Origin of the sequence: Vibrio sp. S/42/10, assembly GCF_029890535.1 — a bacterium.
GTDB lineage: Bacteria > Pseudomonadota > Gammaproteobacteria > Enterobacterales > Vibrionaceae > Vibrio > Vibrio cyclitrophicus.
The window spans coordinates 230,687-288,357 of sequence record NZ_JAKMZC010000004.1; the positions used below are offsets into that span (position 1 = coordinate 230,687).

The following is a 57,671-nucleotide window of genomic DNA, read 5'->3' on the forward strand; positions in this document are numbered from 1 at the left end:
AAGCGCTACAAGTGCTGGTCGAAGGGAAAGAGCATCAATTCACGATTACTTTCGTAGAAGGCAGTCGCTTTGATGAGTGGCTTGTTCAGCTGAAAGATAACGAATTCATTCAACAGACGTTGGATGGTGCCTCTGAAAAAGAGATCGCTCAAAAGCTCGGTATTGAAAACGAAAAGCTAGAAGGACTTTTTTTAGCAGAAACGTACCACTACACCTACGGTACAACGGATTTAGATTTGTTGAAGCGCGCGCATCGAGACCTAATGAGCGTGGTGAATGAAGAGTGGGTAAATCGAGCGGATAAACTGCCTCTTAAATCGCCATACGAAGCGCTAATTCTTGCATCTATCATTGAGAAAGAGACCGCCGTTGCGTCAGAACGTGAGCGTGTTTCTTCTGTGTTCGTTAACCGTCTGAACAAGCGTATGCGTTTGCAAACTGACCCAACGGTTATCTATGGTATGGGTGACAGCTACGATGGCAATATCCGTAAGAAAGACTTACGCACGCCAACGGCATACAACACCTATACAATGAGTGGTTTGCCACCGACACCTATCGCCATGGCAGGTAAAGCGTCTATCAACGCGGCGTTGAATCCAGAGAAGAGCAACTACTTGTATTTCGTTGCGAGTGGTACTGGCGGTCACGTATTTTCAAAGAGTTTGACTGAGCATAACCGTGCAGTACGAGCTTACTTAAAACAATTAAGAAAAAACAAATAAAGAACAAATTATGAATCAGTCGAAATTTATCGTGGTCGAAGGCCTTGAAGGCGCTGGCAAAAGCACAGCAATCAATGCCATCGTTGAGACATTAAAAGCGTCGGGTGTCGAGAATATTGTTAATACTCGCGAGCCGGGTGGTACTGTCTTAGCTGAAAAGATGCGCTCATTGGTTAAAGAAGAGCACGAAGGCGAGAAGCTTCAAGACATGACTGAATTGCTTCTGATGTACGCAGCACGTGTTCAATTAGTAGAGAACGTTATCAAGCCCGCACTCGACAGTGGTCAATGGGTATTGGGTGACCGTCATGATATGTCTTCACAGGCATACCAAGGTGGTGGTCGTCAGATCGCACTCACGACTATGGAATCACTGAAAGCAACTACACTAGGCGGCTTTAAGCCCGATCTAACGCTATATTTGGACCTAGACCCTAGAGTTGGGCTAGAGCGTGCTCGAGGTCGTGGTGAGCTTGATAGAATTGAAAAGATGGACATCTCATTTTTCGACCGCACGCGTGAGCGCTATCTAGAAATTGCAGAACAAGATGATTCTGTACTTGTGATTAATGCGCAGCAAGAAATTGAGCAAGTAGCCGCTGATATTAAAGTCGCGCTAAGTACTTGGCTAGATAAACAGTAGGTAGTCATGGCTGAAGTGTATTCTTGGCTTGCTCCCGTATGGAGTGAGTGGAAAAAAAGTCTCGATGCAGAGCGCTTTCCCAATTCTGTTATTGTTAATGCGCCGGAAGGGCTTGGCGTTGATGCGCTGATTGGCCAACTTACTGCGTCATTAATGTGTACTAATTATGAAAGTGAGTCTTGTGGCTTTTGTCATAGCTGTGAGTTAATGAAGTCGGGAAGCCATCCTGACTTCCATGTACTCTCACCTGAAAAGGAAGGTAAGTCGATCACGGTTGACCAAGTGCGTGCGAGTAACCGCTGGGCCCAACAGTCTTCACAGCTAGGGGGTGTACGTGTCATCTTGCTTGAGCCTGCTGAAGCAATGAACGAATCTGCATCGAATGCGCTTTTAAAAACGCTGGAAGAGCCATCAAGCAAGTGTATTTTCATTCTTTCTACGCGTAACAGCCATCGCTTGATGCCAACTATCCTAAGTCGTTGCCAGCAATTTAATGTGGTGAGTCCTCAATTAGACGTTGGTTCTGCATGGTTAGATAATGAAGTGGGTAAAGCCGTTCCACCGTATGTTCTAACACTGAATGACAACGCGCCTTTAAAAGCAAAGGTGATGTTTGAACAAGGTGGTGTTGATACTTCAACTAAAGCGCTAGATGGCTTTGTGAATGTTATCAAAGGTACTCAACCTGACATGTTCAAATTCTCTACAGAGCTTGGTAAAGACCCTTTGATTCAACTTGGTTGGTTATGGCATTTACTCTCCGATGTACAGAAGCTGCATTTCGGCTTGACCAATAAAGCTATTACACCAGGTGCGAAAGCACTGTTTGAGGTGATGTCTTACCAAAGTGCTTATGCCGCCTCGAATAAACTGCTGACATTGATTGAGCAGTTAAAACAACACCCTGGGCTCAATACGGAGCTACTCATAATGAATTGGCTAATTGCCACTTGCGAGGAAACATGTTCGTAGATTCCCATTGTCATTTAGACAAGCTAGATTACCAAGATTTACACACTAGTGTAGAAGATGTCGTTAACAAGGCAAAAGCAGCAAACGTTGAGCAGCTGCTTTCTGTTGGTGTGACACTAGATTCGTTCGAAAATATGCTCGATATGATCGCACCGTTTGATAACGTGAAAGCCTCTTGTGGTGTTCATCCTCTCGATGTAGAAAGCGATTTCTGTTTAGAAAGAATGCGCGAGTATGCGAGTAATCCAAAGGTTGTGGCGATTGGTGAAACTGGCCTTGATTATCACTATCAGCCTGAGACTGCAGAGCTACAGCAACTACGATTTAAGCAACATGTAGAGCTCGCTGTAGAGCTTAATAAGCCATTAATCATTCACACTCGTAACGCTCGTGAAGACACGTTGGCTATTTTACGTGATGGCGGTGCTGAAAAGTGTGGCGGTGTTATTCACTGCTTCACTGAAGATCAATCGTTCGCTGAAGCAGCGATGGAGTTAGGTTTTTATATATCAATTTCAGGAATTGTTACCTTTAAACAGGCCACAGAACTGAAGGAGGTTGTCAAGAATCTGCCTCTCGATAGGCTATTGATTGAGACTGATTCTCCATACTTGGCACCAATTCCATATCGTGGCAAACAGAATCAGCCTGCATATGTAGTAGAAGTTGCCGCATATATCGCGCAATTGAAAGGTTTATCGATGAAAGAGGTTGCTGAACAAACGACCAGAAATTACCAAAAACTTTTTTTGCGATAAAAAACTACGTAAGTAAATAAAAGGGAGCGAAAGCTCCCTTTTTGTGTTTTTGATCACCAAAAGTGCGTTTTTTTTTAATGTTTACGAATTATGTTGAACTTGAGAGGGCTATTTATAACATTTGTAATTTTGTTACTAAAAATAACATTCACTCCTATTTTATTCACTCAGTAAAATAATAAGACCTTCAAAAAATATATTTATTTTTCAATGTATTAGGCTCTTGTAAAGGATTGCATTTCTAGATTTGACATGTGATCCAAGACGTGTTTTGAAACTAAATTTCGTAAGTGACTAGAAAGTTAGTTCCCCATCAATATATATTTAGCGGCAGAAAATATAATGCAATACATGGTTACATTTTCGCAGGGTGCTAACATAAAGGCTACGGGGGTGTGCCGTTAGAACCCATATAATTATTTTATCTTTATCAGGAGCATAAACATGTTTAAGAACCTTTTTGCTAGCCTGCAGAAAGTTGGTAAGTCTCTGATGCTACCAGTATCAGTTTTACCAGTTGCGGGTATTTTGCTAGGTGTCGGTGCAGCAGACCTTCCTTTCATTCCAGAAATTGTTTCAAACTTAATGGAACAAGCTGGTGGTTCAGTATTCGGTCAAATGGCACTACTGTTCGCAGTAGGTGTGGCACTTGGCTTTACTAACAACGATGGTGTAGCGGGTCTAGCTGCTATCGTTGGTTACGGCATCATGACTGCTACACTAGGCGTAATGGCCGGTGTAATGGGCGTTGATAAAATCGATACTGGTGTACTAGGTGGTATCCTAGTCGGTGGTGTTGCTGCTTGGGCATTCAACCGTTTCTTCCGTATTCAACTACCAGAATACCTGGGCTTCTTCGCTGGTAAGCGTGCTGTGCCAATCATCACAGGTTTCTCTGCGATTGGTCTAGCAATCCTACTTTCTGTAGTTTGGCCACCAGTTGGCGGCGCTATCTCTGCGTTCTCTGATTGGGCAGCTCACCAAAACCCACAAGTGGCGTTTGGTATTTATGGTATCGTTGAGCGTTCTCTGATTCCATTTGGTCTTCACCACGTTTGGAACGTACCTTTCTTCTTCGAAGCTGGTACTTGTGTAAACGCAGCTGGTGAAACTCAAAACGGTGTTCTTACTTGTTACCTAGTTGCTGATGACGCATCTCGTGCTGCGGGCAATGGCTTCGGTCAGCTAGCTGGTGGTTACATGTTCAAGATGTTCGGTCTACCTGCTGCTGCAATCGCAATTGCACATTCGGCTAAACCTGAAAACCGCGCTAAAGTAATGGGCATCATGGCTTCTGCTGCGTTGACTTCATTCCTAACGGGTATCACTGAACCAATCGAATTCTCATTCCTATTCGTTGCTCCTGTACTGTACGCAATCCACGCTCTACTAGCTGGTTCTGCTTACGTTCTTGCGAACACTCTAGGTTTTGTACACGGTACATCTTTCTCTCACGGTCTAATCGACTTCCTAGTTCTATCTGGCAATGCGTCTAAGATGGGTCTAATGGTTGTATGTGGTATTGGTTACGCTGCGATTTACTACATCGTATTCCGCACTGTGATTAAAGCTCTTGACCTTAAAACTCCAGGCCGTGAAGACGAAACTGAAGAAGAGTCAGTTGCTACTGGTTCTGAACTTGCTGGTGAGCTAGTTGCTGCATTTGGCGGTAAAGCTAACATCACTGGTCTTGACGCTTGTATTACTCGTCTACGTGTTGCAGTTGCTGATACAGCTATTGTTGACCAAGACAAACTGAAGAAACTAGGTGCTGCTGGTGTAGTCGTAGTAGCTGGTGGCGTACAAGCTATCTTCGGTACTAAGTCTGACAACCTTAAGACAGACATGGATGAGTGGATCCGTAACAACGGTTAATCACTGATTCAATAAATTGAAAGGAGGCCTTTAGGCCTCCTTTTTGGTTTTTTGCTCTATGAAAGATCTTGATACGTTTAATCTCTGTGAGCTCAATCTGCTATCTTTAACTTTACGATGACACCACTGTTTGTGATTCATGTAACCTATCGTTTTTTAAAACAGTCTGAGAATATTATGAAACATCGTTACTTGATCGGCCTTATGTGTTGCAGCGGGGTCTCGTTTGCCCATGCTTCTGAAGCTCCAGATTTAGAAGTTGGTCTCGCTATTGACCAAGACCTAAGTGTCGTTGTGGAGTTTGATCAGAAGTATCGCGCAACTATTGGCAATGACGGCGCTGCATTTGACTACATTTGGAAGCGTGGTCAGTTTGAGACGGAAGCTCCGTTGAGCTGGTATGTCGGTGCAGGTGCGTGGGCTGAATGGAATGATGACTTTGGTTTGCGAGTACCTTTAGGCGTGAAAGTGAATTTCTACGAAGGTTGGAATGCGTACGCACAAGTTCATCCTGAACTCGACATGTATAAAGGTGTTGAGTTACAAGTCGGTGGTGCACTGGGTGTGACTTATAAGTTCTAAAATGAACTTACACCGTTTTTAGAATGAAAAGGCCAGCATCGAGCTGGCTTTTTCGTTTTATCAGCTACCGTAATTAGAACGTAAAACTGAGTCCGACATTGGCTTGGAATTGGTTCATCCAATCAGTATCAAAGCGGATAATACACTCTTGACCCGTACTAGGGATGTTACACACACCAGATGTGTCGTTATCGACAACCGTACCTAGCCAACGCACCTGGGTGTTCAGCGCTAAGCGGTCGCTAAACTTGTATTCCAAGCCGCCAAAGATTGAGGTTGAGAATCCATACTTGTCCTTCGCCCAATCCACATCAACGTATGATGCCCCGAGACCTAGCCCTAGGTAGCCAGATAACATAGGCGATGCAGGGTAGTAGATACTGCTTTGAAAGTGCAAGTATTGGATTGAGGAGCTAAGATCCAGCGATTCTAACTCAGAGCTTTGGTTGGAATAGAAAAAACCGATACGTCCTTTTTCTAATGGGGTTTCTATTGCGAAGGTGAAGTTTTCTGAGCCTTCCATGTCAAAGGTTTTACCATCCTGGTCTTCGACACTGCCACCACCGGTATAACCTACCATGGGAGTAATGATGATCTCTGGAGACGCATATACGCCCGACACGGAGAAAAACGCAATTAATGCCATCATATTTACGTTGTTATTCATGAGTATATCCTTATCCATACACTTACTAATTGTGATGGTTACATCAATATTGTGCGACTAATTTCGACGATTCTTGAAGATACTTCACACACCTGATAGTACTTAAATAGTGACTCAACAAATTAATAATAAGCCAGAGGTGTCTATGGACCATAATCTGAAAAATGCCCTACAAATAACGGTGTTAATTTACACAATCATTCTTTCATTTGGTTTTATTGCGATTGGTAGTTAATACCATTTATCGTGAGGCTGGGTTTTCATACTCAGGGTATTAATGAATAGTGGGCTCATAACCAATATTGATACAGCAATAGACTTGGATTATTACGCTAAGTTTATTGCTGGAAAAACAGCACTGGTCGCTCAAGGTGGCGGACAGAGAAGTATTTTTACTTCTGGAGTGCTGGATGCCTTTCTTCTTTCTAATTTTGACCCCTTTGATGAATTTTTTGGTACTTCCGCAGGTGCTTTAAATTTATGTGCCTATCTGTGCCGTGATAAAGGCCTAGGCCGTTCTTTTGTTCTCGATCTCACCACAGCACCAGAATTCTTTAATCTGTTTTCTTACATAAGACATCGTAAGAACTTAGGGTTAGAGTGGGCGTTGGAGCAGATCATGGCTTACCCATATAAGCTCGATCTTGATTTGGGGCGACAAACCCTGGGCGCTCGACAACTCTTTGCTGCGGTAACCGACTCGAAAGACCTTCAAGACCATTACTTCCCTTTGCTGGGTGAAGATTGGTATAAAGTGATGATTGCAACGTGCGCCATCCCTCGTTTATACAATGATGAAATACTGATTGGTAATGGAACATACGTAGACGGTGGTGTTTCGGCTGCTATTCCTGTGCAAGAAGCTTGGCGCCGTCAGGCTCGATCTATTGTTGTCATTAGAACCGAACCTACCTTTGAGTCGAATGTTGACTTACCCATTCAGGATCACAATAAGCCAATTTTAGCGAAGAGCAACAGAGCCTCTGTAGAAGAACTTGAGTGGTTTCGTGGTTCGTTGAATAATGTTCAAGGTCATTGGCAACAAAAAGTAGACCAATGGAAAACCGATTGGAGCTCGTTCTTTCAACAACAAATTTTGAGTTCAAAAGAGCAAAAGCGCGACAGGGTACATTTGGATCTTTTAAATGGCGGTCGATGGTTGTTTGGTGCTGATGATATCTATCGTTTAAGCCATTTGATTGGTGATAAGTTTGATTCAGGCTTAGCTGATATGTTGATGGTTCATTATCAAACTTACTCGCTAACTCAAAACTTTCTTAACTCACCACCCGATGATGCGTTTGTGGTCCAGATAGCACCTAGTCAGCCGCTTAAATCGAGTTCATTAATGAGTGACAAAGAAGATTTGCTACATGACTACGAATTGGGTTTAGAGGCGGGTTACCGATTTGTCGAAACTTATACGTCAACAGAGAACGCTCGTAGTTCACACATGTCACAGCTTGCCACCAGCGTTGTTGATAAATAATGCTCGCAGGTAATAAGTAGTTAGACCGACAATATTTTGAAGTGAAAAAGGGTTATTGAACTTGGTTCGATAACCCTTTTTTGTTTTCTTAATTTTATGCCTAAACCTAGGATTCTAGACTCTAGTGATTAGACTTATGTGACCGGTAGGATTCTCATACAGTTGGTTGACCCCGCCACATCCATAATATCGCCTTGGGTGACGATCACGAGGTCGCCAAATTTAAGGTATCCTTCTTCTTTCAGGCAATCTAATGTTGATAGTGCAATATCAAAGCTGTCTTTGGCCTCTGTTTCAAAGTAAATAGGCGTCACGCCTCGGTATAAAGTACAACGATTAAGCGTTCCTTCGTTACGAGACAGGGCATAGATAGGCATGTCGGCACTCAGGCGAGACATCATCAGTGCAGTTCGCCCTGACTCGGTGAGAGTGACTACGCCTTTAATGCCTTCCATATGGTTTGCTGAGTAGATGGTCGCCATCGAAACGGTTTCTTCGGCGGTAACAAAGGTGCGGTCAATACGGTAATTAGATTGGTTATTAATGCCCGCCATTTTCTCTGCGCCAATACAGACTTCTGCCATTGATTTCACGGTTTCTACTGGGTAATCGCCCGCCGCTGTTTCCCCCGAAAGCATGACAGCATCGGTGCCATCAAGTACGGCATTGGCTACATCCATCACCTCTGCGCGGGTTGGCATTGGCGCGGAGATCATCGACTCCATCATTTGCGTTGCGGTGATTACGGTTCTGTTAAGCGCTCTAGCACGACGTATAAGCTGTTTTTGTACTCCTACCAACTCAGGGTCACCAATTTCCACTCCGAGGTCACCACGGGCCACCATGACCACATCTGAGGCTAATATGATGTCATCCATGTTCTCAACTGTTGCTACTGTTTCTGCTCGCTCTACTTTTGCGACAAGGTGAGCTTCTAAGCCAGCTTCCCGTGCAAGCTGGCGAGCGTAATGCATGTCTTCACCGTTGCGAGGAAAAGAAACGGCCAAATAATCGACTTTGATTTGAGCTGCAGTGACGATATCGCGCTTGTCTTTTTCTGTCAGCGCTTCTGCGGAAAGCCCCCCCCCTTTTTTGTTAATGCCTTTGTTATTGGAAAGAGGACCACCGATGATGACTTCTGTGTGAACGCGACAGCCTTCCACCTTGGTGACTTTTAATTGAACACGACCATCGTCGAGTAACAGAATGTCGTTAGCGGATACATCGTTAGGGAGCTCTTTGTAATCAAGACCGACGGCTTGTTGATCGCCTTCACCTAAACCTAGGCTGCTGTCGAGCGTAAATTGGTCACCGACGGTAAGTTGTATTTTGTTATCTTTGAATGTCGACACACGAATCTTGGGACCTTGTAAGTCACCGAGAATAGCGATTTGAGTGCCGAGTCTTTTTGCTATCGCTCTGACGTTTTCTGCGCGTTGTATATGGTCTTCGCTAGTGCCGTGCGAGAAATTCATACGGACGACATTGGCACCTGCTTTGATGATTTCTTCAAGCACGTTACCTTTATCAGTAGAGGGGCCTAGCGTTGTGACGATTTTCGTTTTTCTTAATTCGGCTGTCATGAATACTCCTAGAGTGAGGCCAAGTAATCTTTCAAAAGACTGAATTAAGTATATGCATTAATTGATAATTTATTGGGAGCTAGGGAGATATTTCTTTATTTGTCTCCAATTATTGAATTCAGAGCAAAAATGCGATGTTTCATTCTGAAAATTAAGTCTCAATTTATCGATATGGGTGTTAATTTTTCTCAAACTATTTGACTAGATACACAAAGATTCATGTATATACGTGATACTGGTCACGGCGATATACCAAGTGACTTCACAATTACTTCGCAAAGTAAAAAAATTAACCTGTTGATGATTTCTGGAGCGTAAAATGTACATGGCTCAACCGGGCCATATTGATCATATCAAACAGGTCAATGCTGGTCGTGTATATAAACTAATTGACCTTAGAGGTCCTATTTCTCGTATCGATCTGTCCAAGCAAAGTGAGTTGGCTCCGGCGAGTATTACTAAAATTACCCGTGAACTCATTGAAGCTCACCTCATTCACGAAACCACGGTTCAAGAAGCCACGACTCGTGGGCGTCCTGCTGTCGGTTTGCAAACCAATAACGAGGGTTGGCAATTTTTGTCAATGCGTCTTGGTCGTGGATATTTGACCATCGCACTTCATGAGTTGGGTGGCGACGTGCTTATCGATACTAAAATTGATATTCATGAACGTGATCAAGATGATGTACTTGCACGTCTTCTGCATGAGATTGATGAGTTTTTCCAAACTTATGCTGAACAACTCGACAGGGTGACGAGTATTGCAATCACATTGCCAGGTTTGGTCAATTCTGAGCAAGGTATTGTGTTGCAAATGCCGCACTACAACGTTAAAAATTTAGCGTTGGGTCCTGAGATCTACAAAGAAACGGGGCTACCTGTCTTTATCGCCAATGATACCCGAGCTTGGGCATTAGCAGAGAAGCTGTTTGGTCACTCACAAGATAACGATAATTCTGTTCTTATCTCAATTCACCACGGTGTAGGTGCCGGGATCATTCTCGACGGTCGAGTGTTGCAAGGTCGACATGGTAATATTGGTGAACTTGGGCATATCCAGATCGATAAGCAGGGCAAACTTTGTCACTGCGGTAACCGAGGCTGCTTAGAAACGGTCGCGAGTTCCCAGGCGATCCGTGATCAAGTAAAAGAACGATTGGCGAATGGTGAAGCATCGACACTGACAGTGTTTGAAGATGTAACTATTGAACAGATTTGTGCTGCCGCTGCCGATGGAGATCCTCTTGCAGTAGAAGTGATCGAACAGTTAGGTCGTTACTTAGGTGCTGCGATAGCGATTGTGATTAATCTTTTCAATCCAGAGAAAGTCTTGGTTGGTGGCGTTATCAATCAGGCAAAGAGCGTGTTGTATCCTGCGATCCAAAAGTGTATCGAAGAGCAGAGCTTGTCGGTTTACCATCAAGACTTAGAGTTAGTGGAGTCTCGATTCTATAAGCAGGCGACCATGCCAGGTGCCGCGCTTATCAAGCAGGCCTTATATGATGGTCAATTATTAATGAAAGTGATTGAAGGCTAACTTCTTTTTACCCGTCTTTTAGCTTTACCTGAAACCTTTCCATGTACTTAAGCTTTGTATAACATTATTTGTTGTACTTAGTTTAAGCATTCTGTGCATTGGCGCTTTGCTTTAACCTATTGAAGTAGGCTATTGTAGCCACAGTTATTATTTGTCCCTAAGGTGTTGTATGTCTGGCGTTTTAAATTCGGTTGATCAGAGAACCAAGCTAGTTGGTGAAAACCGTCTGGAACTCTTATTATTCAGCTTAAATAGTCGTCAATTATTCGCGATTAACGTATTTAAAGTAAAAGAAGTCTTAAAAGTACCAGTACTCACTCGCTTACCGGGCTCTCACCATCACATTACAGGGGTTGCCTCTTTGCGTGGCGAATCTGTTCCTGTTATTGATTTGCGCAGTGCGATTGGCTTTCCTCCATCACGTGCTGAGTCTCAAGAAAGTAACTTGATCATTACGGAATACAACCGAACGGTACAAGGTTTCTTGGTTGGGCAAGTCCGTAATATTGTGAATACGACCTGGACTGAAATTCAGCCACCACCGAAGACGGCGGGTCGTGCAAATTACCTTACAGCTATCACACATATTCAAGAAGAAGATCAGCATAAAATTGTTGAGATAATCGATGTTGAGAAAGTGTTGGCCGAGATCATTGATTACGACGTTTCTATCTCTGAAGGTGTTTTAGACGAGCAGCTAGCCAATGAAATGGTTGGGCGTAACGTGCTTATCGTTGATGATTCTTCAACCGCTCGTAATCAGATTAAAGGTACCTTGTCACAACTGGGTTTGAACATTATCGAGTGCTGTGATGGCTTAGAAGCGCTAACCTTACTTAAAGGATGGTGTGATGAAGGTAAAGACATTAATCAAGAAATCCTGCTGATGATCACTGATGCCGAAATGCCGGAAATGGATGGCTATAAGCTGACTCATGAAGTACGTACTGACCCTAGAATGCATGATCTATTTATCACACTAAATACCTCATTAAGCGGAAGTTTTAATGAAGCTATGGTTGAAAAAGTAGGGTGTAACCGCTTCATTTCTAAATTTCAACCTGACCTCTTAGTTGAAGTGACTCAAGAGAGAATGCGTCAGTTATTATAATTAAACCTGCTGTACGGTTATTTTTAATGATCTTATAGAAAACGTTTGTTAACATTGATGAAGCATATTTATCGTAACGAAATATGCTCAACGATTAGCGTAACTTTTCACACACAACCTAAGGCAGTTTCTCTTAATGATATGGTTAACTTCTAAAGTTGTAATGACTTTGAGTTTATTACTATATAGGGAATTTAAGAAAAGACGTACGGAAGCTGACGTTGAGTGATAGCTCAACAATTTTTATTGAAGGGAGGCTGAAGGCTCCCTTTTCTGTTTTTTACGTCTCTTTCGTTGGTCTTTGATGGCATGGCTATTTTTACCGTTGCTGATAATTCACAACTAATGAAAATCTCGTGATTTGGTGTTCAAGCCAGTAATTTCATCGGTAATATCGATGAGCTTTCCCGCAATCACATGCACGACTTCGCCTTCCTTCTCTAAGACCCCTTGCACCTTTAAAGCCTTCGCTGTCAGATAAGCTTGTTGCTGTGCGCGTGCGGTGGCTCCCCATACCACAACGTTAATATTGCCCGTGTTATCTTCTAATGTGACAAAGGTGACACCGGCTGCGGTGCCGGGTGACTGCTTACCAGTGACTAAACCAACAACCGTGACCATGGATTTATGTCTTTGTTGTTTTAAGTCTTTCATATGTGTGAAGCGGCCTAATCGATTCGTTTCTTCTAGTAAGGTGATAGGGTGCTTATTTAGCGAAATCCCGACACTACTGAAATCCTCTAATAAATTTTGCATTTCACTGGGTTGATGAAGTGAGTGTTTTATGTCGTCGTGAACTTGACTAAATAACGGTAAGTCAGATGCTGAATCCATCATTGCCCAGCGTGTCTGAAAACGGTCACCAGAAACATTGTGTAACGCATTAGCTGACGCGAGTAACTCTATGTCCCTCTTATTCATCGACAACTGTTTCACTTGGCTCGGATGGCGATAACCGAAATGTGGGCGATTGGCGAGCACGCTTTGGATTCCATGCTCGCTGAACCCTTTGATTTGTCGTAGCCCTAAGCGAATCGCTAAACCATTCTGATGTTCAACGACTATGTGGTTGTCTTGTGAGGTGTTCACACATACTGGAAGAATCGCCACATTGTGTCGTTGTGCGTCTTGTACCAACTGTGAAGGGCTATAAAAGCCCATGGGTTGGCTATTGAGCAAAGACGCGTAGAAACATTCTGGGTAGTAACATTTCAACCAAGCTGAGCAATAGGCTAAAACGGCAAATGAGGCGGAATGGCTTTCTGGAAAGCCGTATTCACCAAAACCACATATTTGTTTAAATATCTGCTCAGCAAACTCTGTCTCATAACCGCGATTTTGCATGCCCTCGATGAGCTTGTTTTTGAACTTAAAGACGTTACCATTTTTCTTCCAAGCCGCCATGGCGCGTCTGAGTTGATCCGCTTCTCCACCTGTAAACCCTGCTGCCACCATCGCGAGCTTAATCACTTGTTCTTGGAATATCGGCACACCTAAGGTGCGCGACAGTACCGATTTAACATCCTTAGATGGATAGCTGATTGGCTCAATACCATCTCGACGCTTTAAGAATGGGTGAACCATATCGCCTTGAATAGGCCCAGGGCGTACGATAGCGATTTGAATCACCAAGTCATAATAAGTCCTTGGTTTGAGCCTTGGCAGCATGCTCATTTGCGCGCGTGACTCAATTTGGAATATACCGACCGTGTCTGCTCGTTGAATCATGCCATAAACCTGAGGATCGTCCTTGAGGCGAGTGATCTCTGCGATGGTGAGTGATCGCCCGTGAATGCGTTTGATCAGGTCGAAGCACTTACGAATCGCAGAAAGCATACCAAGCGCGAGTACATCGACTTTAAGCAGCCCTAAGGTTTCAAGATCATCTTTATCCCATTGAATGATGGTTCGATCGTGCATAGCTGCATTCTCGACGGGAACCAATTCGTACAAAGGCCCAGAAGAGATCACAAAGCCACCAACGTGCTGAGATAAATGACGTGGAAAGCCGATGATCTCATTAACTAAATGGATAAATTGCTGACCTTTCAAAGAGTCCGGTTGCAGCCCCAATTGAGTTAATTGAGCCTGCCAACCTAAGCTTTTGTCTCTGCGGTTGGTATTCTTTATGAAGTAATCCAGCTGAGTTTCTTGTAGCCCTAAAGCTTTGCCGACATCTCTTACTGCACTTTTGAAGCGATATGAAATGACAGTTGCGGCAAGTGCTGCGCGTTCTCTACCGTATTTTTTGTAGATGTATTGGATGACTTCTTCACGGCGCTCATGCTCAAAATCGACATCAATATCCGGCGGCTCATCACGTTCTTTACTGATGAAGCGTTCAAATAATACTGAGATCTGTCTTGGGTCGACAGAGGTGATTTCTAAGCAGTAACAGATCACGGAATTGGCCGCTGAACCTCGACCTTGGTAAAGAATCCCTTGGCTTTTGGCAAACATGACGATGTCGTGGATCGTGAGAAAAAAGAAAGGGTAGTCAAGCTCGTCAATCAGCCCCAGTTCTTTCTCTATGATTTGTTGAATGTCGTTAGGCACGCCTTGCGGGAAGCGAGCTCGTTTTCCTTTTTCGACTAACATGCGTAGATAACTCATGGGTGTCTCACCTTGAGGAATCAGCTCGCTTGGGTATTCGTAGCGCAAGCTGTCTAACTCAAACTCGCACAGCTCTGAGATTCGGTTGCTCTCTTCTAGCCACTCAACTTTGAATATATGAGAGAGCTTATTAATACTTCGTAAACAGCGCTCGGCATTAGCGAGTAAGTGACTGCCCACTTCGGTAATAGGTTTTTGGTATTTTATCGCAGTGAGTGAGTGCTGTAAGGGTAAGCGGTTAGCATTGTGCATCAGCACGCCACCACAAGCGGTTATCGGCAGTTGATGATGGTGTGACATCTCGACGCAATAGTCGATGTACTGCTGATCGGTTTGCTTTAGGTGTCGTTGTAAGCCGATCCAAAGCCGGCCTGAATGATGCTGAGAAAGCCATTGCCCCCAGTGTGCATCTTCATTTTTCTGTTGAGGGAGCCAAACAATAAAGCAGTGCTTAGCCGACATGATATCCCACTCAGAGAGTTGATAATGTCCTTTACTGCTACGACGTCTCGCATTGGTAATAATACGACACAGCTCGGCATAGGCTTCTCTGTTTGGGCATATCAAGATCACTTGGCACTCTTCATTTAACCAAAACATGCTCCCGACAATTTGTTTGAGCGACAGTTTATGTTGCTTGATTGCTGAGTGAACCTTAACGATGCCCGCCAGCGAGCACTCATCAGTAACTGCGAGCGCTTTGTAACGTAAGAAGTCGGCCTGTAAAACAAGCTCCTCTGCGTGTGAAGCTCCTTCAAGGAAGGAGTAATTACTTTGGCAAAATAGCTCTGAGTATTGCTGAGACATAACGTAATCTCACTTAACCATTGCGAGTGAATATGATTGAAAAAGGATGTTGAAGTTCAATAAGCAGAACGGACGAGATAGCGAAGTTTCTTACTTTCTGTCTTACAAACTAGCTAAATAAGCCGTGCAAAAACCACTGTTTATCTGGTGTTCTAAATATCCAGAGCCATCGACCGTTTTCACTGTGAGCAATAAAGTAGTCACGAATGATCTTCTCTCCGTCCCACCAGCCAGACACAATGCGCTCAGGGCCTTGAGATAAGGTGACGCTTTCGGTTAGTGCTTCGGGCTCTGGCAGTAAAATACTGGGCCTGAGTCGTTGTTGGTTGACGCTGAGAGCTATGGTTTGTTGCTCGCTCCCTGAGGGAGTTTGTCTCTTTGACACAGGTTTACTCAGTGTTGGGAGTGAATACTGATTGGCCTTTTCTGGCCTTGGGTCGTATTGTATTTTCGGTGTTTGAATGCAGGCTTGCCCAAGCTTTGCTTGCAGTAGTGAGAGCAAATCTAACGTGGCAAGTGTTCCTGTGTTACCATCAAAAAGATCATGGTAGGCCATTTGCGGTTCTCCATGACGAACCAAGGATAGGGTCAGCCCCTGAACCGGTGCTGTGAGCTTTAGTGATTCTAAGGTGAGATGCGTGAGATTTGCCCACTTTGTCGCAAGGTAATCACCTTGTGCTGAATAAAAAGAGACAGGGTGGTCGTCTTTATTTCTTAGGTGCAAAGTCAGCGTTAACTCGAAAGCCACTCGGTCACGTAACCTCAAAAAGCATTCGAGCTGATTCAACAATTTCAGCAAAGGCTTTTCGATGAATAGGATGTTTTCAATATCAAACAGCAGCTCCAAATATTGTTGGAAACTCTCTGGTGGATGATAAAAATCAATAGGGTGCTTGAACTGCCCATTAAGACGACCCACATAGTTCACCAAGTCGATATCAAAGCGGCGCGCGACATCTTGCAAAGGCAGCTTTAATAGGTCTTCTACGACATTGATACCAACACGATTCAGGCGCTCAACTTGTTTAGCAGGAAGCTCGCTTGAACTCAGCGCCTGCTGACTTACCCAAGCTTTCATTTGCTCAACATTGTTCGTCGCTTGGTTGATGGATTGCTTGCCTAAAAGGATTGCAGAAAGCGGCGAATAACCCGTGGCAAAGCTGAACTGGATATTGAGCGTTTCTAAATGGCTTTTGAGTTCATGCCAGTAGTTATCTAGCCCATCGTAAAGCGACAGCATGTTAGAGGCCTTAATCAATAATCCATTAGGTGGCAGTAAGGCCATGTCGGATGTAACCAGATAGGCCCATTGAGCAATCTCTTTCAGCTTATTTTTCTCTAGCTCAATGATGTAAGGGTGAACGTGTAAGTTATGGCAAAGCGCCGCTGCAGATCCTAGCCCCATACCTAGTGTTATGCCTGATTCCAGCGCGGCTGGGTTAGCTTGCAGCACATGGTGATCTTTTTCATCCACGATGATAATAGGTTGTTCGCGTGAGTCTTTGCTTGAACCCAATTCATTAGAGTTAAACAAGGTATCCAACTGCAGAGATGGAAAGTGCAGATAAAGCCACAACATACGCTAGCCTTGCTTTGCAATAGGAAAAGCAAGCACAGTGTTACCTGACAAAGCACGGTCTAAGTTGTCTTCATAAACGACTTGCTCTGTGAGTAACGGCCAGTTATGTGTCATGTCTAGAATAAAGCTGCCATACGACCAACTGCCTTTTCTTTTGGTGATCTCAACCTTTAACCCTTGAGCGTGAGAAGACAGCTTCATGCTTAAAGAAACGGGTAGGGATAACTGATTATGGCTGGTGGCTTTAAAATGAAATTGCAGACACTTACCCGTTTCGCTTGCTGCTTGCAGGCGCTTGGTTTGGTGGATTTCGAGATTGGTTCCCCATAACAATACAGAATGACAGGCACCACTCTTGAGGCACTGTTCAGCGGCCCATAATGCATCGAGGTCGCGTTGAGGCTCGATAACGAGAATATTTTCTAGTTGAATCCTTTGGCTGCTAAAAAACTCGGCACCTATTTTTCCTGGCGGGTTAATGAATATGGCCAGTTTCTGTGAGTTTTGTTGAGCTAAATAAGGAGTGAGTAGACGAAGTTCACCGATCCCTTGTTGTGACTCAACTTCAATAACGCCGTGCGTTGGGAAGCCGCCATCAAGTTGCTTATCCAATTGAGGATAGCCTGTCGAAGTGGTACTTCCTAGCGTTGTTGATTGTAATCCTTTCCAGATTAACTGGCGGTCTTGTAAGTTTTTTATTAGTTCATGCATAATTAAATACCTGTATATACATACAGTATATTTAACAATGAAAAAGATGCAAAGCAAAATGACGAAAATTAGCGGAAGTAAGCGTTAGATGATTGATTTGGATATAAAAAAAGCCGCTATTAAAGCGACTTCTTGTTATTGCTCATAATATCAGCTACTTAGGTTGAGCATCGATACATTGGCCATTAATGTCTGTCACACTTGGGTTCATTAAGTGTAGATAAAGCGGGATGATGTCGAGTGGCGTTTTTAACTTGTTCGCATCTTCACCTGGGTACGCTTTTGCACGCATGCGTGTTTGAGTTCCTCCTGGGTTAATTGCGTTTACACGGATGTTAGTGTCTTCAAGCTCGTCCGCTAGGATTTGCATCATGCCTTCTGTTGCAAACTTTGAAATTGCGTAAGTGCCCCAAAACGCACGGCCAGAGTGACCAACCGTTGAAGAGGTAAAGACAATACGACCGGCTTCCGCTTTTTTAATAACTGGCAGTAATGCTTGAGTCATTAGAAATTCAGCTTTAACGTTGATTTGCATGACGCCATCAAACGTTTCTTCATCGATTTGATTAAACGGACTTAACGTGCCAAGCACACCTGCGTTATGCAGTAGACCATCTAAGCGACCGAACTGAGATTCAATGGTTTCAGCCATGTCGATGTAGTTCTGTTTCGTCGCGCCTTTTAAATCCAGTGGGATAATCGCAGGTTGCGGGTAACCAGAACTTTCGATTTCGTCGTAAATCAATTCAAGGTTTTTGACATTGCGGCCTAACAGAATGACAGTTGCGCCATGTTGAGCGAAACTTAGTGCGGCTTGGCGACCAATGCCAGCACCGGCACCTGTAACCAAAATTACTTTATCTTTGAGGGCATCTGTAGAGATTGGGTAATCCACTGTGCTTATCCTTCTTTCTTTTATTATGTTCGTCATTCCATTGATGTTAAATCACACAGATAACCGCAGGAATGATGAGAAATTCTTGGTAATCGTGACAAGATGGTTACAATACACTAATTCATACAATAGGGGATATGACATTGGAATTTTTGTTGGACTACGGCTTGTTTTTAGCCAAGATTGCGACAGTTGTAATCGCCATCATTGCAATTTTAGTGATTGCTAAATCGGTGGGTGGAAAATCAAGCGCGATTAAAGGTGAGCTGGAAATCACGAACCTATCTGAACATCACAAACAGACGATTGAGCAACTTGAGCACCATCTACATGATGATGCTTTCATCAAAGCCCGTGATAAAGCAGAAAAGAAAGCGGAAAAAGAAAAAGTAAAATCACGTGGCAAAGAAGTGAAAAAAGCAGCGAAAGAGGGTGAGCTTGATAGCAAGCGTGAACCACACCTATTCGTTCTCGATTTTAACGGCAGCATTGATGCGAAAGAAGTTGCTTCGTTACGTGAAGAGGTAACGGCGGTGTTGGCTGTGGCTCGTGAAGGTGATGAAGTATTGCTTAAGCTTGAGTCTGGCGGTGGCATGGTTCACGGCTATGGTTTGGCGTCTTCTCAACTTGATCGCATCAAAGCAGCAGGTTTGCCTCTAACTATCTCGGTAGACAAAGTAGCCGCGAGTGGTGGTTACATGATGGCATGTATTGCGGACAAAATTGTATCTGCACCGTTTGCTATTGTTGGCTCTATTGGTGTTATTGCTCAACTGCCAAACTTCAATAAATTGCTTAAAAAGCATGACATTGAGTTCGAACAGCTAACGGCGGGTGAGTACAAACGCACGCTTACTATGTTTGGTGAGAACAGCGATAAAGCACGCGAGAAGTTTAAAGAAGAGCTCGAAGAGACGCATGGCTTATTCAAAGACTTCATCCGTGATCACCGCCCAGCACTCGATCTTGAAAAAGTAGCAACGGGTGAGCACTGGTTTGGCACACAAGCGCATGAACTTGGGCTAGTGGATGAGATCAGGACTTCTGATGATTTAGTCGTAGCAGCATGTAAAGACAAGACGGTTCTAGCGATTCACTACGTACAAAAGAAAAAATTATCAGATAAGCTAGCAGGCGTTGCAGGTAAATCTGCAGACAGTGTGCTGATGAAGTTGATTGAACGTGGCCAAAAGCCGATTGTTTAAGCTTATTTAGCTTTAGCTCTAGTATCTAGGTTTAGTGCCTTGCGTCTATTGAAGACGTTTGAGCCTTAAAAAGAAAGCGCATAAGTCATCAGACTTATGCGCTTTTTATTGCTCCACTTCCGAGCGGGTTGACCACTATGTTGTAGGGGGAGCGGAGTCTTATACCAATCACTTACTTTGATTGGTATTAAATCTTGGATCCATAATCGTTACGTTTTGGACACGTCGTGAGGATTTCTCTATGGCCTGTGTCTTTGAGCTCTTCCAAAATGACATCAAAGCCCCATAAGCGATAGAGATGCTTCATCACTTCATCGTAGCCTTTATCAAGCGGGATACGGTCATGAGGGACATATTGCAATGTCATTGAACGGTCACCACGAACATCCACATTAAACACCTGAATATTCGGTTCAAGGTTACTTAGGTTGTATTGTGCAGCCAGTTTTTCTCTAATCAAGCGATAGCCAGGATCATCGTGAATTGCACTAACTTCGATGGTATTTTTACGGTCGTCGTCGAGTACTGAGAATAGCTTAAAGTCACGAATGATCTTTGGAGAAAGGTATTGGCTGATGAAGCTTTCATCTTTGAAGTTGTGCATCGCAAAGTGAACCGCCTCTAACCAATCACTGCCGGCTAATTCAGGGAACCACTCCTTATCTTCATCGGTTGGCTCTTCACAGATACGTCGGATGTCTCTAAACATCGCAAAGCCAAGTGCATAAGGGTTTATCCCACTGAAATAAGGGCTGTTGTAGGCGGGTTGAGCAACCACACTGGTGTGACTGTGTAGGAACTCTAAGATGAACTTATCACTCACCAAACCTTCGTCGTAAAGGTGGTTCAGAATGGTGTAATGCCAGAAGGTAGCCCAACCCTCATTCATTACCTGTGTTTGTTTTTGAGGATAGAAATACTGGCTTACCTTACGAACGATACGAACACATTCACGTTGCCAAGGTTCAAGCAGTGGCGCGTTCTTTTCAATAAAGTAGAGGATGTTTTCTTGAGGCTCACTCGGGAAACGAACTTTTGTTGTTTCTTCCTTACTTTTATTTTGAGGAACGGTTCTCCATAGCTCATTCACTTGAGATTGCAGATAAGCTTCACGCTCTTCTTGTCTCGCCGTCTCTTCAGCAATCGAGATCTTTTCTGGGCGTTTGTACCTGTCTACGCCGTAATTCATCAGCGCATGACAAGAGTCGAGAAGTTGTTCTACTTCTGAAACACCGTATTTTTCCTCACAATCCGCGATGTATTTTTTAGCGAACAATAGATAATCAATAATCGAACTTGCGTCTGTCCAAGTTTGGAACAGATAGTTACCTTTAAAGAATGAGTTGTGGCCGTAACAAGCGTGAGCCATAACGAGCGCCTGCATAGTGACGGTGTTCTCTTCCATCAAGTAAGCGATACATGGATCCGAGTTGATCACGATCTCGTACGCTAACCCCATTTGGCCATGTTTATAGTTTTGTTCGGTTTGAATGAACTTCTTACCAAATGACCAATGGTTATAGTTGATAGGCATACCAATACTTGAGTAGGCATCCATCATCTGTTCAGAGGTAATGACTTCAATCTGGTTCTGGTAAGTATCTAAACGGTAATGCTGGGCCACACGCTTAATTTCAACGTGGTATTGTTCTAACAGGTTAAAGGTCCAGTCAGGGCCGTCAGGCAGCATCTTGTCGTTTTTCTTCTGCGTAGCCTTGTCTCTATCTGCAATGTTTGATTTCGCTGTCATGGCAAGCCCCCTTATGCTGTCTCTTTCTGGAACAGCTCTCTAAATACTGGAAAGATATCTTCTACGGTCTTGATGTTTTTCATTGCGAAGTTATCAAAGCTACTTTCTAGTTTTTCGTATTCATGCCAAAGCGTTTGGTGAGAGCGGCGTGTAATTTCGATATAAGAGTAATACTGACAAGTTGGCAGAAGCGTGTTGACCAACAGCTCTTTACAGCGAGGTGAGTCATCAGCCCAGTTATCACCATCAGATGCTTGTGCCGCATAGATATTCCACTCATTAGCTGGGTAACGGTCGGCGACAATTTCTTTCATTAATTTCAGTGCACTAGAAACGATGGTGCCACCGGTTTCTTGTGAGTAGAAGAACTCATGTTCGTCGACTTCTTTTGCCTGAGTATGGTGACGAATAAACACGACATCGACGTTTTCGTAGGTTCGGTTGAGGAATAGGTAAAGTAGAACATAAAAACGCTTAGCGATATCTTTAGTCGCTTGGTCCATTGAGCCAGATACATCCATTAAACAGAACATCACGGCTTGGCTAGATGGGATAGGGCGCTTCTCGTAGTTTTTATAACGTAAGTCAAAGGTGTCAATGAAGGGTACGCTTTCGATTTTCTTACGTAACTCGGCAATCTCTTCTTTTAATCGACTCTCTTCAAATGGTTGAGCGGGTTCTGTCATCTTAACTTGGTCAAGTTGTTCCATCAGTAGATTCAGCTCGCGTCTTTTCCCTGCTGTCATGGCAGTTCTACGCGCGAGAGATTGCTGTAGAGAACGTACAATCGCAATGTTGGACGGAATCCCTGCACTCTGATACCCAGAGCGATGGGTTTTCCATTCAGTGATTTTATTGACCTGATTTTTTTCAAGGTTAGGGAGTGCCAAGTCTTCAAAGAGAATATCAAGATACTCATCTTTGGAAATTTGGAAGGTAAACTCGTCTTGACCTTCGCCATCAGGGCTGGCGTCACCTTCGCCAGAGCCACCACCTTGTCCACCACCTTTAGGGCGCTCGATTTTATCGCCGGTAATGAACTGATCGTTACCTGGATGAACGCGTTCTCTTCGACCTCCTTGGCCTTGATGAAAACTAGGTTCTTTTATGTCTTTATGAGGAATCGTAACATCCTCACCCGTTTCAGTATTGGTGATTGAGCGTCGGTTGACTGCATCGGCCACAGATTCTTTGATTTGCTCTTTATGGCGTCTTAAGAAGCGCTGTCTGTTTACAGCACTCTTATTTTTGCCATTGAGCCTCCGATCGATAAATTGTGCCATAAGAACTCCCTCTCAGCTGATGTCGCGATCCTACTTTTTATTCGGGTATAAGAGTTATTGGTTTATTAACGTATAAAGTTATTGATTAGTACGAGCTGCTCACCTGAACAGCTCAAAACCGTTTCATTATGAGGATTTGCGAACTCTTAGGTACCACTCGGATAGCAGTCTGACTTGTTTTTCGGTGTAGCCTTTTTCCATCATACGAGCAACGAAGTCGTCATGTTTTTTCTGGTCATCCGTTGAGGTTTTAGCATTGAACGAAATAACAGGAAGCAGCTCTTCTGTGTTGGAGAACATTTTCTTCTCAATCACAGTGCGAAGCTTCTCGTAACTGGTCCAGACTGGGTTTTGACCGTTGTTGTTGGCTTTGGCACGAAGCACAAAGTTCACTATCTCGTTTCGGAAGTCTTTCGGGTTGCTGATACCGGCTGTTTTTTCGATTTTCTCCAGTTCACCATTCAGTGAAGCTCGATCAAATAGCTGGCCTGTTTCTGGATCGCGGTACTCTTGATCTTGAATCCAGAAATCAGCATAAGTCACATAGCGGTCGAAGATGTTTTGACCATACTCAGAGTAAGACTCTAGATATGCGGTTTGAATCTCTTTGCCGATGAACTCGACGTAACGAGGTACTAGGTATCCTTTCAAGAACTCAAGGTACTTCTCTGCGGTTTCTTGAGGGAATTGCTCACGTTCGATTTGCTGTTCAATTACGTAGAACAGATGAACTGGGTTAGCAGCGACTTCGGCTTGGTCGAAGTTAAACACACGAGAGAGGATCTTAAAGGCGAAACGTGTTGATAGCCCAGACATGCCTTCGTCAACACCAGCATAGTCTCGATATTCTTGGTAGCTTTTCGCTTTTGGATCGGTGTCTTTTAGAGTTTCACCATCGTAAACACGCATTTTTGAGAACAGAGAAGAGTTTTCCGGCTCTTTCAGTCTGGACAGGATGCTGAATTGCGATAGCAGATCGAGTGTGCTTGGCGAACAAGGGGCTTTGGATAGCTCACTGTGTTCAAGCAGTTTCTTGTAGATCTTAACTTCTTCAGAGACGCGCAGACAGTAAGGGACTTTTACAATGTACACACGGTCGAGGAAGGCTTCGTTGTTTTTGTTGTTACGGAAGGTCTGCCACTCAGATTCGTTCGAGTGAGCTAAAATCATACCGTCAAATGGCAGTGCAGAAAGCCCTTCGGTACCGTTGAAGTTGCCTTCTTGTGTTGCCGTTAGTAGAGGGTGCAGTACCTTGATTGGCGCCTTGAACATCTCTACGAATTCCATAACACCTTGATTTGCTTTACATAGCGCCCCCGAGTAACTGTAGGCATCAGGATCATCTTGAGAGAAGTGCTCAAGTTTACGAATATCCACTTTACCAACCAAAGAAGAAATATCTTGGTTGTTTTCATCACCTGGCTCAGTTTTCGCGATCGCAACTTGATCGAGAATAGAAGGACGTAACTTGATGACTTTGAATTTGGAAATATCACCGCCAAAATCGTGCAGGCGTTTTGCTGCCCACGGAGACATAATTGAGCGAAGGTAGCGTTTCTCAATGCCGTATTCGTTCTTCAATAAGTCGCCATCTTCGTTTACATCGAACAGGCAGAAAGGATGATCGTTAACTGGGCTTCGTTCACCGTCAGCAGACAATACATAGATTGGCAGTTTTTGCATCAGTGCTTTAAGCTTTTCAGCAAGAGAAGATTTACCACCGCCCACAGGGCCAAGGAGGTAAAGGATTTGTTTACGTTCCTCTAGACCTTGCGCAGCATGTTTTAGGTAAGAAACAATCTGTTCAATCGCATCTTCCATGCCGTAGAAATCTTTAAATTCGCTGTAGCGTGAGATGACTCGGTTCGAGAAAATACGGCTGAGGTGAGGGTCTTGAGCGGTGTCAATGACCTCTGGTTCACCAATGGCCAGTAGTAAGCGCTCAGCAGCATTAGCATAAGCACTCTTATCGTCTTTACACAGCCCCAAGAATTCTTGCAGTGTCAGCTCTTCTTCCTTGGCTGCTTCATAACGTGATTGATAGTGGTCAAAAATACTCATAGTCACATTCCCCTTGTTAACCAGTCAAAACTGACGAGCGATTGAAAAATAGGCTCTCCCTACAATTTAAGGTTAGACCCGCTTCCACAATTTTGCTTAACAATTATGTATTTATTTACAATTTTGCGTGTGGAATGTGTTGTGAAAGCAATGGGCAACTTGAGGTGAGTAGAATGAAATTATTTTGTATTCGAGGTGGCTAAGCGTTTGTTTTGTGATTTTAAGAAGCTTTCCAATTCCCATACTGTATTTATACCTATTCGACGTATAACTGAGCTCTATTAATTCTATGGGATTGAAAACCATATAAGGCTTGGCGTTATCAAAAATTGTTCAATAAATAGGTAGATGTAGCGAAGAATAATGGATTAGAAACGGTCGTCATCGACGCCGCAATATTAGTAACGACAAATGTATACGCGAGAGTCTCATAGTGGTCGTTTGGCGTTACAGCTTCTTATTCATCAACGGTCTATAAAATACACTGTCAAACCGAGTTGTGATCCCTATGTGCAGACGGCGATAGTCAGTACTTTATTGGTTTAGGTGGTTACTTACATTTGACGCCAAATATCCGAATCACTGGTGGCGTTCGTAATATCAATCTTGAAGGAGATATAGAGCATAGCCCAATACTTGAAAGTGGTATCAACATGGCCGTGAACGTCGGTGTTGCTTACGTCTTCTCGTTGCTTTGGTTTTTCTTTCTAAATGCTGACATTAAAAAAGGGTTACTCATGATGATTAACCCTTTTCTTGAAACTTTTTAAAAGTTATCGCTGATCTATTAACGTATTAAGCGCTAAAGATCTGAGATAGTTCTGTCGAACATAGGTGGTACTGACGAGGACAGTTGCGCCATGTTGTTAACATGCGGCGGTATTTCTCTAACATTGGCATTTGGCTGTTGAAATGGTGATCAGCTTTGTCGAATTGAGGGTAAAGACCTTCAGAATCTACAAGGAAACGCACGTAATGCACGATTTGAGCTTCAGATGCTATATCAAAACCTAGGAACTGAAGACGACGCTGGTCAACTTCAGCACGCTCTTGCTCTGCAAGCATTTTGTTCGACTCTTGCATAGCATGGTACATTTCCATGATGTCGATAATTTCACGACATTCAGCTTCAGTCAAACAACCGAATTCTTTGTTAAGTTCACGCATTTGGAGCTCGTAACCACGTTCTACAATCGTTTGTAGACGCTGGTATTTCGCCGAGTTCTCAGGGTTCATTTGAGACATTAGGTAGTATTGATTTGATAGAATTAGACGCTGAGCATTGGTCATTTCCATGGGATGAGCCTCACTAAAAAACTAAATGTTATATTCTTTTGTTGCAGTAAGAGTAACAGCATTCCTACGCGTGGAAACATGATCTCAACACGGATTTAATATGATTTTTTTAATTGATAAACAAAAGTTGTAAAGAAAAGTGAAAGGATAGTTAGCGCTAGAAAAGAAAACGCCCCAATCGAAATTGAGGCGTTTAAAATAGAGGTTGAGCATCGTCTGCAGTATTAGTATTTTACGTTTGAATGATACTGGCTAAGTACTGCAACAATCTCGTCCATTTTCTCTTTACTTGGCGGATTTGTACCTTCAAGAGGGTAGTCAAAGCCAAGCGCTTCCCATTTATGAGCACCAAGCTTGTGGTACGGAAGAAGCTCGACTTTCTCGATGTTATCCATGTCTTTAATGAATTCACCTAGAAGATGAGCATCTTCTGGTGTGTCGGTGTAGCCCGGAACAATCACATAACGAATCCAAGTTTTCTTGCCAATCTTGTGTAGGTAGCGTGCAAAATCCAGTGTACGTCTATTGGATACACCAATGAAATCGTGGTGAATCTCATCTCGCATGTGCTTTAGATCTAACATTACGAGATCAGAAGCTTCTAGAACTTCGTCAACCACTTCTGTGTGCTTACGAATGTAGCCGTTAGTGTCGAGACAAGTATGAATGCCTTCAGCTTGAGCTGCACGGAAAAAATCACGAACAAACTCTGGTTGTAGCATGGCTTCACCGCCAGAACATGTGATACCACCACCGGAAGCTTTCATAAAGTGACGGTATGATTTTGCTTCGTTGATGATCTCTTCAACTGTTACTTCTTTTCCATCATGAAGATCCCATGTATCGCGGTTATGGCAGTACATACAACGCATTAAGCAGCCTTGAAGAAACACAATAAAGCGGATACCAGGGCCATCGACAGTACCACAAGATTCGAATGAGTGAATGCGACCAGTTGTAGACATGAGCTATTCTCGTAGAGGAATTTATACCGTTTATTTTATTACAAAAACGGTACATAAAATAGGGTCAAATGGTAACGAGGCCCTTAAAAATAAAGGCAATCACCGGTCAAGGTGATTGCCTTTAATAAACTTGGAAAGTAAAGGATGAAAGCCCTTACTAGTGGCTAGAAAAAAGCAAACATGGTGATACCACCAGTGGTGTACACTGACTCTTTTGCTTCTTTGTAATCTGGTGTTTTTGCTGTTAGTGCGAAAGATGCACCAACGTATTGATTATACCAAGCAACACCCAATACAGCCGTTGCTTGAATGTTCTCTAAAGTAACATCGTAAATAGCTGGGTCTTGGTTATTTTTATTAGCGTACTCGTCAACACCTGAACGATCACCTTCGATAGTCAGGTCATTGAATCGGTAACGACCCTCAAGGCCTGCGTAAGTAAACCAACCATTGTTTGATGCACCAATCATACCCGGTCGGAATGGGTTTTCAGTAGTGATATTGGCCGCGCCAAAGTTGCCGCCTAAATCGGTACCCCAACGGAACATAAAGCCTGTTTGGATATCACTTCTAAAGTTACCTACATTGATTTCTGAGATGTTTGATATTTCAAAGTCTGTGTTCGCAATAGATTGGTTACGCATAAGATTGAAATGGCTTAAGTAACCGACGCTGCCAGCGTACTCGTCATCTATTTGATATTCCCAGCCCATAGGCTCGTCCGATTTCGTGATCGAGTGAACCAGTTTTTGAGCGTCTTCGGAAAGTGCACGCTCACCCGTTGTACCAAAGGTGATGTTAAAGCGTTGGGCTTGCTGTGGATGCAGGCTGATGTAATTGAACTCGGTATGCAGGTAACCTGCATATGGACGATCATTGGCTGAAGGTGTTTCTAGTTCAATATCCGAAGGCGTATACATTTTGTGGCCAATGGTGATTTCCCACTTATCTAAAGAACTTGCGCCCCAATAGGAAAGACTTAGTGGTTTGGCCCAATTGTAAGGAGTAATACTTGATGATGTGTAAGCCAGAAATAAACCGTTGGTATAGTCTTGGTCGACGCCAAAGATGCCATCGTTGTCTAACGCAAAAGTTAACGTAGAACGTTCAGATGCCAATGATGAAAAAGAGAGAAGGATCAGTGGTAAACAACGAAGGTATTTCATGTAGCAGTTACTCTAAAATTATGAACCGAGATAGTATCGTAGTTTGCATGAATTTGTGGAAAAAAAGTGAATGGAAGGGGGCTTTTTTGCTCAATCTAACACTTTGAGAGGTTGGTTAAATCAGTACGATTTATGTCAGATATAAAAAAGCCCCGCACATTGGCGAGGCTAATTAATATTACTGAATGGTCAGTTTAAGCGTTTAAGCTTATAGAGACTCAGTAAATGTACGTGCGATTACGTCAGCTTGCTGCTCTGAAGTCAGAGAGTTGAAGCGTACAGCGTAACCAGAAACACGAATCGTTAGCTGAGGGTACTTCTCAGGGTGCTTAACTGCGTCTTCAAGAGTTTCGCGGTTAAGAACGTTAACGTTAAGGTGTTGACCACCTTCAATGCCAGCTTCGTGGTGGAAGTAACCATCCATTAGGCCTGCAAGGTTAGCACGTTGGCTGTCTTGTTCTTTACCTAGTGCGTTTGGCACGATAGAGAACGTGTAAGAGATACCATCTTGTGCGTCAGCAAACGGTAGTTTACCTACAGACGTTAGTGAAGCTACAGCGCCTTTCTCATCACGACCGTGCATTGGGTTAGCACCAGGAGCGAAAGGAGCACCAGCACGACGACCGTCTGGAGTGTTACCTGTTTTCTTACCGTATACCACGTTAGATGTGATAGTAAGAACTGACTGTGTAGGGATAGAGTTACGGTAAGTCTTAAGCTTACGGATCTTGTTCATGAACGTAGAAACTAGTTCACAAGCAATGTCATCTACACGAGAGTCGTTGTTACCGTATTTAGGGTAATCACCTTCGATTTCGAAGTCAGTTGCAATGCCATCTTCGTCGCGGATTGGTTTAACAGTCGCGAATTTGATTGCAGACAGTGAGTCAGCTGCAACAGATAGACCAGCAATACCACAAGCCATAGTACGACGAACGTCACGGTCATGAAGAGCCATTAGAGACGCTTCGTAGCTGTACTTATCGTGCATGTAGTGGATGCTGTTTAGTGCAGTCACGTATTGCTTCGCTAACCAGTCCATGAAGTGATCTAGACGGTCCATTACTTTATCGTAATCAAGAACAGCGTCAGTCATTGGAGCTTCTTTAGGACCAACTTGCATCTTAAGTTTTTCGTCCATACCGCCGTTGATTGCGTAAAGCATTGTTTTCGCAAGGTTAGCACGAGCACCGAAGAACTGCATTTGCTTACCAACGATCATTGGAGATACACAACAAGCGATAGCGTAATCATCAGAATCAAGGTCAGGACGCATTAGGTCATCATTTTCGTACTGGATAGAAGAAGTATCGATAGATACCTTCGCACAGAAACGTTTGAAGCCGTCAGGTAGTTGCTCAGACCAAAGAACAGTGATGTTTGGCTCTGGAGAAGGACCCATTGTGTATAGAGAGTTTAGGAAACGGAAGTTCGAACGCGTTACTAGCGTACGACCGTCGATACCCATACCACCCATAGACTCTGTTGCCCAGATTGGGTCGCCAGAGAATAGCTCATCGTACTCAGGAGTACGTAGGAAACGAACCATACGTAGCTTCATTACGAAGTGGTCGATCATTTCTTGAGCTTGGTCTTCTGTAATCTTACCAGCAGCGATATCGCGCTCGATGTAGATGTCTAGGAAAGTCGAAGTACGACCTAGAGACATTGCAGCACCGTTTTGAGATTTAACAGCAGCTAGGTAGCCGAAGTAAGTCCACTGGATAGCTTCTTGAGCAGTTTGAGCTGGCTCAGAGATATCGAAACCGTACTTCTCAGCCATTTGCTTGATTTGACCTAGCGCACGATGTTGCTCAGAGATCTCTTCACGCAATTGCATTGTTGCAGTAAGATCTTCGCCGTTCTCGAAACGCTCTTGTAGAGAAGCGAATTGAGCAGCTTTGTCTTTCATTAGGAAATCAATACCGTAAAGTGCAACACGACGGTAGTCACCAATGATACGACCACGGCCGTAAGCATCAGGAAGACCAGTCAGAACACCAGACTTACGACATTTTAGGATATCAGGAGTGTAGATATCGAAAACGCCAGCATTGTGTGTTTTGCGGTATTCTGAGTAGATTTTTGAAACCATTGGGTCAAGAGTTTCACCGTATGCTTTACAAGAACCTTCAACCATACGTACACCACCGTTAGGGATGATTGCACGTTTTAGTGGCTTCTCTGTTTGTAGACCAACGATAGTCTCAAGATCTTTCTCAATGTAACCTGCATCGTGAGCAGTAATGGTAGAGATAACAGAAGTATCGAAATCTACAGGTGCTTTAGTTGCGTTTTCCTGTTTGATACCTTCCATTACCGAAGACCAAAGCTTGTTAGTCGCTTCAGTACCCTCAGAAACTAGGAAAGACTCGTCGCCTTCATACGGCGTGTAGTTCTTTTGAATGAAATCACGAACGTTTACTTCGCTTTGCCACTCACCTGCAGCAAAATCTTCCCAAGCTTTAGCAAATTGCTCTGCCATGACATACCTACCTTTTTAGTAGAAAAAATACGTACATTAACACTGTTGAGCCAGCGCCCCTCGTAAGGGTAGTACACTCTTATTAATAACAATATATATGAGCATATAAGCATCATATGGTTATATATATTGTCACTACCTTTTATATGTTGTCTTTACTCTATGCATTTAAGACTACGCTAAAAAATTCCTGCAAACCTTAAACTAAATCAATAAATACCAAAAAAAGTTGAAAAAATTTGAGTGACAAGGGTTGCCACCCAAACTTTTTTTTAATCCGAATACTACTTATTTGTAGTAAGGACTATTATAGCCAAGCTTTCAGGCCATATTGACTTTCTAGCATACCAACCGCAAGCATTGCTACCAGACAGATAACCAAAACGCCGACAGGGATAACAATCTTGTCTACAAATGATAGACGCTTCGCACGTTCTTTATCACCAATTAGACCGTTGTTATCAAGAAGCATCGTTAATGCCCATGCTAATACTGGGTTAACAACCGCTGAACCGAAGATACAGATACCCGCTGCTTGAGAATCTTTTGAATCCTTGACCATTTGCATACCCGCTTCAAGTAGAGGTAGTGATACACCTACAAGTAGTGCTACACGCATTACTGGTGGCCATACTGCAACGTCCATTGGGAAACCAAGGATTGCAACAATAATACACAGAGAACCAAGCAAGATAGCGCCGCCAGGGATTGGACGTTTCGCGATTGCTGCTGGGATCATGTAAGTACCCCAAGAAGATGTGATGTTACCACCACCTACTGCAGTACCGACCATTTGACGAACAGAACACATCGTCATTGTGTCATCTACGTCCATCAGAACTTTTTCAGAACGTTTAGGGTAGTTCAGCTCTTGGAAGATACGGTGACCTAGGAAGTCTGGTGACCACATTGCTACTGCAAGAATAGCGAACGGTAGCGAAGCGATGAAGTGCTCAACATTTGGCAAGCCAAGCATCCAACCTTCAGAAGTCGAACCCCACCAGTAAACTGGGTTTAGGTTTGGAATGCCCATTTCAGTTTCGAACACGATATCGAAACCAGCGCCTAATGCTAATGCAATAGCAAGGCCTGTAAACGCACAAACTGGAATAGCTAACCAACGCTTGTTCACTTTTGCTAAGAAAGCGTAGATAGCAATAGTAATAGCAAGAACGATAAGACCCACGTAACCCATGCTACCCGCTTCAACAGTAGAAGATTGAAGACCAACCGCCCATGCTTGAATTGAGTTGATTTGGCTCATGGTACCGGTTAAGCCTAAGAATATGAGCAAGCCACCTGCTGTACCTTCAGAAGTTAGGTTAACAAGTTTAGATCCGCCTTTTAGGAAACTTAGGATGAGACCGAACACACCGATCAGGATGGCCAATGCAAGAGGGTGAGCACCAGCGAGAGCGATGGTACCGATAAGAGGGATCATTGGGCCGTGGTTGCCGGCAAGGTTTGCTTTAGGGTTAAAGAAACCGGAAGCAAGGATACAAAACAGTAGTGCAGGAATAAGCATTTCTACACGAGCGACTTCAATTGCGAAGTCTTTACCTAGGTTTACGTGATCCCAAGCTTGAGTTAGGCCATCAGCCCACGACATCATTACTGCAGAGTACATCGCAATGATACCAATAGTACCAGCAAGTGCAGGAACAAGATCTTCAAGTTCAAAGCGGAAGTCACGACCTGGAAGGTTTAAACCGAAGCGGCGAGGCTTCATGATTTGAAGTTCGTGATCTAGATAATCTGAGCGGCTCTCAAATTCAGAAGCAGGACGGTGTAGCTCTTTATAGCTTTTCTCTTCTACTTCAGAGTTCGCATTATTGACAACGTCTGACATAGATTCCTCATATTTTTATGTTAGTAATTCTAAAATTGAATTCTATAAGTTCGCGTAATTGCGTTATTTCTTAGTTATAACTCATTAACATTATGTTGCACGGTTTTGCTGTGCTTTATGCAGTTAAGTTAAAAGAAATGTTTGGCATTTTTAATGCCTTATTTTGTGTTGAGGAGTCTAACAAGCTTACCCTTTAGGGTGATTGATCTTGATCACTTTATGAGTGTATGTGAAAGAAAGCTACAAAACGCAGCGATTCATTAACGTACCATTGATAAAAAGTGTAATTTGTTTTCACAAACTGACGTTAACCTCTATTACTCGAGCCTTGGTGGTTAAAGCATATGCTGCAAACCTAAATCTTATTGAGTTATTTCACTATTATTGGATTACCTTCGATCGCTAGAGAAATACTTACAATGTAATAACCTTAAAATTACTGTGCCTTATAGTGTGTTGTGTATGGCTCTATGAGCGTTATATTTTTTGTCAGCGACATTTTCTAGCACACAAAATTTGTTTTGCTAGTAAGACATCGAGCTACGTAAATCTCATTTTGATTAACTTTATGTAAACAATGTAAGAGTGGTAATTACGACTTATTGATAGAACTCATTCATTAAATTGAGGGGAAAACGCTACCTTTTGCATAATAAGTCAGAGTGAATCGCTATTTATTCCAAATTCTTAGGTTAATAATTTGTTGCATGTTAATCCGTGTGGTGCTAGTTTGTATCGCATGAAAAGGTCGGAGTACCTTGCATTTTCACAAACTTGGGAGAGAAAGCGCATGAAAGATGTACCAGCGCTGGACATAAAGGATTTACACAAGACGTTTGGTCAAAATGAAGTTTTAAAGGGAATTTCACTTTCTGCGCATAAAGGCGATGTAGTATCGATTATCGGATCTTCAGGGTCGGGTAAAAGTACTTTCCTTAGATGTATCAATCTTTTAGAGACACCTACTGCTGGCGAGATTTGGGTTAACGGCGAATTAATTCAGATGAAAAACAACCGCCAAGGTGTTTCTGTGCCTGCTAACGAAAAACAAGTACAGCGAATCCGTTCTCGCCTAGCCATGGTTTTTCAGGGTTTTAACCTATGGTCTCACCTGACTGTCCTCGAAAATGTTATTGAAGCACCTGTTCATGTCTTAGGTGTACCTAAAGCTGAAGCGATTGAAAATGCAGAGCTACTGCTTAAAAAAGTAGGTTTGTATGAGCGCAAAGATTACTACCCAGGCCATTTGTCTGGCGGGCAACAACAACGTGCTGCGATTGCAAGAGCGTTAGCCGTTGATCCTGAAGTGATGTTATTCGATGAGCCAACATCGGCGCTTGACCCAGAGTTAGTAGGTGAAGTTCTTGGCGTAATGCGTGACTTAGCAGAAGAAGGAAGAACCATGCTTGTGGTAACACATGAAATGGCTTTTGCTCGTGATGTATCAAACCATGTGATGTTTCTCCATCAAGGTTTAGTGGAGGAACAGGGCGATCCAGCTAAACTGTTTACGGAACCTGAATCTGAACGATTACAACAATTTATCTCTTCGATTTACTAATCAGAATTGAAATGCCGTCGCCAAGGTAAACAGCGGCGGTGTGAACAATGAAACACAACAAGTACAGTAATAACAAACACAATATTAAAAACTAGCAAAACATAAAAACCTAAATCACAGGAGTAGGGATATGAAAAAGTGGTTATTAGTTGCGGCACTTGCTGCAACTGCTGCAACGGGCGTAGCTCAAGCAAAAGAATGGAAAACAGTACGCTTCGGTATTGAAGGTGCTTATCCTCCATTTAGCTGGACAGAAGCTGATGGTTCACTGAAAGGCTTCGATGTTGATATGGCTAACGCGCTTTGTACTGAAATGCAGGTGCAGTGTAAGATCGTTGCACAAGATTGGGATGGTATTATTCCTTCTCTACTTGCTCGTAAATATGATGCGATCATCGCGGCAATGTCTATCACGGAAGAGCGTAAGAAAAAAATCGATTTCACTGGTAAATACGCACTTATCCCAAATAAGTTCATCGCTAAGAAAGGCGCAGGCCTTAACTTTGACGATCTAAGTGGTCAAAAAATTGCGGTTCAACGTGCAACAACCCACGATAAATACCTGACAGATAACTACGGTGACACAGTAGAAATCGTTCGTTACGGTTCATTCGATGAAGCTTACCTTGATCTAGCAAACGGCCGTGTTGCTGCTGTACTAGGTGATGCATCTGCTCTAGAAGAAGGTGTCCTAAACAAAGCTGGTGGTGAAGACTACGAGTTTGTAGGCCCATCACTAACGGATCCTAAGTGGTTCGGTGAAGGTTTTGGTATTGCTCTACGTAAGCAAGACAAAGATCTGACTAAGCAATTAGATGCGGCAATCCTTTCACTTCGTGAAAAAGGCATCTACCAAGATATCGCTGCTAAATACTTCAACTACGACGTATACGGTCAGTAATCTCTAGCGCCAATTCTTAAGGGAGAGGCTCTCCTCTCCCTGTCTTACCAACTTTTCGCAGTTCTGTTGGAATTCATTATGTTTGATTTACAAGGATATGAAGCTTCGATCCTGAAAGGGGCGGTGCTTACAATCGAAGTTGCCTTGCTGTCGCTAATTTTAGCTATGGTTCTTGGTATGCTAGGTGCCTTAGCAAAACTCGCGCCTTATCGTTGGGCTCGCGCTATCGCAACCCTCTATACAACCGTCATTCGAGGCATTCCCGATCTAGTCTTGATGATGCTGATTTTCTTTGGTGGACAAATCCTTCTAAACAACAGTTTGTATTCCATCAATGAATGGCTCAATGAGTGGTTCACATCAAGTGATCCTAACCACGAATGGACCGCTTACTTACCTGATTATATCGATGTCAGCCCATTCATTGCTGGTGTCTTAACCATTGGCTTTATCTTTGGCGCTTACATGGCTGAAACTTTCCGTGGAGCAATCATGGCGGTTGATAGCGGTGAAATGGAAGCAGCAAAAGCTTATGGCATGGGCCCTGTCTTAGCATTCCGCCGTATCCTATTACCGCAAATGATTCGTCACGCATTGCCAGGTTTCGGTAACAACTGGTTGGTTCTACTCAAGACTACCGCGTTGGTTTCCATTATCGGTTTAGAAGATATGGTGCGTGTTAGCGCATTGGCGGCGGGTTCAACCAAAATGCCATTTACCTTCTATATGACAGTGGCACTTATCTTCCTATTCTTCACCAGTGTTTCGACGGGCTTACTTAAGTTGGTTGAACGTAAATTCAGCATCCACGCGAGGTAGTTATGGACTTTTCATTGATAATTGAAAGCCTGCCGATTTACCTTAGTGGTTTATGGACAACGGCTTGGATGGTTTGCGTAGCTTTGATCATTGGCTTATGTGTAGCCATACCATTAGCTATCGCTCGTAACAGCCCAAATATGCTGATTAACGCTCCTGCTTGGTCGTTCATCTATTTCTTCCGTGGTACGCCATTATTGGTGCAGTTGTACCTGATTTACTACGGAATGGATCAGTTCTTCCCTGTAAAAGATACACTATGGGAAAATGCATGGTTTTGTGCTTTGGTGGCATTCATCCTTAACACATCGGCATACACAGCTGAAATCATTCGCGGTGCGATTAACGGCTTACCAAAAGGTGAAGTTGAAGCAGCAAAAGCGTATGGCATGAGCACACCTAAGACATACCGACGTATCATTCTGCCAAGTGCATTACGTCGTGCATTACCGGCTTACAGTAACGAAGTTATCTTTATGCTTCACGGCTCAGCCGTTGCAGGTATTGTGACGATTATGGATCTAACGGGTGCAGCTCGTTTGGTTAACTCTCGCTACTATGCTCCGTTTGAATCTTTCCTAACAGCAGGTCTGTTTTACATGGGGTTGACGTTTATCATCATTGCGATTTTCAAATTCGCAGAGAAACGTTTCTTAGCTTACTTAAGACCACTTAGCTAATTACACATCATAATTAACAAAACGGCGCTTCTATAGCGCCGTTTTTTATGAGCAGATTCTGTTGCTGTTGATTACTTAAACGTCGACCAAATTGGCGCGTGGTCAGACGGCTTTTCGATGCCACGCAGTTCGTAATCGATGCCTGCTTCAGTACACTTATCAGCAAGCTTCTGAGTCGCAAGTACTACATCAATTCGTAGGCCGCGGTTGTCCACGAAACCTTTCGAGCGGTAGTCAAACCACGAGTATTGGTCGTTTACTTCAGGGTGCAGTAAGCGGAAGCTATCCACAAAACCCCAATCCATCAGTGTTTTCAACCATTCTCGCTCTTCTGGTTGGAAAGAGCACTTACCTGTTTTCAACCAACGTTTCGCATTAGGTTCACCGATGCCGATGTCTGCGTCGATAGGGCTGATATTAATGTCGCCCATCACAATGACTTGTTCGTCTTTGTTGTGGTAGTCATTTAGGTAAGTCATCAAGTCTTTGTAGAACTGGCGTTTGTACGGGTATTTGGTCTCGTGCTTGATGTTGTCCCCTTGAGGGAAGTAACCATTTAGCACGGTCACCTTCTCACCATTTTCATCTTCAAACGTCGCCATGATCATACGCTTTTGATGGTCTTCATTGTCAGTAGGAAACCCTTTCTGCACAGAGATAGGCTCTTGCTTACACAACATTGCCACACCGTAGTGGGCTTTTTGACCGTGGAAGTAAACCTTGTAGCCCATTGCTTCAACATCAGCAATTGGGAAGGCTTCATCGTGTACTTTTATCTCTTGCAGGCCAATCACGTCGGGTTGGTGTTTGTCGATAATAGCTTGCAGTTGGTGAAGGCGGGCTCTAAGGCCGTTGATGTTGAAGCTAATTACTTTCATTTGTTTTTATACCTCTCGTAAACCTTTGTCACTGCTTGTCTTTAAAGGTTTTTTGATTTGGTGGATTTCATGGTTCATCGTATTTAACCATGCTTAATAATTTATGTCGCCACTTTGTAGAGACAAAGTGGCGACATAAAATGATGTGAATACTTACAGTTACGTAGAATCTATTGAGTCTTTAGTAAATCAAAAAAGAAAGCGTATTCAAGTGCGTATTCTTTCAATCGCTTAAATCGACCAGAAGCGCCACCGTGACCGGCTTCCATATCGGTTTTGAATAGCAACACGTTGTTGTCTGTTTTCATCTCACGCAACTTCGCGACCCATTTCATTGGCTCAAAGTACTGTACTTGTGAGTCATGGAGGCCTGTCGTTACCAACATGTTCGGGTAGCTTTGAACTTTTATATTGTCGTATGGTGAGTAACCCAACATGTAGTCATAGTAGGTTTTATCGTTTGGGTTGCCCCATTCATCATACTCGTTGGTGGTTAGAGGAATCGATTCATCAAGCATGGTTGTCACAATGTCTACAAACGGAACATGTGCACCAATACCACGGTACAGTTCTGGTGCTTGGTTGATGATTGCTCCCATCAATAGACCGCCAGCAGAACCACCAACAGCGAACACTTTATCTTTTGCGCCGTAGCCTTCTTCAACAAGCCCTTTGGTTACATCAATAAAGTCGTTGAACGTGTTTTGTTTGGTCAGTTTTTTGCCATCTTCATACCAAGGGCGACCAAGCATTTCTGAGCCGCGGATATGTGCGATTGCATAAACAAAACCTCTATCCAGTAGGCTTAGGCGAGTTGAGCTGAAGGTCGGTTCCATAGTAGATCCGTAAGATCCGTAACCATATTGGTAGATTGGATTAGTGCCGTCTTTCTTGAACAAGTCTTTGCGATAAACCAAAGAGACAGGTACTTGCTTACCATCGCGAGCTGTAACCATGATTCGCTCTGATTGATAGTTATCTGCTTCGAAATCACCTAATACTGGTGTTTGCTTCTTGATTTCAGACTCACCCGTACTTAGGTCGAAATCATAATAAGTACCTGGTGTGGTTAAGCTGCTGTAATAGATACGAACTTTTGAGTTATCTAATTCATAGTTACTCGTTAGGTAAGCGGCAAATGCGGTGTCGTTGAATTCAAGTGGGAACTCGTTGCCTGTTGAGAGTTGGCGAACTTTCACTGTCGATAAGCCACCCGCACGTTGCTCGTAAACAAGATGGTCATCAAACAACTCGAAATCAACAAGCTGAGTATTATCGTCTGCTGGGATGACATCGACCCATTTTGAGCGGTCATGCATGTCTTTGGTTGTGACTTTCATCAAACGGAAGTTGACAGCTTGGTAGTTGGTGTAGATGTAATACCAATCACCTAGCTTAGCGATGCTGTACTCAATGCCGGTCTCTTTTGGGTAGAAAGCCTCAGCTGTAGCCTTTGGGTTGTTGGCATCTATGACTGAAACACCGCTGGTTTCTGTGCTCGAGTGCCAAATGTAGACCTGTTCACCATCTTTGCTTTTACTCAAAGAGGTGTAGTAAGCGCTATCGGTTTCTTCGTAGATTAACTCATCGCTTGCCTGATCTGTGCCTAAAACGTGGCGGTAAACTTGATAACCTAGCAATGTTTGTGGATCTTTCTTGATGTAGTAAAAGGCTTGGTTGTCGTTTTGCCACGCGATAGCACTTGAAGCACCTTTAATTTCGTCTTTTAGGTACTCACTGGTTGTGAGGTCTTTGATCTTGATGGTGTAAATGCGGCGACTCAGTGTATCTTCGCCGTAGGCCAACAAATTTTCGTTTGGACTAACCGTTAAACCGCCAATACTGAAGAATTCATGCTCTTTTGCCAGTTTGTTAACGTCTAAGATGATTTGCTTGTCTGTGCCTACAAAGTCTTTTGCACGTAAGTGAACTGGGTATTCGTTGTCACCTGTGACTTCATTCGAGTAGTAGTAGCTGCCTTTTCGAACCGGTACCGAATTGTCGTCTTTCGCGATTCGGCCTTTGATCTCTTCGAATAATTGTTCTTGTAATATTTCCGTGTGTTTCAACACGGTCTTTGCGTACTGATTCTCTTGCTCTAGGTGCTGTAAGATCTCTGGATCTTGGCGTTCGTCATCACGCATCCAGTAGTAATCATCGATTCGGGTGTCACCATGAATCGTCATTGCATGAGGGACTTTTTTAGCAACGGGTGCTTGAGTTTGCTGAACGATGAGTTGTGATTGAGCGTAATGGTTCATGGTTGGTATTCCTTGATTGCTGCATCCGGCGACAAGTGCGACCGATACGGCTAATGTGGTTAAAGCGAAACGCATCTGTATATCCTTAGTGTGCACCTTACTCGTTTTAATGCCAGCATCCTTTAGTGGTTAGTTTTCTTCCAGTGATGTTAGTTATAATTGGATTCTGGATAGGCACTTTCAGCGCAAGTGTCTGTTATTGTTTTTTAAAAAATCAAAGTAATGTTAAATGAAATTGCTGATAATTGAGAGTGGAAGGAATAGATGTGAAACAAAAAAGGACACACTTTTCAGTATATCCCTCTTCGTTGTTTGGGCAGGGTTCGAGTTTTACTTTAGATAGCCAATGGCATTTCGTTTGAATGGTCAGGTTTACGGTTAACCCAATGTAAACCAAGCATGGCGATGAATGACATTGCAATCATCAAGCAACCGAGTGGCAGTTGGTCTTGAGTAGGGAAGAACGATGCCAATAGTGTTGCGATGCCAGCGCCTAGGTTTTGCATACCACCGAGGATCGCGCCCCCTGTACCTGCGTGGAATGGGAATGGCGAAAGCGCTCCCGTTGTTGCAGCTGGAAATAAGATACCAGCGCCTAAGAAGTAAATCGTTGCACCGCCAATCAAAGTTAATGCTGTTGTTTGACTGAATAGACCCGGTATCAACACCACTGTTGAGCCTACCAAGATAGCAACTAGACCAACATTCAGTACGCGGCGCTCAGTACGACGTTGTGCGATGTAACTAGATAGGCCTGCACCGACTAAGTAACCCGGAATGGGTAAGACAAACAACAAGCTTACTGTAGTTGCAGGTAATCCAAGTACGCCGCCAAGCAGCACGCCTGCCGCTGCTTCAAATACGGCTACGCCCGCGAATGTTGCGACTAGCACCAGTAAGAAACCTTGGAAACGTTTGTCAGACAGAACGAATTTGTAGCTGTTGGCAACCGATTCATGCTTGCGTCGTTCTCTTGGCAGTGTTTCCATCATGCTCGTCATCATGGTGATCACAACAGCGATGCCAAACAGCGCAAGGAACAAGTAGCTAGAACGCCAGCCGAAAACTTCTGTTAGGTAACCACCCAATACAGGAGCCATCAATGGGGAGAAAATCACACACATGCTAATTAAGCTGTTTGCACGGTGTAGTTCTGCGCCTTCAAAACAGTCGCGAGTCAATGTTCGAGACATCGCACCACCACAACCGATGCCCAAACCTTGGATAAAGCTACCCGCTAAGAACCATTCATATTCGTGAGCGAATAATGCCACCAAAGTACCGATGATATAGATGATCAAACCAGCAACGATGATTGGCTTACGGCCTAAGCGATCAGAAAGAGGGCCGTAGACAAATTGTGACAGACCATAAGGGATGAGGTAACACGCCATCACGGCTTGGAGTGAAGACGCAGAAACTAAGAACTCACCCGACATCTGACCGATAGAAGGCACGTACATCGTTTGAGTCATTTGACCTACGGCAGTCAGGATTGCGATTAAAAAGGTAAGTTTCGCTAATGGAAACGAGGCTGACATTTGCGTATCTCTCTAAAAATTAAAGACGTAAAAAGCCTTAGCGCTCCTTTGAGGAGAGCCAAATGAATAAAGTGTTTAGGGAATCTAGTCGCGAGATGTTAGAGGTTGAGTGCCGAGTTAGCAATCAAAAAGTGTGAAGTTGATCAAGATAAAAATCTATAGTTTGGATTATAAAAACTAATCCGAAATTGTTGCGATTTCAAGATGAAAATGCGGCGTTGGATTCCTTGAAATGTTTATGCTCTGGCTATGTTCAAGGTGTTAGATCAATAGCCACATAACCTATGAATATCTGAGTACATTATTTTGAGATCGCAGAAACAAAAGATCAAAAATGCGGCCTATTAACATTTATGTAAACTTTCGTTTTATATGTGTGCAATTTGTGCTGTAATCATCTGCTAAGCTATTCGTCAAACTTATTTACATTGTGCTCGTTAATTCATCTCAATGTGATAGTGACGGTTATGGAAGTCTTTTGGCTTAAATAAGGATATTAAATGCGCTCTCTATCGGTACAGTGGAAAATTACTCTGTTTGCAGGCTGCTGCTTAATCATTACTTCACTGTCTCTTATTGGTTTCTCGATCTATAACGCAACGAGTAATCAACAAGTCATCAAATCTCAAAGTTCAGAGTCGGTTATTAACAAAACCGAGCAGCTTTTGGCGTCGGTTTCTCAACTCAATGCTCAAGAAACACAACGTTATGTCGACGAAGCTATCTATCGCGCTGAGATGTTAGCTGCCAGTGCTCAGTTTTTAAAGAACAATGCTGACGAAAACTTTACGCCAAGTGAAGAGTTACGTACGGCATTAGATGAAATGGTGCGTCGTTCAGTTCTTAATTTTGACTCAATTCAAGGTGCATATTTAGTTTTCCAACCTGATTTACTTGATGGTGAAGATGCTAATTATGTCGATGCTGATTATGTTGGATCTAACGAAAAAGGTCGTTTTGCACCGTACTGGAAGGTAGCTGACAATGGTGAGAATGTTCTTTCGAACGTAATTTCAGAATCTATATTGAGTGATGGTAGCAATAGTGAACGCTTTTATTGCCCATTGTCATCGGGTCAAACATGTATCAGCACCCCAAGAGTGGTAAACAGTGGCGGTACAACGTTACTTACTTCTTCAATCTCAGTGCCTATTTTGGTTGATGAGGTTGCTATTGGTTTCTTAGGAATCGATTTAAGGCTTGATGGTTTGGTTAATGTGGTGACTCAATCTGATCAAAGCTTGTTTGAAGGTGCAGGCGCGGTTTACGTTGTGAGTCTAGATGGTTCCGTTATCGCTTCTGATGATCAAAGCATTGCTGTTGGTTCCAACTTCCAAAGTGAAAACACAAATGGAGACTTGATGACCGACTTTATATTCGGTGGTGAAGTGACGACTCAGTGGAGTGAGAATGGTGAGTGGTTACTCGCATTCGCGCCTGTTTTCGCAGCCAACCAAACTTGGGGTGTGTTGTTTGAAATCCCGCGTGAGAGTGTGGTCGCTGATGCGAGCAAATTGGATTCAATCATTAGTACTAAAGTAAGCGAAGGTATCCAAACGGAAGTCATTGCTGGCGTCATCTTTATTCTTTTTGGTTTAGCTATTATCGCATTTGCTTCATTGTCTATTGTTAAGCCTATCCGACAGGTAGTCGACAGGCTCAATGATATTGCTTCTGGTGAAGGTGATTTGACTCAGCGTTTAGAAGTGAAATCTCAAGACGAAATTGGTCAGTTATCGCAAGGGTTTAACCTGTTCTTAGACAAGCTTCAGCACACGATTAAAGAAGTGATTCAAACTACTGAGCAAGTCGCGAGTACGACAAGTCAAGCTAAGGCATCAGCATCGAGTACACGTGAAAGCAGTGAATCTCAATTTAAAGAAGTCGATCTAGTGGCAACAGCCGCAGAAGAGATGACTCAGACCGCTGGCTTAGTGGTACAAAATGCAGAAGTTGCAGTTGATGCTGCTTGTGAAGCGAATCGTTCTGCTCGACAAGGGCAACAAGTCATCGAACTCTCAGCTGGAGAAATGAGAAAGCTGGTGGAGCGTATGTCGAGTGCTGTTCCTATTGTTGAAGAGTTAGCTAAAAATAATGGTAACATCACCGAAATCTTAAGTGTTATTGAAGGGATCTCTGAGCAAACCAATTTATTAGCATTGAATGCGGCGATTGAAGCGGCGAGGGCGGGTGAGCAAGGACGAGGTTTTGCTGTTGTAGCTGATGAGGTAAGAAACTTAGCAAGTCGTACACAATCATCGGTTGGGGAAATTAGAACGGTGATCGACAAGGTTCATGCTGGAACTCAAGATGTTGTCGAAGCGATACAAGAAGGTAATATCTTAGCCAACGATACTGCGTTACATGTTCAAAATGCAGTTGAAGATCTTGGTTCGATTTTCACTTCAATTGAAGAGATCAGCGATATGAATAGCCAGATCGTGAGAGCAGCAGAAGAACAGCAATCTGTTTCAGGTGAAGTGAATCAAAGTGTGGTTAACATACGTGACTTAAGCGCGAAGATCTTGGATCAAGCCGCAGCTTCTGAGCAAGTGGGTAGTGAAATCGAGCAACTATCTCAACAGCAACAGAAATTGGTGAATCAGTTCAAGGTCTAGTAGTTCAAGGCCTAGATGGTCACGGTTTAGCTATTTTAGTTTAGTTAACGGTTGAATCGAAAAAGGGACAAATGAAGATTTCATTTGTCCCTTTTTGTTTTTCTAAGGTTATTAGGTTCTAGGGGGCGATGATATTCATCGAAACCGATTAACCAAGTTAGTCTTCGATAAACCAGTAACCTTTGTTTACCAATTCAGTCACGACAGTAACACCTGAAGGAGTAAGGTTGGTTGCTGAGTTAATCACCGAGTCATCACACAGTACGTTTAGTAGCGATGAATCAGCCTGATTAACTTTAACGACTTCCCCATTGATGTAAGCCGTGTTGCTTTCATTCTCATGGTAGAGCGCCTTTAAGCCCGATACTCGACAGATCTCCCCTCCTGACTCTAAGTGTTGAGCGATCTCTTCTTCTGTCCATAAAGGCTCAGGAGCGACGATATCAAGCTGGTGGCGTGATTGGCTTAGCAAACATCCCATGAATTCGCTGATGGTTTCAGGTTGCTCTAGTGCAGATTTCAACATGTCAGTTAGATTGTTTAAATCCGATGAACGAACCTTGCCGTAATCATCTTGCGTTTTGAATTCTGGATCGTGAAGATGAACGTCACCCATATCATGAGCAAGTACAAAATCGGCGAAGTTGCTGATCAGCTCTTGTTCTTTAGGGGAGCGATAGCCAATAGAGTAGCTCATCGACGGCTCTAACGTGTTGCCTTCATGTGGGAAGCCCGGTGGGATATAGAGGATATCGCCTGGCTCTAAGGTTTCATCAATGATTGGCTCAAAGCCTTCTATTTGACGAAGTGCAGAAGCTTGGACGGTTTCTTTGTATTGGCCAACATCTTTCTCGCCAACCTTCCACTGACGTTTACCTTGGCCTTGAATGATGAATACGTCGTATTGATCAATATGTGGGCCTACGCCGCCTTCTGGTGCTGAGTAGCAGATCATTAGATCGTCGAATAACCAGTTTGGTAAGGCTTGGAACGCTTCAGTCAGCTGATTTGCAACTTGGTGCCAGTGGTTCGCTGCTTGAACGATCAATTGCCAATGTGTTTCAGTCAGCTCGGCAAATTTCTCTTCTGAGAATGGACCATGTTCTGCAGTCCATTGGTTGTCGAGGTTAGAGACAAAGCGAGAATCAACTTCTTCTTCCATCGATAAACCAGCAAGTTCTTCCGGCGAAATTGGGTCGACGAAGTTTTGGAAGCCACCTTTTAAGATGGTTGGTTTTTTATGCCAGTAGTTTTCAAGAAATTCGGGCATAGAAAAGCTAAGTTGGTACATGTGAATCCTGTATGTTTTTATGCTAGATGCTAGATGCTAGATGCTAGATGCTAGATGCTAGATGCTAGATGCTAGTTTGGCTTGTAAATCTTGTTGGACAATATTAATTGCTTCTAACGCCACTTTTGGGTCGATTTCGTTGCTTTCGAGCAGATAGATCAGGTCGACAGCTAACTTAACTTCTTCTGGCGCATTATCCAGTGGTGATGATGTGTTATCAGTGTTCATTTCGCTTAGGGTTCTCTAAGTTAATCAGTCTCTCAATATTTTTCATTGAGTCTTCACAGCGTTCTAATCGTTCTTTTGCTAATTGCCAAGCCTCGTCCGCTTTTTTCTTACTATGGCGAGGCGCAGAATCAAACGCTAATTTTCGTACTCGTACTAAATCGACCAGTCGCTTTTGCCAATCTTGATGCTGAGCGAGTTCATTATATAAGTCGTTAAGGTTTTTTCCTGACTTACTTTTTCGATCTAACCTTAAATCATGGTTGTCAAGCTCTCTTTGGATTGCCGCTATCTGATTGGTTAACTTTTCTGTGAGGTAATTCGCTCTTGATGCTGTGAGCTGGTTTGTCGCTTGTTCGCGCAATACGGTGTGATAAGTGGTTTGAGCTTCGAGCGCATAAGGAAGTAAAATAAATGCCCTAGACTTGAATAAAGTCCGGTCGAATAAGGCTTGGTGATAAGCACCTCGACTTTTGTCCACCTGAGAGCAATGACCTATTAAGGTATCGATGACGTTCTTAAGCTTTGAAAACTGGCTCATATTACTCCCATTAATTTATGCTATAAGCTAACAAACCAAGCCTCGTAAGCCAGTTTGATCGCAAGGACGCTGACAACCGTGACAAATACAGGTCGTATAAATGTAGCGCCAAACCGAATGGCAGAGTGAGCACCAACAAAGGCACCTGCCATTAAGCAAATCCCCATAGTTAAACCTAATACCCAGTCAATATGACCAAGAATGGCAAATGTCACTAATGAGGTGAAGTTACTAGTGAAATTCATCGCTTTGGATAAACCAGAAGCCAGTAAGATGTTGAGGCGGTACAATGCCATTGAGCTTACTGTCCAAAAGGCTCCCGTTCCTGGGCCTGCGACACCATCATAAAACCCCAGAATAAATCCTTGAAATTTTTGCTTTCTCTTAAGTACCGGGCACGGTTTAGGAGACACATCATGGCTCACGTCTGGAGTCTTGTGGAAAATGGTATAGACCGCCGCCGCTAAAATAATGAGCGGCAAAACTTTCTCCAGCCATTCAGTACTGATTGCATCAACAGTTAACGTGCCAATGGTCGCACCTATCAGCGTTGCTATGAATGCGTTGATCCAGCATTCGGGTTTAAATAACTTCTTACGATAATACGTAAAAGCCGCTGTCGATGAGGCAAACGTTGCGGCTAGCTTATTGGTACCAAGCGCAATATGTGGTGGCAGGCCTAGTGATAGTAAAGCGGGGACGGTTAACATCCCACCGCCACCTGCGACTGCATCAATAAAGCCGGCGGCGAAGGCAACCAAAGCAAGTACAACCAACATGGTTGGTTCAATCATTTCCATAAATAGCTATTGTTCTCGTTATGTGCTGATAGGGCAGCAGCATGGTAACCGTTGAGTTAGACATGCATAGTTGTTAATACGAAGGTCAGCAATGATAGAGTTAGAGCCATCAACACGATGGCGAAACTAGTATTCTATTGTTCTTTTAAAAGGCGGTAACGAGTCGAGTAATGATTTACCGTATCGTTTCGTTACTATGCGACGATCAAGGATCGTGACTTTACCAGAATCTCTTTCTTTACGCAGTAACCGCCCGACAGATTGAATAAGCTTTTTACTCGCTTCTGGAACCGTAATTTGCATAAATGGGTTACCGCCTCGTGATTCAATATATTCAGAGTGTGCTTGCTCTACAGGAGAGGTAGGCACACCAAAAGGAATCTTTGTAATGACGAGATTTTCAAGAAGCTCTCCAGGCAAATCAAGCCCTTCAGAAAAGCTGCCCGTTCCAAAAAGGACGCTTGTTTTGCCTTGTTCTATTAGCTTTTTATGTTTTTTTAGAATTTCAGTGCGTGAACTGTCACCCTGAACTTGTAAAGCCCATGACTTTTTAACGAAACCTGTTGCTAAAGCTTCTGCAACTTTGTTCATTTGCCAGTAAGAAGAGAATAAAACGAGATTGGCTTTGTTGTCTTCTATTACCTTAGGCAAAATTTCAATAAGATATTCGGTAAACTGAGGTGCTTGAGGTTCGTATTTCATTGCAGGGACGATCAGCTCTGCTTGGTTTTGATAATCAAATGGTGATGCCAAAGCAAGGAATTGAACACCATCTTCAGCTTTTTGACTGATACCTGCTTGGTGACAGAAAAAGTTAAAGGAGTTAAGTGCTCGCATTGTCGCAGAAACTAATACGGCTCCAACACAGCGGCTCCAAATCTGCTGGTCAAGTTGCCAACCAACCTCTAGCGGTGAAACGTTGACAACGAAATCGCCTTCGTTCTCTTTGTTTAACTCAAGCCAACGTGCTAGTGGTGCGCCTTTTTCTCGCTTAGGTTCCGCCATTAGGCGCCAGACTTGAGCTAGATTCTCTGTCCTTTGTATATAGAAGCCTATTTCAGCGAGCGCTGGCTCGGCTAGTTTTGCGGAAAGCTCTCCGTCTTTGACTCGCTCAGCAATGAGGTCAGCGATTTTTGCTACAGACTGGCTTGCCTTTTGAGTTAGCTGTTTGAGATCTTTCGACTCACTTTCTAACCATTCAGGCAAGTCACCATGCTCAAAGCGATACAAGCCGTCTTCAAAGTGGCTTGCGTCAAACTGTTTGCTCATTTGAGTCAGAGTAGGGATCAGTTGTTGTACGGAGTCCTGCAATTCATTTCTAAATCGGTGCACACGCTTTTCGTCCGCTAAACCAGAAAGCTTAGTGATCGATTGATTTAAACGCTCTAACCAAGAAGCCGCACCTTTGAAACTGGCAGCTGCAGAGGAGTGATCTCGAGCGACATGAGGTAAATGGTGTGCCTCGTCGAATATATAGATGCTGTTTTCTGGCTCTGGAAGAATAACTCCGCCACCTAGGTCAGCGTCGGCCATCACCAAACTGTGATTAGCGATAATCACATCTGCTTTATCTAGCTCTGAACGCGCTTTCTGGAAAGGGCAATCTCTGTGAGTTGGCATACTGTTGTTGCAGCTGTGCTTATCACTTACGATCATTTGCCAAATGATATTGTCGATTGGTTTCGGCCATGAATCACGATCGCCATCCCATTTGCCTTGAGCCAGACTACGATACATGGTTTGAAGTTGCTCGATATCCTTTTTCTTTGGTTTGGATTCGAACATAGCCATTTGTCCACCATCAACACCGCAAGCCGCTGCCAATTTCTCTGAGCAACAATAGCGTTGTCTGCCTTTCGCTAATATAAAAGAGAACTCTCTGTCGGTGAGTCTTCTATATAGAGGGAGATCTTTATTGACGAGCTGTTCTTGTAGCGCGACGGTTGCGGTCGAAATAATGATTTTCCGATTATTTAAAACCGCAACGGGAATAGTTGCCATTAAATAAGCCAGTGATTTACCGATTCCTGTTCCCGCCTCAGCAACAATCATGCGGCTGCTCTTGTGGTATTGACCACAAAGTGTCTTCGCTATCTCAGCTACAAGGTAATTTTGTGCACGGCGAGGTACAAAGTTGTCCAACTGATCTTGGAGGTTTTGATAACTGGTGCGAATAGAATTTTGAATTTTAGTAGTTAGCATACTGTGACCTACGTAACGGAGCGAGGATAGTAGCACATATCACTAGCCGGTACATTTACGGCAAAATAGCTTGCTTTTGAATCAAAGGTAGATCTCGTTCACAAAAAAAAACTGAACCATCAGGAACTTAACGATTTTATTTATCTTGTGAAATATTAATATTAAAAAATACCAGTACACAGGTGTTAAGCTCTGTCGTTTGGCTTTTCTATGGTTGTATTTGGTTTTATATACTATTATTTTGTTTTTTATAGTTATTATGTTTTCTGGTAAAACTAAGGATAAGCCGCTCGTAAAATGATGAAAAAAAATGTAAGTGCTTGATTTTAAATTGTTTGTGTTTTTTTTAGGTCTATTTTTAGTTTATTTGACACGCAGGATAATCTTTTGCAATCTAGACCTCGAAATTTAGTGACAGTGATTAGCCAACAAAGAGTGGTAATCACTAGTCATAAAAATAATAGGGAACCGGGCAAGGATCTCCCATTCTTAGAAAAGGCAGTGGATTTATTATGAAAAAGACTCTATTAGCGCTAGCACTAGCAGGTATCTCAACTTCTACACTAGCAGCAAGCATTTACGATGATGGTACAACAGCTTTTAACATTAAAGGTGAAATCGATACTTACCTAAGTACTGCTGAATCAACAACAACAACTGGTGGTGCAGCTACAAAAACTGAAACCGACCTAGACGTAGATCTATGGGCAAAAATTCAGATTGATGCAACGCACAAGTTGAACGATAGCGTATCTGCATTCGGCTCTTTCGAAATCCAAAACGGTAACGGCTTTGATGGTTGGAAAGGCATTGTAAACGACGATAACTCAATGCAAACTGATGACCTTTACTTCGGTTTAAACATTGGTGAAAACTTCGGTATTGCTGCAGGCGAAATCGGTGATTTTGGTGATTCTCTAGATGCAATCACGATTGACAAAACAAACGAAGGTCTAGGTTACATGGATGACTTCGTTAATTCTCTTGAAAGTGCTGGTCACGCTGTTTCATTGAAGTACACAAACGGTGGTCTTAAGCTAATTGCTGATACCTACCTATCTTCAAATGAAAACGAAGATGCAGCATACGGTGTGTCTGCAGAATACGCGTTGAACGAAATGTTCACTTTTGGCGCATCTTACCAAGATCAAGGTAACCGTGGCCTTGGTACAGACCACAGCATAATGGGTGTTGCAGCTCGCTTGAGCCTTGGCGATTTTAGTGCGGCAGCAAACTACGTTACAGAAGATATCACTGGTGCGTCTGATCTTGATACAGTTTCTATTGCTCTAGACTACCAAATCGAAAAAGTACGAGCTTACACTTCTATCGGTGCTACTGACGGTGATGCAGACCAAGAAATTAACTATTTCACAGTGGGTGCTGACTACTCAGTGTCTAGCAACATCTTAGCATTCGTTGAATATACTGATGCCGAAGCTGTAGTTGACAACGACAACAAAGTTGAAGGTGACGGTTTTGTTGCTGGTGTATACTACACATTCTAATAACTTGATATCAAGTTGAATGTAAACAAAGGTCGCATTTATGCGGCCTTTTTGATTATATGGGAAGCTGTCAGTGTTATACCCAACTGAGCTTAAATCTCTGGCTAGTAAGCTATATTTTTATGCATGATATTAGCGAGACCTCGAGGTTATTTGGGGATAAGACTTAATGATAAAAAAGGGTTAAATCATGAAACGTACTATTTGGACTCCGATTTTAATGGCGCTTTCCGCGTTGAGTGTCCCGAATGCATATGCAAACACCAAAACGTCGACAGAGCTAGATGCGGCTCAAGGAGTTGAAGTGTTATTTATCAATAGTCAAAAACAGGTGGATGAACCGTTTATACTTACCACGGGATCGAATCAAATCGTGTTACGCATGGATACGATGTTGGGGCGAGGTGAGCAGCGTGGTAACTTCACTTCAGCGCCTTATATTCTTACCTTGGATGTTAATGGTGGTGAACTGGAAATCGAAGGTCCGAAACTGAGCGATGTACTTCAAGCAAGAAAGGTGTTTGAAGGTGATATGATTGACTGGAATGTGAGCCTCAATGGCAGCGATATAGATTATGACCAAATCAAAATGGTAGGGAAAAAAGGTATGCTCCCATATTCAAACCTTGACGAACAACTTATGATTTATAACGCTGCCAATGGTATAAGTTTTGCGGGTAATGTCATTGCACCTGTTACAGAAGCGAGTCTAGCAAACGGTATGCAACAAACCATTAAGCCGGCAGAACAAGATAGTCTAGCAATGCAAAAAGCGAAAATGTCGTATTTGAAATTGTCGCCAACTGAGCGGAAATCTCTTCGTAAATGGCTAGTTGACCAACAGTAATTACATTTAACTAACGTTGATAACTTTTTAGAAAGCCAGTAGCATTTGCCGCTGGCTTTGCATTCAAGCAGCTAAATCTCTTTCCACTCCCCAGGCTGAAGCTCACCCACGTTCATGTTGCCCATTGAATAGCGAATAAGTCGCAGGGTAGGGTAGCCAATATTCGCTGTCATTCGTCTTACCTGACGGTTACGCCCTTCAATGATAGTAATAGCTAGCCATGTTGTAGGAATCGCGGCTCTGAAGCGCACAGGGGGAGTTCTCTCCCAGACTACAGGCTCTTGCATGATTTCCACCTTGGCAGGCAATGTTATGCCGTCTTTTAGTTCAACACCTTTTCTCAATTTATCTAAATCTTCCTCAGAAGGTGCGCCTTCAACCTGTACCCAATAAGTTTTTGGTGATTTTGAGTTGGGCTGAGTCAATTTGGCTTGAAATATTCCATCATTGGTCAAGACCATTAACCCTTCACTGTCACGGTCAAGTCGTCCGGCTGCATAAACATCTTTAACAGGAATAAAATCCGCCAATGTTTTTCTACCTTCACCATCAGTAAACTGACTTAGCGTATCAAATGGCTTGTTGAACAGAATAATCTTGCGATCTTCGATAGCTATCTTAGGTTTTGTGTTCGTAGGTTTACCCTTGTAACGGTGTTTACTTGAATGAGGTTTCTTGTGCGAATTACCAGTGCTATTTTTATCACTGCGTCGGTTCTGCCTATTACCGCTTTGTTTTAATATTGCTTCAGAACGAGCTGGTTTGTCTGAGCGAGATGCGCTGCGTGAGCGAGTAGACATGTTAACTACCTTGCAAAAATGTAAACGAAGTGTGCTGAAAAGTTTTCACTGAAACGGAATTGAGCTATCATTTGCGCGCCTAAAAGACACAAAATAGAACAAGTTGATGGACTCTTAAGCCTGATTTGTTTAATTATACCTTCGTGTTTTATTATAACAACGCACTCACGGATTTGGTTCATGCTCTCATCAAGATTGCATGAAAAATAAGATAGAGTACGACTATCGAGTAAGCAGTTTTCACTCTTCGAGTCGCTTACTGGTCAATTTATAACATTCTCACCATTTTAGGTGAGCTTGTAAGAACTATAGGGAAATTTCATGCCTACTGAAAAACCAACTATCATCTATACCATTACAGACGAAGCTCCGGCGCTAGCAACTTACTCTTTGCTGCCAATCATTCAATCTTTTACAGCTTCTTCTGGTATTGACGTTGATACTCGCGACATTTCACTTGCAGGGCGTATTATTGCCAACTTCCCTGAGCATTTGAATGCAGAGCAACGTATTGGTGATGCACTAGCAGAACTAGGTGAATTGGCTAAAACACCAGAAGCAAACATCATTAAGCTTCCAAACGTATCAGCATCTGTACCTCAGCTCCAAGCTACGATCAAAGAACTTCAGTCAAAAGGTTATGCACTTCCTAATTACCCGGAAGAAGCAAAGACTGATGAAGAGAGAGCAATAAAAGCGACTTACGACAAGATCAAAGGTAGTGCGGTAAACCCGGTTCTACGTGAAGGTAATTCAGATCGTCGTGCGCCACTTTCAGTTAAAAACTACGCTAAGAAAAACCCACATTCAATGGGCGCTTGGTCATCAGATTCTAAGTCTCATGTTTCTAGTATGGAAGACAAAGACTTCTTCGGTAGTGAAAAATCAGTAACGATTGAAGGCGCGACTGAAGTTAGCATCGAATTTGTAGGTAAAGATGGCACTAAGAAAACATTGAAGCCAGCTTTTGCTCTGCAAGATAAAGAGATCATCGACGCTTCAGTGATGAATAAAGCAGCTTTGGTTGCCTTCTTCGAGAAAGAAATCGCATCAGCTAAAGAGCAAGGTGTTCTACTTTCTCTTCACATGAAAGCAACGATGATGAAAGTTTCTGACCCAGTGATTTTTGGCCACGCGGTTAAGGTTTACTACAAAGACGTGTTCGCTAAACACGGCCAATTGTTCGATGAACTCGGTGTTGATGTAAATAATGGCATCGGTGATGTATACGCGAAGATTGCAGCCCTTCCTCAAGAGCAGAAAGAAGTAATTGAAGCTGATCTACAAGCGGTCTACGAGACTCAGCCTCCACTAGCAATGGTTGATTCGGATCGTGGTATCACTAACCTACACGTACCAAGTGACATCATTGTTGATGCATCTATGCCTGCAATGCTGCGTTCTTCAGGTCAGATGTGGGATCCAGAAGGTAAGCAAAAAGACACCAAAGCAATGATCCCAGATCGTAGCTACGCGAGTATTTACCAAGCGGTTATTGATTTCTGTAAAGAAAATGGTGCTTTTGATCCGACGACAATGGGTAGCGTGCCAAACGTTGGCCTAATGGCTCAAAAAGCGGAAGAATACGGTTCTCACGATAAGACTTTTATTCTAGAAGCTGCTGGTCAGGTTCAAGTGGTTGACGCTTCTGGTTCTGTTCTTCTTGAGCAAGACGTAGAGGAAGGCGATATCTTCCGTATGTGCCAAGTAAAAGATGCTCCGATCCAAGATTGGGTTAAGCTAGCTGTTACTCGCGCACGTGCTTCAGGTGTTCCCGCTGTATTCTGGCTAGATGCGTCTAGAGCTCACGATGCGCAGCTTATCAAGAAAGTAGAAGCTTACCTTCCTGAGTACGATACAGAAGGCTTAGAAATTAAGATTTTGGCACCGCTAGAGGCAACTCAATACTCACTAGTTCGTATTAAAGAAGGCCTAGACACAATCTCTGTTACAGGTAACGTATTACGTGACTACCTCACTGATTTGTTCCCAATTCTAGAACTTGGTACGTCAGCTAAAATGCTATCGATTGTTCCATTAATGAACGGTGGTGGCTTATTTGAAACTGGCGCTGGTGGTTCAGCTCCTAAGCACGTTCAACAAGTAGAGAAAGAAAACCACCTGCGTTGGGATTCTCTAGGCGAATTCTTGGCATTGGCTGCATCTCTAGAGCACCTAAGCGTTGTTACAGGTAACGCTAAAGCACAAGTACTGGCGGATGCTCTTGATAAAGCGACGGGCGAATTCCTTGATAATAACAAGTCTCCTTCACGAAAAGTGGGTGAGCTTGATAACCGTGGTAGCCACTACTACCTAGCTGCATATTGGGCGAAAGCACTTGCAGAACAAACGGTTGATGCAGATTTAGCGGCAGAGTTTGCTACTGTTGCAAGCCAATTAGCTGAAAGCGAAGAGGCTATCGTTGCTGAGTTGAATAATGCACAAGGTGTCGCAGGCGATTTAGGCGGCTATTACCTGCTTGATGACGCACTCGTATCCAAGCTAATGCGCCCAAGTGCTACGTTAAATGCACTGATTGATGCATAACTATAGCACTGAGTGGTAAACACTGTTGTGGCTAGCTAGTTATTTGTCTTAGCTAAGCGATACATTTATAGCTTTGTTAAAACAAAGATTGAAGACGCTTTAACGATAACGTTAGAGCGTCTTTTTTACGGAAATAACATTGAGTTTATGGAGCGAAGATCGAAAAACCGCTCATTTAAAACTGAATAACAGTCAGTAAATGAGCGGTTTTAATGTTCTTGTTTACCGAGCGGCCCTAAACAGGACGAGTGGAGGTAAATATGATATCGGCAATCGCCTATTTAGCGACACTGCCTTCTACAGGAACAACAGAGCTAGCGTGCGAGCCTTTAGGTCCACTTTCTACTTCATAGTCGACCTGTTGACCTGCTTTCAAGGTTCGATAACCTTCCATCTGTATTGTGGAGTAGTGCGCGAAAATGTCGCCGTCTTCACCTTCTGGACAAATAAAACCAAACCCTTTGGCATTGTTAAACCATTTCACTGTACCTGTAGCCATGCTATACATCCCTCATGCATTTTGTTACTAACGTTGTTATATCAATTGTTGTAAGTCAGATTGATATCATTCCTACCAACTAAAGAATTTCAGTTGATAGCTTGAGTCTCATATATTGCTTACGGAAATTAACGCTACCTTGCGTAATTATTCCTTATTGTTAAATTTTAAATGGTGTTACCAAGTTGTATTGGAAATACCTTTTAGCACCAATGTAGCTAATGATTGGGCACAGTCAATAGGAAATTGGTATAAAATTGATCAATTTTAATAACAAATCACATTCGAGATTAACTGCAAACTATTAACTAAATAGTAACTTAACGGCGATCTTATCGTTAATATCAATAGTTATGGTGTCTTTTTAATCAATCACATATGTTAATCCTGTTAATCGAGATCTTTTATTTGCAGCGATGGAAATGGTGGATTAGGCTCAGTATAGAGGAATATTTTTTGGTACTGTTTCTTGGTGCAGTTTCTTAGTACACCGTAATGCGTGAATGTGATAAATTTGAGTTAACTCAACATTCACGACTTCCGAAAAATAACCCTTAGCAAAGCTAATATGAGCAGAAACTTTGAATGGGCATCTCCAGGCTCAGATCTACTGGAGAAAGAAAAAACTAAAGTAAAGCCACCGGCAATGTATAACGTTATATTGAATAACGATGACTACACGCCCATGGACTTTGTAATCGAGATCCTAGAGCGGTTTTTCTCACTAGATATCGAAAAAGCAACGGAAGTGATGCTCAAGGTTCATTATGAAGGTAAAGCTATATGCGGCACATACAGTGCTGAAATAGCCGAAACAAAGGTAGCGCAGGTAACGATGTACTCAAAGGAAAATGAGCATCCGCTACTATGTACAATGGAGCAAGTATAAATTGCTCGAACAACACTGTTGTTCCCTTAGGAGGTACTTATGCTAAATAAAGAATTAGAGACGAGTTTAAATGGCGCATTTGCTCGCGCGCGCGACAAGCGACATGAATTCATGACTGTCGAACACCTCCTACTAGCATTATTAGAAAATGATGCGGCCAAGGAAGCGCTCCAAGCTTGTCAGGCTGATCTCGATGCTCTTCGCAATGAGCTCGATATTTTTATCGATCAAACAACCCCACTTATCCCAGAAAGCGACGAAACTCGTGAAACACAGCCTACGCTGAGCTTCCAACGAGTGCTTCAGCGCGCTGTTTTCCATGTTCAATCTTCAGGTCGCAGTGAAGTGACAGGTGCAAATGTACTTGTGGCTATTTTCAGCGAGCAAGAATCTCACGCGGCATATCTACTTAAGAAGAACGACATTAGCCGTTTAGATATCGTTAACTTCATTTCTCATGGTATTACCAAGGCCAGTAACGAAGGCGATAGTTCATCACCTTCGGATTCATTTGGTGGTGCAGAGAGTGCTGAAGAAGCCAACTCTGAAGATCGCCTAGAAAATTTTGCGACTAATCTGAATGAAGTTGCGAAACAGGGCAACATTGATCCGCTTATCGGGCGAGATAAAGAGCTAGAACGTACTGTTCAAGTTCTGTGCCGTCGTCGTAAAAATAACCCTCTGTTAGTGGGAGAGGCTGGTGTGGGTAAGACCGCAATTGCTGAAGGCCTTGCATGGCGTATTGTTGAAGGACAAGTACCTGAAATAATCCAGAGTAGTGTGATCTATTCTTTAGATATAGGTTCGCTGCTAGCGGGTACTAAATATCGAGGTGACTTTGAGAAACGTTTCAAAGCGATTCTTAAGCAACTAGAGAAAGAAGAAGACGCGATTCTGTTCATCGATGAGATCCATACTATTATTGGTGCGGGTGCAGCATCGGGCGGTCAGGTTGATGCTGCAAACCTAATCAAGCCACTATTAAGTAGCGGTAAGTTACGTTGCATCGGCTCGACGACATACCAAGAGTACAGCAGTATTTTTGAGAAGGAGCGTGCTCTATCTCGTCGTTTCCAGAAAATTGATATTGTTGAACCATCACTAGATGACACAACTAAGATTCTGATTGGCTTGAAGCCAAAATATGAAGCTCACCACGAAGTACGTTATACCAATAAAGCGTTGCGTGCTGCTGTGGAATTGTCGGCCAAGTACATTAACGAACGTCACCTTCCAGATAAGGCGATTGACGTGATTGATGAAGCGGGCGCTCGTAGTCGTTTAGCTCCAGCCAGTCGTCGTAAGAAGACGGTAAGCGTTGCTGATATTGAGTCGATGGTAGCGAAAATGGCACGTATCCCTGAAAAATCAGTTTCATCTTCAGACAAAGATACGTTGCAGAAACTGGACGACCGCATGAAAATGTTGGTATTCGGACAAGATCCAGCTATCGATGTATTGAGTGAAGCGATTAAGCTAACTCGTGCTGGGCTTGGTGCAGACAATAAGCCGGTTGGTTCATTCTTGTTTGCTGGTCCTACTGGTGTGGGTAAAACCGAGGTCACGGTTCAGCTTTCTAAACTAATGGGTATTGAGCTGCTACGTTTTGATATGTCTGAATACGGTGAACGTCACTCAGTCAGCCGTTTGATCGGT

The 57,671-nt window shown here is 43.2% G+C and carries 44 protein-coding genes and 1 pseudogene (2 of these 45 running past the window's edge); 21 read left to right on the forward strand and 24 right to left on the reverse strand.

Translation table 11 applies throughout. The annotated features are described in order from the left end of the window. The 6 genes from mltG to L8S15_RS06870 form a co-directional block, all read left to right on the forward strand. Window positions 1-725: the 3' portion of an endolytic transglycosylase MltG gene (gene mltG, locus L8S15_RS06845; RefSeq protein ID WP_010437296.1), read on the forward strand. It extends 292 nt beyond the left edge of the window; 725 of the gene's 1,017 nt are visible here — the last part of the coding sequence; the start codon falls outside the window, past its left edge; the stop codon is at window positions 723-725. A 10-nt stretch (window positions 726-735) separates the two neighbouring features. After that, window positions 736-1,368, forward strand: a complete 633-nt coding sequence (gene tmk / locus L8S15_RS06850; protein WP_016797580.1) for a dTMP kinase — start codon at window positions 736-738, stop codon at window positions 1,366-1,368. A gap of 6 nt (window positions 1,369-1,374) precedes the next feature. Next, window positions 1,375-2,340 carry a DNA polymerase III subunit delta' gene (locus L8S15_RS06855; RefSeq protein ID WP_280572197.1) on the forward strand — a complete coding sequence of 322 codons (966 nt, stop codon included), beginning with the start codon at window positions 1,375-1,377 and terminating at the stop codon, window positions 2,338-2,340. Then, window positions 2,331-3,098 carry a YchF/TatD family DNA exonuclease gene (locus L8S15_RS06860; protein ID WP_010437305.1) on the forward strand — a complete coding sequence of 256 codons (768 nt, stop codon included), beginning with the start codon at window positions 2,331-2,333 and terminating at the stop codon, window positions 3,096-3,098. Before L8S15_RS06855 ends, L8S15_RS06860 begins: the two co-directional genes overlap by 10 nt. A 444-nt stretch (window positions 3,099-3,542) precedes the next feature. Beyond that, on the forward strand, window positions 3,543-4,973 hold the full coding sequence (ptsG, locus tag L8S15_RS06865) for a PTS glucose transporter subunit IIBC (protein WP_010437309.1): 1,431 nt from the start codon (window positions 3,543-3,545) through the stop codon (window positions 4,971-4,973). Between the two features lie 177 nt (window positions 4,974-5,150). Continuing rightward, a complete protein-coding gene (locus L8S15_RS06870) occupies window positions 5,151-5,555 on the forward strand; it encodes a hypothetical protein (RefSeq protein WP_010437311.1) in 405 nt (134 codons plus the stop codon). Between the two features lie 73 nt (window positions 5,556-5,628). On the opposite strand, the gene L8S15_RS06875 is transcribed toward L8S15_RS06870, so the two are convergent. After that, entirely contained in the window at window positions 5,629-6,222 is a 594-nt protein-coding gene (locus L8S15_RS06875) for a hypothetical protein (protein ID WP_016791518.1), read from the reverse strand. Between the two features lie 277 nt (window positions 6,223-6,499). Between L8S15_RS06875 and L8S15_RS06880 the strand changes: the two genes are divergently transcribed. Next, window positions 6,500-7,711, forward strand: coding sequence for a DUF6363 domain-containing protein (locus tag L8S15_RS06880; RefSeq protein ID WP_010437319.1), 1,212 nt, complete (start codon window positions 6,500-6,502; stop codon window positions 7,709-7,711). Between the two features lie 134 nt (window positions 7,712-7,845). On the opposite strand, the gene pyk is transcribed toward L8S15_RS06880, so the two are convergent. After that, entirely contained in the window at window positions 7,846-9,294 is a 1,449-nt protein-coding gene (pyk, locus tag L8S15_RS06885; RefSeq protein WP_010437321.1) for a pyruvate kinase, read from the reverse strand. Between the two features lie 319 nt (window positions 9,295-9,613). Between pyk and L8S15_RS06890 the strand changes: the two genes are divergently transcribed. Then, a complete protein-coding gene (locus L8S15_RS06890; RefSeq protein WP_010437323.1) occupies window positions 9,614-10,831 on the forward strand; it encodes an ROK family protein in 1,218 nt (405 codons plus the stop codon). Window positions 10,832-11,000: 169 nt separating this feature from the next. Next, window positions 11,001-11,942 (forward strand): chemotaxis protein CheV, encoded by a 942-nt coding sequence (locus tag L8S15_RS06895; RefSeq protein ID WP_010437325.1) that lies wholly within the window; start codon window positions 11,001-11,003, stop codon window positions 11,940-11,942. Window positions 11,943-12,284: 342 nt separating this feature from the next. Here the strand turns inward: L8S15_RS06895 and L8S15_RS06900 are convergent, their stop codons facing one another. From L8S15_RS06900 to L8S15_RS06915, 4 genes are all read right to left on the reverse strand, one after another. After that, entirely contained in the window at window positions 12,285-15,362 is a 3,078-nt protein-coding gene (locus L8S15_RS06900; RefSeq protein ID WP_280572208.1) for an error-prone DNA polymerase, read from the reverse strand. A 109-nt stretch (window positions 15,363-15,471) separates the two neighbouring features. Next, window positions 15,472-16,941, reverse strand: a complete 1,470-nt coding sequence (locus tag L8S15_RS06905) for a DNA polymerase Y family protein (protein ID WP_016783826.1) — start codon at window positions 16,939-16,941, stop codon at window positions 15,472-15,474. A gap of 3 nt (window positions 16,942-16,944) precedes the next feature. Next, window positions 16,945-17,652, reverse strand: a complete 708-nt coding sequence (imuA, locus tag L8S15_RS06910; RefSeq protein WP_010437334.1) for a translesion DNA synthesis-associated protein ImuA — start codon at window positions 17,650-17,652, stop codon at window positions 16,945-16,947. A 154-nt stretch (window positions 17,653-17,806) separates the two neighbouring features. Then, window positions 17,807-18,547, reverse strand: coding sequence for a YciK family oxidoreductase (locus tag L8S15_RS06915; protein ID WP_010437335.1), 741 nt, complete (start codon window positions 18,545-18,547; stop codon window positions 17,807-17,809). Between the two features lie 137 nt (window positions 18,548-18,684). Here L8S15_RS06915 and sohB point away from each other — a divergent pair, with 137 nt between their 5' ends. Beyond that, window positions 18,685-19,752: a protease SohB gene (sohB, locus tag L8S15_RS06920; protein ID WP_032544845.1), complete on the forward strand. Its 1,068-nt coding sequence runs from the start codon at window positions 18,685-18,687 to the stop codon at window positions 19,750-19,752. Window positions 19,753-19,939: 187 nt separating this feature from the next. Here sohB and L8S15_RS06925 read toward each other — a convergent pair whose 3' ends face one another. The 3 genes from L8S15_RS06925 to L8S15_RS06935 form a co-directional block, all read right to left on the reverse strand. Next, a complete protein-coding gene (locus L8S15_RS06925; RefSeq protein ID WP_010437342.1) occupies window positions 19,940-21,502 on the reverse strand; it encodes a SpoVR family protein in 1,563 nt (520 codons plus the stop codon). Window positions 21,503-21,513: 11 nt separating this feature from the next. Further along, window positions 21,514-22,785: a YeaH/YhbH family protein gene (locus L8S15_RS06930; protein ID WP_016783828.1), complete on the reverse strand. Its 1,272-nt coding sequence runs from the start codon at window positions 22,783-22,785 to the stop codon at window positions 21,514-21,516. A 126-nt stretch (window positions 22,786-22,911) separates the two neighbouring features. Continuing rightward, window positions 22,912-24,846 carry a PrkA family serine protein kinase gene (locus L8S15_RS06935; protein ID WP_010437346.1) on the reverse strand — a complete coding sequence of 645 codons (1,935 nt, stop codon included), beginning with the start codon at window positions 24,844-24,846 and terminating at the stop codon, window positions 22,912-22,914. Between the two features lie 512 nt (window positions 24,847-25,358). On the opposite strand from L8S15_RS06935, the pseudogene L8S15_RS21840 reads away from it, so the two are divergent. Next, window positions 25,359-25,532: pseudogene (locus L8S15_RS21840) on the forward strand (MipA/OmpV family protein); the annotation flags it as partial. Between the two features lie 109 nt (window positions 25,533-25,641). Here the strand turns inward: L8S15_RS21840 and L8S15_RS06945 are convergent. From L8S15_RS06945 to L8S15_RS06965, 5 genes are all read right to left on the reverse strand, one after another. Continuing rightward, window positions 25,642-26,142: a YfbU family protein gene (locus L8S15_RS06945; protein WP_010437350.1), complete on the reverse strand. Its 501-nt coding sequence runs from the start codon at window positions 26,140-26,142 to the stop codon at window positions 25,642-25,644. Window positions 26,143-26,366: 224 nt separating this feature from the next. After that, the gene (gene pflA / locus L8S15_RS06950) at window positions 26,367-27,107 is read right to left on the reverse strand and encodes a pyruvate formate lyase 1-activating protein (RefSeq protein WP_010437353.1); all 741 of its coding nucleotides are present in this window, start codon (window positions 27,105-27,107) and stop codon (window positions 26,367-26,369) included. A 164-nt stretch (window positions 27,108-27,271) separates the two neighbouring features. Next, on the reverse strand, window positions 27,272-28,273 hold the full coding sequence (locus L8S15_RS06955; RefSeq protein ID WP_010437355.1) for a lipid A-modifier LpxR family protein: 1,002 nt from the start codon (window positions 28,271-28,273) through the stop codon (window positions 27,272-27,274). Window positions 28,274-28,481: 208 nt separating this feature from the next. Then, window positions 28,482-30,758 carry a formate C-acetyltransferase gene (gene pflB / locus L8S15_RS06960; protein ID WP_010437357.1) on the reverse strand — a complete coding sequence of 759 codons (2,277 nt, stop codon included), beginning with the start codon at window positions 30,756-30,758 and terminating at the stop codon, window positions 28,482-28,484. 307 nt (window positions 30,759-31,065) lie between these two features. Next, on the reverse strand, window positions 31,066-32,607 hold the full coding sequence (locus L8S15_RS06965; protein WP_016767646.1) for a DUF3360 family protein: 1,542 nt from the start codon (window positions 32,605-32,607) through the stop codon (window positions 31,066-31,068). A 790-nt stretch (window positions 32,608-33,397) separates the two neighbouring features. On the opposite strand from L8S15_RS06965, the gene L8S15_RS06970 reads away from it, so the two are divergent. From L8S15_RS06970 to L8S15_RS06985, 4 genes are all read left to right on the forward strand, one after another. Further along, complete coding sequence (locus L8S15_RS06970) at window positions 33,398-34,168, forward strand: ABC transporter ATP-binding protein (protein WP_280572226.1); 771 nt, start codon at window positions 33,398-33,400, stop codon at window positions 34,166-34,168. Window positions 34,169-34,298: 130 nt separating this feature from the next. Further along, a complete protein-coding gene (locus L8S15_RS06975; protein ID WP_010437364.1) occupies window positions 34,299-35,069 on the forward strand; it encodes an ABC transporter substrate-binding protein in 771 nt (256 codons plus the stop codon). A 78-nt stretch (window positions 35,070-35,147) separates the two neighbouring features. After that, window positions 35,148-35,888: an ABC transporter permease gene (locus tag L8S15_RS06980; RefSeq protein WP_004736534.1), complete on the forward strand. Its 741-nt coding sequence runs from the start codon at window positions 35,148-35,150 to the stop codon at window positions 35,886-35,888. Between the two features lie 2 nt (window positions 35,889-35,890). Further along, on the forward strand, window positions 35,891-36,568 hold the full coding sequence (locus tag L8S15_RS06985) for an ABC transporter permease (protein ID WP_004736535.1): 678 nt from the start codon (window positions 35,891-35,893) through the stop codon (window positions 36,566-36,568). Window positions 36,569-36,639: 71 nt separating this feature from the next. On the opposite strand, the gene xthA is transcribed toward L8S15_RS06985, so the two are convergent. From xthA to emrD, 3 genes are all read right to left on the reverse strand, one after another. Then, window positions 36,640-37,446, reverse strand: coding sequence for an exodeoxyribonuclease III (xthA, locus tag L8S15_RS06990; protein ID WP_010437369.1), 807 nt, complete (start codon window positions 37,444-37,446; stop codon window positions 36,640-36,642). Between the two features lie 170 nt (window positions 37,447-37,616). Next, a complete protein-coding gene (locus L8S15_RS06995) occupies window positions 37,617-39,707 on the reverse strand; it encodes an oligopeptidase B (protein WP_016794732.1) in 2,091 nt (696 codons plus the stop codon). Between the two features lie 335 nt (window positions 39,708-40,042). Further along, the gene (gene emrD / locus L8S15_RS07000; RefSeq protein WP_280572229.1) at window positions 40,043-41,248 is read right to left on the reverse strand and encodes a multidrug efflux MFS transporter EmrD; all 1,206 of its coding nucleotides are present in this window, start codon (window positions 41,246-41,248) and stop codon (window positions 40,043-40,045) included. A 500-nt stretch (window positions 41,249-41,748) separates the two neighbouring features. Here emrD and L8S15_RS07005 point away from each other — a divergent pair, with 500 nt between their 5' ends. Beyond that, window positions 41,749-43,866: a methyl-accepting chemotaxis protein gene (locus L8S15_RS07005; protein WP_016792573.1), complete on the forward strand. Its 2,118-nt coding sequence runs from the start codon at window positions 41,749-41,751 to the stop codon at window positions 43,864-43,866. Window positions 43,867-44,023: 157 nt separating this feature from the next. On the opposite strand, the gene L8S15_RS07010 is transcribed toward L8S15_RS07005, so the two are convergent. The 5 genes from L8S15_RS07010 to dinG form a co-directional block, all read right to left on the reverse strand. Further along, window positions 44,024-45,157, reverse strand: coding sequence for a cupin domain-containing protein (locus L8S15_RS07010; RefSeq protein WP_146493083.1), 1,134 nt, complete (start codon window positions 45,155-45,157; stop codon window positions 44,024-44,026). A gap of 57 nt (window positions 45,158-45,214) precedes the next feature. Continuing rightward, the gene (gene rsmS / locus L8S15_RS07015; protein WP_016768427.1) at window positions 45,215-45,385 is read right to left on the reverse strand and encodes a pleiotropic regulatory protein RsmS; all 171 of its coding nucleotides are present in this window, start codon (window positions 45,383-45,385) and stop codon (window positions 45,215-45,217) included. Continuing rightward, window positions 45,375-45,923, reverse strand: coding sequence for a primosomal replication protein (locus L8S15_RS07020; RefSeq protein ID WP_280572235.1), 549 nt, complete (start codon window positions 45,921-45,923; stop codon window positions 45,375-45,377). Before L8S15_RS07020 ends, rsmS begins: the two co-directional genes overlap by 11 nt. 20 nt (window positions 45,924-45,943) lie before the next feature. Further along, complete coding sequence (locus L8S15_RS07025; RefSeq protein ID WP_010437397.1) at window positions 45,944-46,723, reverse strand: TSUP family transporter; 780 nt, start codon at window positions 46,721-46,723, stop codon at window positions 45,944-45,946. Between the two features lie 126 nt (window positions 46,724-46,849). Further along, on the reverse strand, window positions 46,850-48,925 hold the full coding sequence (gene dinG / locus L8S15_RS07030) for an ATP-dependent DNA helicase DinG (RefSeq protein ID WP_146493084.1): 2,076 nt from the start codon (window positions 48,923-48,925) through the stop codon (window positions 46,850-46,852). Between the two features lie 512 nt (window positions 48,926-49,437). Between dinG and L8S15_RS07035 the strand changes: the two genes are divergently transcribed. Next, complete coding sequence (locus tag L8S15_RS07035) at window positions 49,438-50,433, forward strand: porin (protein ID WP_016783832.1); 996 nt, start codon at window positions 49,438-49,440, stop codon at window positions 50,431-50,433. Window positions 50,434-50,623: 190 nt separating this feature from the next. After that, a complete protein-coding gene (locus L8S15_RS07040) occupies window positions 50,624-51,280 on the forward strand; it encodes a DUF2057 family protein (RefSeq protein ID WP_016783833.1) in 657 nt (218 codons plus the stop codon). A gap of 71 nt (window positions 51,281-51,351) precedes the next feature. Here the strand turns inward: L8S15_RS07040 and L8S15_RS07045 are convergent, their stop codons facing one another. Continuing rightward, the gene (locus L8S15_RS07045; RefSeq protein WP_146493085.1) at window positions 51,352-52,080 is read right to left on the reverse strand and encodes a pseudouridine synthase; all 729 of its coding nucleotides are present in this window, start codon (window positions 52,078-52,080) and stop codon (window positions 51,352-51,354) included. Between the two features lie 321 nt (window positions 52,081-52,401). On the opposite strand from L8S15_RS07045, the gene L8S15_RS07050 reads away from it, so the two are divergent. Then, complete coding sequence (locus L8S15_RS07050) at window positions 52,402-54,627, forward strand: NADP-dependent isocitrate dehydrogenase (RefSeq protein WP_102385380.1); 2,226 nt, start codon at window positions 52,402-52,404, stop codon at window positions 54,625-54,627. A 277-nt stretch (window positions 54,628-54,904) separates the two neighbouring features. Here L8S15_RS07050 and cspD read toward each other — a convergent pair whose 3' ends face one another. Next, on the reverse strand, window positions 54,905-55,126 hold the full coding sequence (gene cspD / locus L8S15_RS07055; RefSeq protein WP_010437410.1) for a cold shock domain-containing protein CspD: 222 nt from the start codon (window positions 55,124-55,126) through the stop codon (window positions 54,905-54,907). Window positions 55,127-55,694: 568 nt separating this feature from the next. Between cspD and clpS the strand changes: the two genes are divergently transcribed. Together clpS and clpA are read left to right on the forward strand one after the other, a co-directional pair. Next, the gene (clpS, locus tag L8S15_RS07060; RefSeq protein ID WP_010437413.1) at window positions 55,695-56,015 is read left to right on the forward strand and encodes an ATP-dependent Clp protease adapter ClpS; all 321 of its coding nucleotides are present in this window, start codon (window positions 55,695-55,697) and stop codon (window positions 56,013-56,015) included. Window positions 56,016-56,054: 39 nt separating this feature from the next. Beyond that, window positions 56,055-57,671 carry the 5' portion of an ATP-dependent Clp protease ATP-binding subunit ClpA gene (gene clpA / locus L8S15_RS07065; protein ID WP_016768421.1) on the forward strand. 657 nt of this gene lie beyond the right edge of the window, so the window shows 1,617 of its 2,274 coding nt (coding positions 1-1,617); the start codon lies at window positions 56,055-56,057; its stop codon lies beyond the right edge, outside the window.

Coding starts and splice junctions, on each gene's coding strand:
- tmk (WP_016797580.1), top strand. CDS start 736: ATGAATCAGTCGAAATTTATCGTGGTCGAAGGCCTTGAAGGCGCTGGC.
- L8S15_RS06855 (WP_280572197.1), top strand. CDS start 1,375: ATGGCTGAAGTGTATTCTTGGCTTGCTCCCGTATGGAGTGAGTGGAAA.
- L8S15_RS06860 (WP_010437305.1), top strand. CDS start 2,331: ATGTTCGTAGATTCCCATTGTCATTTAGACAAGCTAGATTACCAAGAT.
- ptsG (WP_010437309.1), top strand. CDS start 3,543: ATGTTTAAGAACCTTTTTGCTAGCCTGCAGAAAGTTGGTAAGTCTCTG.
- L8S15_RS06870 (WP_010437311.1), top strand. CDS start 5,151: ATGAAACATCGTTACTTGATCGGCCTTATGTGTTGCAGCGGGGTCTCG.
- L8S15_RS06875 (WP_016791518.1), bottom strand. CDS start 6,222: ATGAATAACAACGTAAATATGATGGCATTAATTGCGTTTTTCTCCGTG.
- L8S15_RS06880 (WP_010437319.1), top strand. CDS start 6,500: ATGAATAGTGGGCTCATAACCAATATTGATACAGCAATAGACTTGGAT.
- pyk (WP_010437321.1), bottom strand. CDS start 9,294: ATGACAGCCGAATTAAGAAAAACGAAAATCGTCACAACGCTAGGCCCC.
- L8S15_RS06890 (WP_010437323.1), top strand. CDS start 9,614: ATGTACATGGCTCAACCGGGCCATATTGATCATATCAAACAGGTCAAT.
- L8S15_RS06895 (WP_010437325.1), top strand. CDS start 11,001: ATGTCTGGCGTTTTAAATTCGGTTGATCAGAGAACCAAGCTAGTTGGT.
- L8S15_RS06900 (WP_280572208.1), bottom strand. CDS start 15,362: ATGTCTCAGCAATACTCAGAGCTATTTTGCCAAAGTAATTACTCCTTC.
- L8S15_RS06905 (WP_016783826.1), bottom strand. CDS start 16,941: ATGTTGTGGCTTTATCTGCACTTTCCATCTCTGCAGTTGGATACCTTG.
- imuA (WP_010437334.1), bottom strand. CDS start 17,652: ATGCATGAACTAATAAAAAACTTACAAGACCGCCAGTTAATCTGGAAA.
- sohB (WP_032544845.1), top strand. CDS start 18,685: ATGACATTGGAATTTTTGTTGGACTACGGCTTGTTTTTAGCCAAGATT.
- L8S15_RS06925 (WP_010437342.1), bottom strand. CDS start 21,502: ATGACAGCGAAATCAAACATTGCAGATAGAGACAAGGCTACGCAGAAG.
- L8S15_RS06930 (WP_016783828.1), bottom strand. CDS start 22,785: ATGGCACAATTTATCGATCGGAGGCTCAATGGCAAAAATAAGAGTGCT.
- L8S15_RS06935 (WP_010437346.1), bottom strand. CDS start 24,846: ATGAGTATTTTTGACCACTATCAATCACGTTATGAAGCAGCCAAGGAA.
- L8S15_RS06945 (WP_010437350.1), bottom strand. CDS start 26,142: ATGGAAATGACCAATGCTCAGCGTCTAATTCTATCAAATCAATACTAC.
- pflA (WP_010437353.1), bottom strand. CDS start 27,107: ATGTCTACAACTGGTCGCATTCACTCATTCGAATCTTGTGGTACTGTC.
- L8S15_RS06955 (WP_010437355.1), bottom strand. CDS start 28,273: ATGAAATACCTTCGTTGTTTACCACTGATCCTTCTCTCTTTTTCATCA.
- pflB (WP_010437357.1), bottom strand. CDS start 30,758: ATGGCAGAGCAATTTGCTAAAGCTTGGGAAGATTTTGCTGCAGGTGAG.
- L8S15_RS06965 (WP_016767646.1), bottom strand. CDS start 32,607: ATGTCAGACGTTGTCAATAATGCGAACTCTGAAGTAGAAGAGAAAAGC.
- L8S15_RS06970 (WP_280572226.1), top strand. CDS start 33,398: ATGAAAGATGTACCAGCGCTGGACATAAAGGATTTACACAAGACGTTT.
- L8S15_RS06975 (WP_010437364.1), top strand. CDS start 34,299: ATGAAAAAGTGGTTATTAGTTGCGGCACTTGCTGCAACTGCTGCAACG.
- L8S15_RS06980 (WP_004736534.1), top strand. CDS start 35,148: ATGTTTGATTTACAAGGATATGAAGCTTCGATCCTGAAAGGGGCGGTG.
- L8S15_RS06985 (WP_004736535.1), top strand. CDS start 35,891: ATGGACTTTTCATTGATAATTGAAAGCCTGCCGATTTACCTTAGTGGT.
- xthA (WP_010437369.1), bottom strand. CDS start 37,446: ATGAAAGTAATTAGCTTCAACATCAACGGCCTTAGAGCCCGCCTTCAC.
- L8S15_RS06995 (WP_016794732.1), bottom strand. CDS start 39,707: ATGAACCATTACGCTCAATCACAACTCATCGTTCAGCAAACTCAAGCA.
- emrD (WP_280572229.1), bottom strand. CDS start 41,248: ATGTCAGCCTCGTTTCCATTAGCGAAACTTACCTTTTTAATCGCAATC.
- L8S15_RS07005 (WP_016792573.1), top strand. CDS start 41,749: ATGCGCTCTCTATCGGTACAGTGGAAAATTACTCTGTTTGCAGGCTGC.
- L8S15_RS07010 (WP_146493083.1), bottom strand. CDS start 45,157: ATGTACCAACTTAGCTTTTCTATGCCCGAATTTCTTGAAAACTACTGG.
- rsmS (WP_016768427.1), bottom strand. CDS start 45,385: ATGAACACTGATAACACATCATCACCACTGGATAATGCGCCAGAAGAA.
- L8S15_RS07020 (WP_280572235.1), bottom strand. CDS start 45,923: ATGAGCCAGTTTTCAAAGCTTAAGAACGTCATCGATACCTTAATAGGT.
- L8S15_RS07025 (WP_010437397.1), bottom strand. CDS start 46,723: ATGGAAATGATTGAACCAACCATGTTGGTTGTACTTGCTTTGGTTGCC.
- dinG (WP_146493084.1), bottom strand. CDS start 48,925: ATGCTAACTACTAAAATTCAAAATTCTATTCGCACCAGTTATCAAAAC.
- L8S15_RS07035 (WP_016783832.1), top strand. CDS start 49,438: ATGAAAAAGACTCTATTAGCGCTAGCACTAGCAGGTATCTCAACTTCT.
- L8S15_RS07040 (WP_016783833.1), top strand. CDS start 50,624: ATGAAACGTACTATTTGGACTCCGATTTTAATGGCGCTTTCCGCGTTG.
- L8S15_RS07045 (WP_146493085.1), bottom strand. CDS start 52,080: ATGTCTACTCGCTCACGCAGCGCATCTCGCTCAGACAAACCAGCTCGT.
- L8S15_RS07050 (WP_102385380.1), top strand. CDS start 52,402: ATGCCTACTGAAAAACCAACTATCATCTATACCATTACAGACGAAGCT.
- cspD (WP_010437410.1), bottom strand. CDS start 55,126: ATGGCTACAGGTACAGTGAAATGGTTTAACAATGCCAAAGGGTTTGGT.
- clpS (WP_010437413.1), top strand. CDS start 55,695: ATGAGCAGAAACTTTGAATGGGCATCTCCAGGCTCAGATCTACTGGAG.